Below are 53,984 nucleotides of genomic sequence, written 5' to 3' on the forward strand. Positions count from 1 at the left end.
CACCCCCACCACCCCCACCGACCGATAGGACCCTCTTCATGCGCCAGATCCGGATCCCGATGTCCGCGGCCGTCGCCGTGCTCGCCTCGGCAGCGTTCTTCGCCGCCTCGGGCAGCCCCGTCTCGGACGCCGCCCCGGCCGCCCGCGAGGAGGCGGCCGCGGTGGAGCGCGGCCTCCCGTACGTCTCCACCCACCTCTACTTCGGGACGGGCCGGCACGGCGGCCAACCGCCCATCAGCGACGAGGAGTTCTCGAAGTTCGTCTCCGACGTGATCACCCCCCGCTTCCCCGCCGGCCTCACTCTCCAGGAGGCCCGCGGCCAGTGGAGGGACAAGGACGGGGACATCAACCGCGAGAAGTCCTGGGAACTCACCGTCCTCTACCCGGTGGCCGAATCCCGCGCCCGGGACCGCGACCTCGAATACATCCGCACGCTCTACTGCCGCATGTACGGCCTCGAATCCGTGGGCCGGGCCGACGCCCGCGTCCACGCCGACTTCTAGGCGGGGCCCTGCGCCGCGGGGATGACAGGCCCCGCCCGGTGCCATCGCCGTGGTCACGGCCGCCGGCTGCCGTCGCGGACGGACTCCTCGGGCGCCGTGCCACCTCCAAGGCAGGTGAGCCGCGGTCTCCGCCGGCCGCGCACTCGGGTGCGACATGCCGCGCACGGAGCAATGGGAGGGTGGAGCGGACGGCTGTGTGACGCTGGGGCCCTGTCGATGGCGGTTCGTGTCAGGGGGCCGGGTGCACCGCTCGCGGAGATCGTCCCACGACCGGATCCGCCTCGGCCGCCGGACGGATCCGGTGGCGCCGCCGCGGACACGGGCTGCGGGGCGGCGGTGATGGAGGAGCAGCCCAAGCAGCCCCGGCCGCGGCGCGGCCGGGGGCCGAACCGCCGCCTGGAAGCCGAGCTGGAGCGGATCGACGAGCAGCTGCAGCAATCGGCCAGGGCCAAGAACCAGCTGCAGGGCCTGCTGGACGCTGTGCTGGCCATCACGCAGGAGCTGGAACTCCCCGAGGTGCTGCACCGTATCGTCACCACGGCCATGGGCCTGGTGGGTGCCCGGTACGGAGCGCTGGGCGTGCTGCACGAATCGGGCAAGTACCTCGACCAGTTCATCACCGCCGGGTTGTCCGAGCCGGAGCGGGCGGCCCTGGCGGGGATCGACTTCCCGCACGGCCGCGGTGTGCTGGGACACCTCATTCACCACCCCGAACCCATGCGGGTCGAAGACATCCCCTCCCACCCCTCCTCGGTGGGCTTCCCTCCCGGCCACCCGCACATGCGCACCCTGCTCGGGGCCGCCGTCCGGGTCCGCGGCACGATCTACGGCGACCTCTACCTGTCCGAGCGGTACGACGGCCGGCCCTTCGACCGTGCCGACGAGGAGATCGTCGTCGCACTGGCCGGCATGGTCGGCATCGCGATCGAGAACGCCCGCCTCTTCGGACAGATCCGCGCCAGCGCCGAACACTTCCAGCGCCTCCTCCTGCCGACCCTGCCCGACCTGCACCCCCTCGCCTCCGCCGCCATCTACCGGCCGGCCTCCGAGCCCGACCACATCGGCGGGGACTGGTACGACGCCGTCATGCTGCCCGACGGCGTCTGCGTCGCCGTCATCGGCGACGTCGTCGGTCACGACCTGCGGGCGGCGGCCGCCATGGCCCAGACGCGCAGCATGCTGCGCGCCCTGCTCTACGACCGCCGCACCCCGCCCAGCGGGATCCTCGCGCAACTCGACCGGACCCTGGAGGCCACCACCGACAACCCCGTCACCACTGCCTGCCTGGCCCGCATCCAGTACGAGGGACCGGGCTGGACGATGCACTGGAGTACCGCGGGCCATCTTCCCCCGCTGCTGATCACCTCCGACGGGCACGCGGAGTACCTGAGGGCGGAGCCCGGTGTGCCCCTCGGGGTGAGCACCGAACAGCACCGCCCGGACCACCTCTGCTCCGTGCCCGCGGGGGCCACGATGGTGTTCTTCACCGACGGACTCATCGAGCACCGCGCCCGGCCGGTCGACGAATGCCTGGACGAGCTCGCCGAACTCGCCGCCGTTCACGCGGCGTTGCCGCTGGAGGACTTCGTCCGGACACTGGCCGACCACCATCCCAGCGACGGCCGCGACGACCTGGCGATCCTGGTCCTGCGGACCCCCGGCACCGGCTGACCTCGACGGCGGGCGCAGGGCCGGCGGAGCCGCCCCGGGGAGCCGCCCCGGCCCTCAGCCCGAGACGGCCTCGGCCCAGTTGCGGTTGACGGTCTCTCTCGCCTTCTCCCGCTGCGCCTCCGTCGGAAACGTCGGCGTGCCCTCGACCGTCGGCAGATTCTCCGCGGTGGCCTCGTCGAGGGTGCCGTCCTGCTTCATGGCGTCCATGAGCACGGGGCGTGCGTAGGCGCCGAGCCGGATGTTCTGGCCCTCCGGGCTGAAGACGTACTCCTGCCACAGACGTGCCGCCGCCGGGTGCGGGGCGTCCTTGTTCACCCCGTGGGCGTAGTACTGGGCGAAGCTGCCGTCGAAGGGGATGGCGGTCCGCCAGTCGACGTCCGCGCCCTCCTTGCGGAATTGGTCGGCGTATCCGAGATTGAGGAAGTCCCAGTCGATGCTGATCGGTGTCCGGCCCTGCTTGATCGTGGACGGCGTGGATTCGACCGGGATGAAGTTGCCGCTCTTGCTGAGCTCGGCGAAGAAGTCGATACCGGGCTGGATGTCGTCGAAGGAACCCCCGTTCGCCAGGGCCGCCGCATACACGCCGGCGAAGGCGGAGCCGGACTTGGTCGGGTTGCCGTTGAGCGCGACCTTGCCCTTGTACTCGGGCTTGCGCAGATCGGCGAAGGTCGCAGGGCAGGTCTTGACGCGCTTGGCGTCACAGCCGATCGAGACGTAGCCGCCGTAGTTGTTGTTCCAGCGGCCCTGCGGGTCCTTCTGCTCCCGGGGGATGCTGTCCCACGCCGCGACCTTGTACGGGGCGAGCAGGCCCTGCTCGGCCGCGGACCGGGCGAACGAGCCCCCCACGTCGACCACGTCGGGGGCGCTGCCGTCGCGCCTGTGCTCCTTCAGGGCGTTGACCTCGTCCTGGCTGGTGGCCTCCGGGTTCTCCACCGTGACCTTGATCCCGTACTTCTTTTCGAAGCCGTCGATCAGCGCGCCGTAATTGGCCCAGTCGCCCGGGAGCGCGATCGCGTTGAGCGAGCCCTCCTTCTTCGCCGCTGCGGTCAGTGCGGCCATGCCGCCGGCGTCCGCGGCGGAGGTGGCCACCGCCGGTGCTCTCGGCGCGGAGGCGGGCTCGTCTCCGCAGGCGCCGAGGGGCGCCGCCGCGAAGGCCAGGCAGACGGCGACGGCAGCTGTCCGGAGACGAGGTGCGGGCACGAAGGCTCCATGGCGGGCGGTCGCGTACCGGTCGACACCAGCGTACGTTCAGTGGCCTCGGCGGCGCAGTCCCAGCCGGCGGGGTCCGCTGCCCGCCCCGGCCTTACCGCCCTTCCCCGAGGCTGCCGTGACGGCGCCTTCCGCGTGCTCAGAGCGCCTCGTCGTCCCACCCGGCCAGGAGTTCCTCCCCCGGAACCGCCACAGGCGGTGCGGCCCCGTCATGGAGGGCCTGCTCACTCCAAATGATCTTGCCGCGAGCGGTGTAGCGGGTGCCCCAGCGCTGGGCGAACTGCGCGACGAGGAACAGGCCGCGGCCGCCCTCGTCGGTGGCCTCGGCCCGGCGCAGGTGCGGGGAGGTGCTGGACCCGTCGGAGACCTCGCAGATCAGGCTGCGGTCGTACAGCAGCCTCACCCGGATGGGCTCGGTTCCGTAGCGGATGGCGTTGGTGATCAGTTCGCTGAGGATGAGTTCCGTGGTGAAGGCGATGTCCTCGAGGCCCCAGTCCTCCAGCCGGCGGGCGCAGGCGCTGCGCACGCGGGACACCGCCGCAGGATCGCGGGGCACGTCCCACTCGGCGATCCGCGCAGGATCCAGCCGGCGGGTGCGGGCCACCAGCAGCGCGATGTCGTCGCTCGGGCTGGCGGGCAGCACCGAGTCGATCACCGCGGTGCAGACTTCCTCCGGAGTGCGGGCCGGCCCGGCCAGGGCGGCGCCCAGCGCGGCCAGACCCGCGTCCGGATCGCGGTCGCGGCTCTCGATCAGCCCGTCCGTGAAGAGCACCAGCAGGGAGCCTTCGGGCAGGGGCAGCTGCGTGGTCTCCCTGGGCAGACCCGCGCCCAGGCCCAGCGGCGGGGAGACCGGCACCTCGGGGAACGACACGGTGCCGTCGGGGCGGACCAGCGCAGGGCCCGGATGGCCGGCGGTGGCCGCCGTCACCCGCCCCGAGACGGGATCGTAGACGGCGTACAGGCAGGTGGCCCCGGTGATCCCCTGCCACTCCTGCTCGTCGGTGTCGATGTGGGCGACCAGCTCGTCCAAGTGGCTCACCAGCTCGTCCGGAGGCAGGTCGAGAGTGGAGAAGTTGTACACGGCGGTGCGCAGGCGGCCCATGGTGGCGGCGGCGTGCAGACCGTGGCCGACGACGTCGCCGACCACCAGCGCCACACGGGCGCCGGGCAGCGGGATGACATCGAACCAGTCACCGCCCACACCGGCCTGGGCGGCCAGATAGCGGTGCGCGACCTCGACGGCGGACTGCTCCGGTACGCCCCTGGGCAGAAGACTGCGCTGCAGGGTGTCGGCCACGGTGTGCTCGCGGGTGTAGCGGCGGGCATTGTCGACGGACAGAGCCGCCCGGGCGGTCAGCTCCTCGGCGAAGGACACGTCCTCCTCGTCGAACGGCGGCGAGTCCTGCCCCCGCCAGTAGCCGGCCATCCCCAGTACGACGCCCCGGGCCTGCAGGGGGACGGCGATCATGGAGTGGATGCCGTGGTCCAGGATCTGCGCGGCGTTGGCCGGGTCCTGGGCCCGCCAGCGCCGGGCGGTGCGCAGGTCCGCCTCCAGGACCCCGTGCCCGCCGGCCAGCCCGGCGGCCATGGGGCTGGCGGGAACGAACCGGATCAGTTCGCCGACGGGGTACAGCGGGTGGGCGCCCTGAAGGCCGACGGCGGCGGTGCGGCGCATCTCGGCGTTCACCTCGGGCGGCTCCTCGCCGCGCAGCACCGGGTCCAGCAGATCCACGGTGACCACGTCGGCGAACCGCGGGACCGCCACCTGCGCCAGCTCCTCCGCGGTGCGCTCCACGTCCAGCGTCGTTCCCACCCGCACCCCCGCGTCGTAGAGCAGCTTCAGCCGCTCGCGGGCCACCTCGGCCCTGCCGGACAGCGCCCGCAGCTCGGTGGTGTCGCGCAGCGTGACGACGGTCCCGGCCGACCCGTAGGGGGCGGTGGGCCGGATGTTCACCGCCAGGAGCCGATCGGCCGCCATGTGCACCTCGTCGGTCGCGGAGCGGCCCGATGCGATCCGCTCGGCGATCCCCTCCTCCAGCCCCAGGTCGGCGACGGGGAGCCCCTCTGCGTCCGCCGGCAGGTCGAGCAGCCGACGCGCCTCGTCATTGGCCAGCAGCAGCCGTCCGCCGGCGCCGACGATCAGCACGCCCTCCCGGACCGCGTGCAGCACCGCGTCGTGGTGCTCGTACATCCTCGTCATCTCGGCCGGTCCCAGGCCGTGGGTCCGGCGCAGCAGCCGGCGGCTCACCAGAGCGGTGCCGCCCGCGGACAGGGCGAGCACCGCGGCGGCGCTGCCGAGGACGACCGGCAGCTGGTTGTTCACCATGTTCTGGACGTTCTGGACGGTGACCGGGGAGGAGACGATGGCGATGACGCGGCCGTCGGCGTCCTTGACGGGGACAACCGAGACCACGGACTGCCCCAGCGACCCTTCGAACGTCTCGGTGAAGGACTTGCCGGCCGCCGCCTTGGAGAAGGGGCCGACGACGTGCTTCCCGATCTGCCGCGGGTCACTGTGGGTCAGGGTGACCCCGTCGAGTGTGTACACGTTGATGCCGTCGACCCCGGCGATCTTCCGGGCCGCCTCGGCGCTCGGCTGCAGCACCGCGCTGGGATGGGCGCTGCGCAGGGCTGCGCCGATCCCCGGAGACTCTGCGAACGTTCCGGCGGCGGCGAGCGTACGGTGCTGGGCGTCCAGCATGGCGGCGCTGCGGGCCTGCACCACGAGCGCGGCGACCGCGGCGGCGACAAGCAGGACCACGACGGCCAGCTGGAGGAGGAAGACCTCGCCGGCCACACTGCGCGCGCTCAGGAGGGCGGACAGACGCTGCGGCCGCCCCGCCCCTCCCCTCGCGGGCGGGGTGTGCTCCCGGAGCTCCCGCTCCCGGCGGCGTTCCGACCGGGACCGCCTGGCGGGAGCGGAAGAGCCCGTGGCCGAGCGGAGCAGCCGGCGCCGGAGGCCTCCCCGATAGTTGCTCATAGTCCATTTTCTAACCTCTGCGGGCCATCGGCATCGGGCAGCCACGACCCGGACGTGCGGCGTCGCAGCCCGAAAGCCCCACGGACGGTGCGATCAGAGCCCCGTGGCGGTCGAGGAGGGCCATCAGCTTGCGCTTGCGTTTGCGGTCGGCGCGCAGGGCCGCCGTCAGGCAGGCGGCGAACGCGGTTGCCGTGTCCGGCGCGCGATGACGGGCGCGGGCGCTGAGCAGGAGCTCCCCGAGGCGTTCGCAGGCGCGGTCACCGGTCTGCCGACGCAGTGGCTCGATCCAGCGGAGGCACACGGTCAGGGCGCCGGCCGGCTGCCGGTCGCGGATCCGGTCGGCCGGGTCCAGCCATCGCCGCTCGTCGGCGTGTCCGTCGGCGGCCGCCTGCCGGACCGCCTGGAGGCCGTTGCCGCCGATGAGCGCGTCGACCAGCGGGGAGCCCGCCCGCGGCCCCCGCGATCGCCTGCCTGCCGTCCTCAGCGCATCCAGGGCGGCCGCGTGCCCGGCGCCCTCAGCGGCGTGGCTCAAGCTGCCCGGCGGGCGTCGGAGGCCGGTGACGTCCTGCCCCCTGCCGTCGGGGCCGCCGCCGGTGCGGCTCGCCGCCGGTAGACCAGGTACGGCCGGGCCAGGTATCCGATCGGGGCGCTCCACACGTGGACGAGCCGGGTGAACGGCCAGGCGGCGAAGAGCAGGCAGGCGGTCAGGGCGTGCAGCTGGAACAGCAGGGGTGCCCCGGCGATCGCCCCCGGCTGCGGCTGGAGGACGAACAGTCCGCGGAACCAGACGGAGACGGTCGCGCGGTAGTCGTATCCGGGGCCGAACACGTTGTGGGCGGCGGTGGCGGTGATGCCCAGCAGGACGGTGGCGGACAGCAGCGGGAAGAGGAGCTTGTCGCTGCGGTCGGTGCCCAGGCGGATCCGGCGGGTCAGCAGTCTGCGGGCGCACAGCATGCCCAGCCCCGCGACCATGGCGACGCCTGCCGCCGAACCCGCCCAGACGGCCGTGGTGTGGTAGGCGTGCTCGGAGATGCCGACGGCCTCGGTCCACGAGTCGGGAACGGCGAGTCCCACGACGTGCCCTGCGATCACCATGAAGGCGCCCAGGTGGAACAGCGGGCTGCCCCAGCGCAGCCAGCGGTGTTCGAGGAGCTGGGTGGTGCGGGAGGTCCAGCCGAACTGGTCCTGCCGGTAGCGCCAGACGTGTCCGACGGCGAACACCGCGAGGCAGATGTAGGGGACGGCGACCCACAGGACCAGGTCGGCGCCGCCCGCCGAAGCGGCGGCCGACGGGGGGAGCACGGCGTTCATCGGTGGCCTTCCGTACGGCTGGTCGCAGTGGGCGGAACACGGGTCGGCGCAGCGGGCACCGGAGGGACGAAAGTGCCGGGAGGGGCGAACTCCCCTTCGCCGTACGTCCCGTAGGGGTCGAGCCCGACTTCCTCGTCGGGCGGGCCCTCGGCGGCGAGCCGGTCCACCGCGGCGCGGTCCTCCTCGGTGGGCGGTGGCAGCAGGGTGAGCAGCGCGGCCAGGAGGTACCGGTACGGCGAGTCGGCGTCGGTCAGTGCCCGGTGGATCAACTCCAGCCCGCGCCGGTGCTGGCGCAGCGGAGCCTCACCGCCGCCGGGGCCGGCCAGGGCGGCGAACTCCAGCACGACCGGGAGGTGGTCCGGCAGTTCGCCGCCGCCGGTGGACCAGCCGGCGGCCCGGTAGCGCTGGTTGAGGGTGAGCAGGGCCATGCCCCGGCGACGGGTGTCGCCGTGCAGGTAGTAGGTCAGGTAGAGGCTGCTCTTGCGGCGCAGGTCGAACATCTCGACGTAGTGCCGCTCCAGCGCCTCGGGGTCCTCTGCGGCGAACCAGTCGGTGAACTCGGCCAGGTGCTCCGCCGCGGGCGTGACCGGCAGCGCCTTCACTGCCGCTGTCAACTCGGGTCGGGCCGCGGCCAGTTCGGAGTCGGGGTACTGCAGGAGCAGCGACGCGATCCGCAGTGTCAGCGCCCGGCCCGCCGCCTCCTCGGGGGTGAGCCGGGCCGGGCGGCGTACGGCGGCCCGGACGCGGGTGCGGACGACGGCGGGAATCGTTGAGGGCATGGGGGTCATGGACGTCCTCCGGCAGTGGGGTTGCGGCGCAGGGTGGGGATGCCGAGCATGACCTTGCGCGGTTCGGCGTCGCCGGACGTCTCGACCGGGCAGCGGTTCTCCATGGCGGTCAGTGCGGCGGCGTCCTCCTTGTGGGCGGCGGGGACGACGTACCGGTCGGCGTACTTCGCGACGGCGAGCAGCCGGTGCAGGTCCTCCGCCTCGCGCGGGGTCAGCCCCACGGCGTTCAGCGCGGCCTCGTCGCCCGTCTCGCCGAGGGTGCGTTCACGCATGTAGGAGCGGAGCGCGGTGAGTTTCATCAGCACCCCGCCGACGACGTCCGTGTCCCCGGCGGTGAACAGTTCCGCCAGGTATTCCAGCGGGATGCGCAGCCGGGTGACGGCGGCGAAGACGTGGTCGGGGTCGTCCTGGTTCCCGCCCGCCGCGCCGACGGCGTCAAGGACGGGGGAGAGGGGCGGGACGTACCAGACCATCGGCAGGGTGCGGTACTCCGGGTGCAGCGGCAGCGCCACCTTGTAGCGCATGACGAGGTCGTACACGGGGGAATGGCGGGCGGCGTCCAGCCAGTCCTCGGGTATGCCCGACTTCCGTGCGGCTGCGCGGACTTCGGGGTCGTTCGGGTCGAGGAAGACGCCGCGCTGGGCGTCGAGCAGGTCGCGCTCGTCTGGGGTGGCGGCGGCCTCGCCGACGCGGTCCGCGTCGTACAGGAGCAGGCCGAGGTAGCGCAGTCGGCCGACGCAGGTCTCGGAACAGACGGTGGGCTGGCCGGCCTCGATGCGCGGGAAGCAGAACGTGCACTTCTCGGCCTTGCCGGTGGTGTGGTTGATGTACACCTTCTTGTACGGACATGCCGTCACGCACATCCGCCAGCCCCGGCAGCGGTCCTGGTCGACGAGGACGATGCCGTCCTCGACCCGCTTGTACATCGCGCCGGAAGGGCAGGCGGAGACGCAGGCCGGGTTGAGGCAGTGCTCGCACAGGCGGGGGAGGTGGAAGAGGAAGGTCTGCTCGAACTCGAACTTCACTTTCTCGGCCCATTCCCCGCTGAGGTTGGGGTCTGCGCCGGCGTGTTCGGGTGCTCCGCCCAGGCCGTCCTCCCAGTTGGCGCCCCAGGTGATGGCGGTGGGCCCGCCGGTGAGGACGGAGCGGGGGCGGGCGACCGGGATGTCCTTCCCGGCGGGGGCGTTGACGAGGTTGTCGTAGTCGTAGGTGACCGGCTCGTAGTAGTCCTCGATGGACGGAAGGTCGGGGTTGGAGAAGAGGGACAGGAGCCGCTCGACCCTCCCGCCGGAGCGCAGGACCAGCCGCCCGCGCCTGTCGAGCATCCAGCCGCCCTTCCAGCGCTCCTGGTCCTCGTAGCGGCGCGGGTAGCCGACGCCGGGCTTGGTCTCGACGTTGTTGAACCAGGCGTACTCGACGCCGGTGCGGTTGGTCCACGTCTGCTTGCAGGTGACCGAGCAGGTGTGGCAACCGATGCACTTGTCGAGGTTCATCACCATCGCCACTTGTGCAAGAACGCGTCCGATGGTGGCTTCGCCACGGGGCATCTCAGTACTCCACATCCTGCGAGCGGCGGCGGATGACGGTGACCTCGTCGCGCTGGTTTCCGGTCGGTCCGTAGTAGTTGAAGGCGTAGGTGAACTGTGCGTACCCGCCCGCCAGGTGGGTCGGCTTGAGCAGCAGCCTGGTCAAGGAGTTGTGGATGCCGCCGCGCTTGCCGCTGACCTCGGTCTTCGGCACGTTCACGTTGCGGTCCTGGGCGTGGTACATGTACACCGTGCCCTCGGGCATGCGGTGGGTGACCACGGCCCGGGCGGCGACGACACCGTTGCGGTTGTACGCCTCGATCCACTCGTTGTCCTTGACCCCGATCCTGTCGGCGTCGGCGGTGGACATCCATATCGTCGGTCCGCCGCGGGACAGGTCGAGCATGTACTTGTTGTCCTGGTAGTTCGAGTGGATGGACCACTTCGAGTGCGGGGTCAGATAGCGGACGGTGACCTCCGCCCGGTCCTCGTCGTGCAGGTGCTCGTCGCCGTAGTGCCGGGGGGTGTTCAACGGCGGCCGGTAGACGGGCAGCTGTTCGCCCAGTTCGGCCATCCAGTCGTGCTGGACGAAGAAGTGCTGCCGTCCGGTGAGGGTGTGCCAGGGCTTCTTGTGCTCGGTGTTGATGACGAACGGCGAGTAGCGGCGCCCGCCGGTCTCCGAGCCCGACCACTCGTACGAGGTCATCACCGAGCGGGGCTGGGTGCGGGTGTCGGCGAACGTGATCCGGTCCGCCTCGCGCTCGGCCGCGAGTTCGACCAGGCCTTCGCTGCCGGTCTGCCGCTCCAGCTCCCGGAAGCCCTCGGTGGCCAGGCGGCCGTTGGTGGTGCCGGACAGGGCGAGGATCGCCTCGCACATGTCGCTCGCGGTGGCGAGCGAGGGCCGCCCGGCGGCGACCCCGTCCCTGACGGTGCCGTTGCGGTGCCGGAGGTCTTCGATCTCCTGGTCCGGGTGGACGGTGACGCCCTTGGTGGTCGTGCCCAGAGTGTCGAGCAGCGGACCGACGGCGCGCATCTTCTGCCCGATCGCGGCGTAGTCCCGCTCGATGACCACCAGCTTCGGCATGGTCCGCCCGGGAACCGGCTCGCACTCACCGGTCTTCCAGTCCCGCACCACACCGCCCGGCTGGGCGAGTTCGTCCGGGGTGTCGTGCAGCAGCGGCACCGCGAGGACGTCGGTACGGGTGCCGAGGTGCTCGGCGGCCAGCTCGCTGAACCGGTCGGCGATCGTCAGGAACGTGTCGTAGTCGGTGCGGGCCTGCCAGGGCGGGGCGATGGCCGGCGTGAAGGCGTGCACGAAGGGATGCATGTCCGTGCTCGACAGATCGTCCTTCTCGTACCAGGTCGCCGCCGGCAGGACCACGTCGGCCATCAGACCGGTGGACGTCATCCGGAAGTCCATGCAGACCAACAGGTCGAGCTTGCCCTCGGGGGCCTCCTCCCGCCACACCACCTCCTTCGGGCGGCCCTCCGGCGGGGTCTCCTCGGAACGGACCGCCGCGTCGGTGCCCAGCAGGTGGCGCAGGAAGTACTCGTTGCCCTTGCCGGAGGAGCCCAGCAGGTTGGCCCGCCACACGGTCAGCACGCGCGGGAAGTTGGCCGGGTCGTCGGGATCCTCGACGGCGAACCGCAGCCGCCCGGACTTCAGCTCGTCGACGATGTGCTCGGCGACCGGGCGGCCGGCCCGCGCCGCTTCGTCCGCCAGGTCGAGCGGGTTGCGGTTGAAACCGGGGTGGCCGGGTGTCCAGCCCAGCCGCACCGCCTGCGCCAGGCAGTCCGCGAAGCCCTTGCCCTTGAAGCGGCCCTCCCCCAGCGGGGAGGCCAGCTCCTCGGGCCCGAACGCCTCGTAGCGCCACTGGTCGGAGTTCAGGTACCAGTAGGAGGTGCCCGCCATGTGCCGGGTGGGCCGCTGCCAGTCGAAGGCGAACGACAGGTGCTGCTGACCGGTGACCGGGCGGACCTTCTCCTGGCCGACGTAGTGCGCCCAGCCGCCGCCGTTGACGCCCTGGCAGCCGGTCATCGTGATCAGGGCGAGGAAGGCGCGGTAGATGGTGTCGGAGTGGAACCAGTGGTTGGTGCCGGCGCCCAGCGCGATCATGGACCGGCCGTTCGTGCGCTCGGCGTTGCGGGCGAACTCCCGGGCGATACGGGCCGCCTGCTCGGCCGGCACGGAGGTGATCGTCTCCTGCCAGGCCGGCGTGTAGGGCTCGGAGGCGTCCTCGTACGACGACGGCCAGCTGCCCGGAAGACCCGGCCGCTCCACCCCGTACTGCGCCAGCATCAGGTCGAAGACGGTGGTGACGAGGCGGCCGCCGATCCGCCGCACGGGCACCCCGCGCACCATGACCGAGCCGCCCTCAGTGCCGCCCTCGTCGAAGCGGGGCAGGGCCACGGCCACGGTCTCCTCCGCACGGTCGAGCAGGCTCAACTCGGGCACGACATCGCCCAGATCGAGGTTCCAGCGGCCCGGTTCGGCCTTGGCCCAGCGGAAGCCGAGCGAGCCGTTCGGCACGACCGGTTCGCCGGTCGCCGCGTCGAGGAGAACGGTCTTGGACGCCGCGTTCTCTTCGGTCTCCGTGTCGCGTCCGAGATCGGCGGCGGTCAGGAACCCGTCCGGGACCAGGCCGCCCTCGCCGTGCTCGCGCAGCGTCACCAGGAACGGGGCGTCGGTGAACGTGCGCAGGTAGTCCCGGAAGTACGGCACCTCGCGGTCGACGAGGAACTCGCGCAGGATCACGTGCCCCATGGCCATCGCCAGCGCGCCGTCCGTTCCCGGGTGCGGGGCGAGCCACTCGTCGGCGTGCTTGACGTTGTCCGCGTAGTCGGGGCTGACCGCGACGACCTTCGTGCCGTTGTAGCGGGTCTCGGTGAGGAAGTGCGCGTCGGGCGTGCGGGTGACGGGGATGTTGGAACCCCACATGATCAGGTAGCCCGCGTTCCACCAGTCGGCGGCCTCCGGCACGTCCGTCTGGTCGCCGAAGACCTGCGGCGAGGCGACGGGCAGGTCCGCATACCAGTCGTAGAAGGAGAGGAGCGTGCCACCGATCAGCGACGTGTAACGGGCACCGGCCGCGAAGGACGCCATCGACATCGCCGGGATCGGGGAGAATCCGGCGACGCGGTCGGGACCGTACGTCTTGACCGTGTGGACCTGGGCGGCGGCGACCAGCTCGGACACCTCGTCCCAGTCGGCGCGCACCAGCCCGCCCTTGCCCCGGGCCCGCTTGTACGCGCGGGCCTTCGCCGGATCGGAGGTGATCTCCGCCCAGGCCGCCACCGGGTCGCCGAGCCGCTTGCGGGCCTCACGCCACAGCTTCAGCAGCGCCCCGCGCACGTACGGGTGGCGGACCCGGCTGGGCGAGTACGTGTACCAGGAGAACGAGGCACCGCGGGGGCAGCCGCGCGGCTCGTACTCGGGGCAGTCCGTGCCGATCGACGGGTAGTCGGTGGCCTGGTGCTCCCAGGTGATGATGCCTTCCTTGACGTAGACCATCCACGAGCAGGAACCGGTGCAGTTCACCCCGTGCGTGGAACGCACCACCCTGTCGTGCGCCCACCGGTCCCGGTAGAAACCCTCCCACTGAGGATCACCCGTGCCGAACACCGCGCGTCCGTCGGCCGACACCTCGCTGCGCGTGAGCAGCCGGCGGGCGGCCAGCGGCCAGACTTCACCGGTGTGCGACTTCCGTCGCCGTGCGTTCCGATCGTTCTCCATGGCCGGAAACGCTAGGTGGCCCGGCCCCGGAGCACCTGGGTCCTGCGGTCCCCGCCGGAGGACCTTCCGACCCCGTGCGGCCGGTCACGGCAGGCCCATCGGCCCTGGCGAAGAGACCCGGTCGGCCCGCGGGCCGGATGTGGCCGGTACTGCATGCTGGGCATCGATCGAACCGCAGATCCCCATCTGTCACGAGCGCATTCCGTGCCCCCGGACGACGATTCCCCGTCCCGGCTGCCACGGGTGCAGCGCGTGCGGCGCGTGGCGCCCGGCTCGGTCGTGCGTCCGGCCCCTCCCGCGGCCGGACTCGGCACCTTCCTCTCCGGTGCCGACACCTCCGACCGCCCTGCACGCGCACCGGTCGGCGAGCCGACCGCGACCTGCTGGAGAACCGTCATGACCGTGCTCACCCTCGCCTCGGACCCCGAAGACGCCACGGCCCTCGAAGGCGCCGAGGCGCATCACGCCCGCCTGGTCGGGGAACTGGCCGGCCGGGTGAAGATGCTGCTCATCGCCGCGGACCGCGACCCGGGCGCCGCAGAGCGCATGCGCACCGGGCCACGTCTGGCGCTACCGCTACGACAAGTTCGGCTGGACCACCCGATCGTCCCAGTTGTACGAGCGGCGCCCGGAGCCCCGCTGCTGTTCCAGCTGCACGCGATCAGCGCCCTGCTGCTGTTCGCGGCCTGGCCCTTCACCCGCCTCGTGCACATGCTCACCGCACCGCACCAGTGGGCTACCTGACCCGCCCCTACATCGTCTACCGCAGCCGCGACACCCGGCTCGGCGCCCGCCCTCCGCGCCGCGGCTGGGAACGCGTGGGGTCATGAGCGGCCCCCCACCGCCCTGCGGCCGGCACGCATGTGACGGCATACGCGCGGGCTGTGCCAGGACGGCCCGCACCCGGAGCGCGCGAAGCGAAGGGGGCTACGGCGCGGAGAACCTCGCGGAATAGGCGCCGAGGACCACGTCGCGGGGGCTGATACCGGTGGCGATCGACACGCCCTGGAGCCGCGAGCACCGCAGCATCGGGTAGTTGGCCTCACCGAACACGCCTCCGGTGTAACCGGTGCCGCCGTGGGAGGGCAGCCACGGCAGCAGCGAGACGTGGGAATCGTTGACCTTCAGCAGCCCGCCGTTGAAGGTGCGCGCGACGAAGCGCTCGATGACGGCGGGGTCGGTGGCCCACAGGGAGTTGCGCAGGCCGTAGGGGTTGCTCGTGACGTAGGCGATCGCCTCCTCGAGAAGGGACCTGTCGTCCGCCGGGTCGGGCACGACGACGGGCAGCAGCGGGAAGAACGTCTCCTCACGTACGGCCTCGATGTCCCGGGCGCCGGCACAGCCGTGGATCCGCAGCACGGTGGGCTCCAGGAACATCCCCGTGTCGGACGGCGAACCGTCGACTTCCAGGCGGCGCCCGCCGAACTCGACGCGGGCGCCCTTGGCCACTGCGTCGCGCAGGTACGCGAAGAAGCGTTCGCCCCGCAGCACCGGCGTGAGGAGGACGTCGCGGCGGTCGGGGGGACCGGGCCGGATACCGGCGGCTTGCTTGCTCAGGTGCACGATGAGTTCGTCGGCGATCGCCGGGTGGGCGATGACCTGGTTCGGAACCATGCAGATCTGGCCCGATCCGAAGAAGCACTCGGACAGTGCCTGGGCCGCCAGCTCGACGTCCGCGTCCCGCCACACGACGACGCAGTCGTTTCCCGCCAGCTCCAGGACGGGCTTCTTGCCGTGGGCGACGCACTCGCGTTCCAGTTCCAGTCCGCGTTCGACTCCGCCGGTGTAGAAGATGTCCGCGACGTGCGGGCTCTCCAGCCAGGACTGCAGCGTGGGCCCGGGCCGGGCGCAGTACGCGTTCAGCGTTCCGGCAGGCGCGCCCAGCTCTTCGAGTACGGGAACCACGAATTCGCGCAACGCGTGCATGACGCCCAAGGGCGCGCTGCGCGGGGCCCGCACGACCACGGTGTTCCCGGCCATGAGTGCGGACACGGCGAACATCGTGCTCGCCGCCGGTGTGTTCTGCGGCGGATTGACGCACACCACGCCGTCCGGGTTGCGCCTCAGGGTCATGATCCGCCCCCGCAGCCGAGTCTGCTGGTGCATCTGCGCCGCACACCAGTCCAGGGACTCGGTGGCATAGACGTCCAGCAGGCCGCAGACCTGCCACTCGGCGAGGGCGCGGGGCTGGCCTTCGGACACCAGCACATCGACGAACGCCGCGTGGCCGCGGCGAATCCGCTCGCGGATACCCGCGCCCAGCTGCATGCGCCTCTCCAGCGGTACGGCCGACCATGCGGGAAACGCTCCGGCAGCGGCCTCGACGGCGGTCTGCACGACACTCTCGCTCGCCACCGCGCAGCGGCCCACGACGAAGTCCGCCGCCTGTGCGGGGTCGGCTCGGCCCTGCTCCAGGTGACGTTTGAGCGTGAGGCTGCGGAAGACGTCCTGCAGGATCGACGTGGTCGTCACCGTGTACACATGCCGGTCGGCGTCGATGTCGCGACCACCGACATACGACGGGTACGTCGGCAGGGGGCAGGATCGCGGATCGCTTGGTTCGTACGGCACAGGGCCTCCACAGGTCAGCCGGTGCAGCCGGAGGACGGGTCCCACCAGGCCGGGAAAAGAGCGGGGCCGTCGGGCAGACGCAGTTCGGGGCCCCGGCGGGCGAAGCCGAGCCGCCGGTAGAGCCGCAGGCTTCGCCGGCTGGTGGCCTCCAGGTAGACGGGGGCCCCGGCGCTCTCCGCCAGCGCGGAGGCGACCAGTGTGCTGCCGATGCCCCGCCCCTGGTGGCCGCGGCGCGCGCCAACCAGCGGAATGTACAGGTGTGCCGGTTCGCCCGGATGATGGGCTGCCAGCAATCGCGTGCAGGTCAGCAGACGGTCTGCGAACTCCTGGGCCAGGTCCGCCGAGCGCTGGGCCGACGACGCGGCGCCGGACCCGCGCACGCGGTCGTGGTCGCCGTCGCGGGCAGGAGTGTTGACCAGGAGCAGGGCCCCGAGACCGTCTCCGGCCAGGTACACGCGCCCATCGGCGGCTGCCTCCCGTGTGAAGGCGCGGAAGACGGAAGGCAGGAGTTCCCGGCGCCGGACGGGGTCGGGAATGATCCACCGGCACACCGGGTCATTGGAGAACGCGTCACACAGCACGGCCACCACGTCGTCCTCGTCGGCTGCGGTGGCGTGGCGCACCGGACCGCGCCGGGCGTCATCCACGGGACGTCCTGGGCTGGAAGTTCACCGTCAACGACTCGGGTCCGCACACACCGATGGGGTTGCGCCACACGACCGGCGCGGTCAGGCGGGGTGCCCGGAGGCGTCTGGGCAGCACGGTCAGGATCTCGGTGATCTCGGCCTTCACCGTGGCCGCCCCCAGGCAGTAGTGCGGGCCGGCGCCGAACGACAGCAGGGGCGGACGTCGCAGGGTGATGTCGAAGACGTCGGGGCTGTCGAAGACGCGCGGGTCGCGCTGGGCGGCGTGCACGCACAGCATGACGAAGGACTCGGCCGGTACCCGCAGGCCCTCGAAGTCGACGTCCTCCAGGGCGAAGCGGAAGATCGCCGGGGCTGCCGGGCACCAGCGGACCACCTCGTCGGTGGCCTGCTCGGCGAGCTCGGGCCGCTCGGCGAGCAGCTCCCACTGGTCGGGGTGCTCGGTGAAGGTGAACAGCATTTGTCCGAGCTGATTGCGAGTGGTGTCGTGGGCGGCGAAGAAGAGGCCCACGATGAGGTCGCGCAGTTCCGTGCGGTCCATGCCCTCGCCGTCGTACCCGCTCATCAACAGCGAGACCAGGTCGTCACCCGTCCGTGCGGTGCCGTGACGGGAGACGAGGTGATCGGCGTAGGCGCGCAGACCGGCCAGGGAACGCTCGACGCGCGCCAGCGCGTCCGCTCGGTGCCCGACGCTGTACACCAGCCCGATGTCGGTACTCCACCGGGGCTCGTAGTCGTCCAGCGGCACGCCGAGGATGGCCGACATCACCGAGACCGCCATCGGGTCGGCGAAGGTCTCCCCGAACTCGCAGGGGCCGGCCCCGGCCAGTCGGTCGGCCAGCCGCTCGGCGGTCCTGCGCATGGTCGACCGCCACCGCTGCAGAGCCTGGGGAGCGAACGCCTGGAGCACGAGGGCCCGCTGGCGCCGGTGTTCCTCACCGCGCAAGTGCAGCAGCAGCGTGTCGAACCAGTCGTGGACCGTGCCGTGCGTGACCCCGTTGAGTTTCAGGAAGCGCCGGCCGCTCTGAGCCAGGCGCCGGTCCCGCAGCAGTTGTTGCACCTGCGCGTGACGCAGCACCATGACGCCGTAGGGGGTGCCGGCGTACCAGTGCGCTTCGCGCGCGGCCGCGACTTCGGGAGCGGTGAACATGAATCCGGGATCGGCGACGTCCAGGAACGCCGCCCGGTCGTCCAGCACTGTGGTCGTGGTCTCGGTCACGTGGACCACCCTGCGCCCGTAGTGCGGACGGTGCATCGGGAGAACGACCGATCTGTCACGGCCGCCGCGCCTGCCGATGCGGGCGGCGAATCACCCGCCGACGAGGCCGGCGGGCGATTCGCGGTCGCGTGGCGGGGGAAGCTAGATGCGTCCGAGAGCCATGCTGATCGGCGTGTCGGTGTTGGTGTCGGTGTAGTAGGAGTGCCAGGCCTCGCGGTACTCCTGCCGGGACACCCGGCCGTCGCCGTCCTGGTCCAGGGCCTGGACGGCGTTGCCGATCTCCGACGACGGCACCCCGTACGCTTCCAGCATGTTCCTCAGCTCCTGCTGGGACAGCACATCGTCGCCGTCGGTGTCGGCAGCCTTGAACTCGGCGTCGCTGGCCAGGTCGAGCACCTTGACGAAGTCCCGAGTACCGAACACCGCCGCATACTCCGCCGCCGTCACACGGCCGTCACGGTCGGTGTCCGCCTGGCGCTGGAGCTCCTCCCAGACCTTGGCGTAGGAGTCCGCCACGCCGCGGCCCTGGCCGGAGCTCGACTTGATGCCCAGGGCGTCGGTCAGACGCTTGGCCATCACTTCGAAGTCGTCCTTGGTGATGGCGCCGTCGTGGTCGATGTCGAAGTTCTTGAAGATCTTCTTGGCCCTGGTCTCGATGACCGACGCAACCATGGTCCTCTTCCTCTCGTTGTGCGGGTGCAAGGGCGGCGGAGCGTTCCGCCGCCCGCGGGGTTTCCCTGAAGCAGGGGAATGGCAAGGGCGTACAGCCGTCAACCGGCGATTGCGCCAGTCGTACCAATCACTGCCCGGCTGTCACCCGTCCCGACCAGGGAACACGGCTTCGCCTCGACCCGGGACGGCGGTCCGGCTGCCCTGGCGGGCGGTCCCGGGTCGACGGTCCGGGCCCTGGTGGAGAAGGGAAGCAAGATGCCGGATGTGTCGGTACTGGGCAGCGGCAGTATGGGCAGTGCCCTCGCGCGGGTCCTGGCCGCGGCGGGGCTCGACGTCGCGGTGTGGAACCGGACGGCGGACCGGGCACGCGCCCTGGACGGGAACGGGCTGCTGCCGGTGGAGCGGCTCGCCGACGCCGTGCGCTGCGCGCCCGTCGTCCTGGTGTGCCTGACCGACTACGCCGCCTCGCGCCAGGTGCTGGCGCCCGTCATCGGCGAGACGCGGGACCGGATCGTCGTACAGATGTCGACCGGTACCCCGGCCGACGCCCGCGAGATGGAAGCGTGGTTGCGTCCGCGAGGCTGCCGCTGCCTGGACGCGGCGATCATGGCGTACCCACGGCACCTGGGTACCGGTCACGCCCGGGTGCTGTACAGCGGCCCCGGCGAGGACTTCGCGGCCATCGGCCACGTGGCGCGTGCGCTGGGTGGTACGGCTGCGTTCCTCGGGGACGACATCGCCCTGGCCAACGCGCACGACGGGGCACTGCTGACCTTCCTGTACGCAGCGACGTGCGGCTTCCTCGAAGGGGCTGCCATCGCGTCTGCGGCCGGGATTCCCCTGGAGGGGTACGCCGACGACGTCGTGCAGCTGTTCCCGGCGTTGGAACACACCGTCCGCGGGTCCGTACCGCTGATCGCCGCCGGGCGGTACGACGACGATGAAGCACCCCTCGTGGTGCACTCGGTGGCGCTGCGTCAGCTGGCGGCGGCAGGCCGGGAAGCGGGCGTGCCCGGCCCCGTTGCGGCGGTGCTGGAGGAGCGGGTGAGGCGGCGGATGGCGGTGGGCGCGCCGCGCGAGCACATCGCCGCGGTCTTCGAGGAGCTGCGCGGGCCCTGACGTCGGCCGGCGCCCCTGTGGGTGGTGCATCGGTGGAACTCCCGATGCCCCGGCACCGGAACGCTGCCATCGTGGGCGGTGCTACACGAAGCCGCACGAGAGGGGCACCGATGACCTCGGTCAGCCTGGCCGGCACATCGATCGCCGACCGCCACCGAGCCTGTCTGAGCAAGGGGCGGGCCTCGCTGGGCCAGATGTTCGGCGCGGACGTCGAGGTCGCCACCGACGGGGCCTGGATCACCACGGACACGGGGCACCGCATCCTCAACTGCGGCGGCTACGGGGTGTTCCTGCTCGGTGCCCGCCACCCCGTCGTGGTCGACGCGGTGGCCCGGCAGCTCGCCTCCCATCCGATGGCCACCCGGCTGCTGCTGGAGCCCGAGGTGGTCAGAGCCGCGGAAGCACTGGTGTCCGTGACCCCCGCGGGCCTCGAGAAGGTGCACTTCGCGGGCTCCGGCGCCGAGGCGGTCGAAGCCGCGATCAAGATGGCCCGCACCTGCGGCAAGCACTGGCTGGTGTCGATGCGCGGCGGATACCACGGCAAGACGATGGGCGCGCTCAGCGTCACCGGCAACGACGTGTACCGCGAGCCGTTCCGGCCGCTGCTGCCGCAGGTGTCACAGGTCCCCTACGGCGACATCGACGCGCTGGCCGCGGAGTTGGCCGCGCACCGGAACGAGGCCTGCGTCGTGGTGGAACCCGTCCAGGGCGAGGGGGGTGTGGTCATCCCACCGCCCGGCTACCTGCGGGACGTTGCACGGCTGTGCTGCGAACACGGCGCGTTCCTCGTCCTGGACGAGATCCAGACGGGCATGGGCCGCCTCGGCGCCTGGTGGGGCGCGGACCTCGCGGGCGTCACACCCGACGCGTTGCTCGTCGGCAAGGGTCTGAGCGGGGGCATCGTGCCGGTCTCGGCCGTGGTCGCGACCCGCGAGGCCTACCAGGCGTTCGACCGCGATCCCTTCCTGCACACCTCGACCTTCTCCGGCAACCCCCTGGCGATGGCCGCCGTCCAGGGCGCCATCCGTGCGACCGAGGAGGACGGCATCGTGGAGCGGGCCCGGGTACTCGGTGCCCGGCTGCGTGAAGACCTGGACCGGATCGCCCGGCGGGCACTGGGCGAACAGGTGGTGCAGGTGCGCGGCGTCGGCCTGCTCATCGGCATCGAGTTGCGCCGCCCCGGGCTGGTCGGTGACCTGTTGGTCGAGCTCATGGGGGCCGGGGTGCTCGCCAATCACTCGATGAACGCATCCGGAGTCCTGCGGTTGACCCCGCCCGCAGTACTCGACGAACACGACGTCGAGTTCCTGTACGAGGCGTTCGAGCGTGCGGCCCGCGCCGCACTCGTGTGAGGAGCCTCCGAGATGCGATCCATCCACTTTCATCTGGCGCTGCCCACAGGTGACGGCCCCGCGGCCTTCAACGCCGTCGTGGACTTCACCCGCTACCCGTCGCTTTCACCGGACGTGCGTTCGGTGGTGACCCGTGAGATCGCCGCGCCGGGTGATCTGCGCAGCGACTGGGTGATGAACTTCCGGCGCGGCATCATGAGCTGGACCGAGCGGGAACGGCTCGACCACGACCGGCTGCGCGTCGAGTTCGCCCAGGTGGACGGCGACTTCGAGGACTTCCGCGGCAGCTGGCGGTTCATCCCCGGCGCCGGCGGCGTCGAGGTGATGCTCGACGTCACCTACGACTTCGGCGTCGAGAGCCTGGTCGGGATCATGGACCCGATCGCGGAGCGCGTGATCAAACGCTCGACGCTGCGCGTGCTCACCGGACTCTTCGGCGAGGTCGAGGTCCTGGCGGGAGCGGAGGCCCTCGTCGACTTCCCGGCCGTCGACCCTCCCGTTCCCCTTTCCTCCACATCGATCAGGAGCTGACATGACCGCAGACATGACCGCAGTACCGAGGACGCTCGCCCACATCCTCTCGTCCAGGTTCGGCGTGCCCGAGGAAGAGATCACCGCCGATGCGACCCTGCGGGGGCTCGATCTGGACTCCCTGGCCATCGCCGAGCTGTCGCTGGTGCTGCGCGACGATCTGGGCGTGCCGTGCACCGATGACGAGATGCGCCCGCAGCACACCGTCGGGCAGCTGGTCCAGCTGTTGCGCAGCAGGGGGCTCAGCGCGTGAGAGGAGCTCCTGCGGAGCCCTTCCGTGCGGCGGTGACCGGTCTGGGGCTGGTCACTCCTGCCGGTGTGGGGGTGGACGAGAACTGGAAGCGGGTCCTGAGCGCGGTGCCGACCGCTTCTGCGGACCCGGCGCTGGCGGGGCTGCCGGTGGACTTCAGCTGCCGGGTACCGCCGGACTTCGATCCCGCAGCGGTGCTGGGGCGGCGGACCGCCTGGCGCCTGGGGCGGCACGTCCAGTTGGGGATGGTCGCCGCCCGTGAGGCACTGCGCGACTGCGGCCTGGACTCCAGCACCTGGGACGGCGCCCGCGTCGGAGTGGTGATGGGCAACTCCCTCGGCGGTACGGCGACATTCGAGGAGCAGTGCCTGGCCCTGCGGGAAAGGGGTGCCCAGGCGGTGTCGCCCCTGTTCATCTCGATGTGGGGCGCGAACATGGTGGCCGGACACATCGCGATCGACTGTCGCGCGGGCGGGCCCAACCTGGTGGTCACCACGGCGTGCGCGTCCGGTGGCACCGCTCTCGGGGTGGCCCGGGACCTGCTGCGCAGCGGCACCTGCGACATCGTGCTGGCCGGCGGCACGGAAGCGGCGTTGAGCCGGACCATCGTCGCGGGCCTGACCAGCATGGGCGTCCTCTCGCGCCGGTCCGACGACCCACCCGCGGCGTTCCGGCCGTTCGACGTCGACCGGGACGGCTTCGTGGCGGCTGAGGGCGCGGGCGTTCTGGTACTCGAACGGGAGGCGGACGCCCGGGCCCGCGGCGCCCGGGTACGTGCCCACATCAGCGGCTACGGCGGCTCCGCCGACGCCGTGCACCAAGCGGCCCCCGACCCGGAGGGCAGCGGCTTCGAGCGGGCCCTGCGCACGGCGCTGTCGGACGCAGGGCTGTCCGGTGCGGACGTCGACCACGTCAACACGCACGGCACCGCCACCGAGCTGAACGACATCGGCGAGACACGCGTGCTGCGCCGCGTGCTCGGTCCGCGTCCGGCGGTCACCTCGACCAAGGGCGTCACCGGTCACTGCATCGCCGCCGCCGGCGCGATCGAGGCCGTGTACACCGTCCTGTCCATCGAGCACGGTCTGGTCCCGGCCGTCGCCAACCTGGAACGGCTCGACCCGCGGATCGACGCGGACATCGTCCAGGGGTCCGCGCGCGCCATGCCCGTCGAGGTCGCCGTCAATGTGGCCTTCGGCCTGGCCGGTCAGAACGCCGTCGTCGTCCTGACAGCGGCATGACGCCCCCTCGGCCCTTCCGTGCGGCGGTGACCGGTCTGGGGCTGGTCACTCCTGCCGGTGTGGGGGTGGACGAGAACTGGAAGCGGGTCCTGAGCGCGGTGCCGACCGCTTCCGCGGACCCGGCGCTGGCGGGGCTGCCGGTGGACTTCAGCTGCCGGGTACCGCCGGAATTCGATCCCGCAGCGGTGCTGGGGCGGCGGACCGCCTGGCGCCTGGGGCGGCACGTCCAGTTGGGGATGGTCGCCGCCCGTGAGGCACTGCGCGACTGCGGCCTGGACTCCAGCACCTGGGACGGCGCCCGCGTCGGAGTGGTGATGGGCAACTCCCTCGGCGGCACGGCGGCATTCGAGCAGCAACACCAGATCCTGCGCGAGAAGGGCGCATCCAGCGTGTCGCCGCTGTTCCTCCCGTCGTACGGGGTCAACATGGCCGCCGGGTACGTGGCGATCGACTGCGGCGCACGGGGTCCGAACCTCGCCGTCAGCACCGCCTGCGCGTCCGGTTCGACGGCTCTCGGCGTGGCCCGGGACCTGCTGCGCAACGGCACCTGCGACGTCGTGCTGGCCGGCGGCGCGGAGGCCGCCGTCAGTCCTTCCATGATGGCCGGGCTGGCGGCCGCCGGTGCGCTGTCCCGCCGCTCCCGTGATCCGGCCACCGCCTCGCGCCCGTTCGACGCCGACAGGGACGGGTTCGTGGCCGGGGAGGGCGCGGGCGTTCTCGTACTCGAACGCGAGGCGGACGCCCGGGCCCGCGGCGCCCGGGTACGCGGCTGCATCAGCGGCTACGGGGCTTCGGCCGACGCGGTGCACGACACCGCGCCCGATCCCGAGGGCGCGGGGGCACGGAACGCGGTACGGGCGGCCCTGGCCGATGCGGGCCTGTCCGGGGCGGACATCGGTCACGTGAACGCGCACGGCACCGCGACCCGGCTGGGTGACGTCGCCGAGGCCCACGTGATCCGCAGGGCGATCGGTGCGGCTGCCGCGGTCACCTCGACCAAAGGCGTGACCGGTCACTGCATGGGCGCCGCGGGAGCCATCGAGGCGGTGTTCACCCTGCTGGCGCTGGAGAGCGGTCTGGTACCGCCCACGGCGAACCTCGAACGGCTTGACCCGGAGGTCGACTGCGATCTCGTACAGGGCGCGCCACGGCCCGTGACCAGCGGCGCCGCGCTGAACAACTCCTTCGGTTTCGGTGGACAGAACGCGGTGCTCGTCCTCACCGCGGCGTGAGGTGGGAGGAAATGTGACCACGGCGTACGTGTGGCACGAGCGCTACGGCTGGTACGACACGGGGACCTTCCATCCCCGCGGCGCCGGCGGCCCGCTGCCACCGCATCCGCACTACGACACACCTGAGCCCAGGACCCGTCTCGCCTCGCTGGTGGAGGCCAGCGGTCTCGCGCGGCACCTGGTGCGGATCACTCCCTGCGAGGCGACGAGGGAGGATCTGCTGCGCGTGCACACCGCGGCCTACGTCGACCGCATCGCGCGGGCCAGCGCGGCGGGCGGTGGCGACGCCGGGGACGGCTGGACGCCCTTCGGACCGGGCGCGTACGACATCGCCGCCCTGGCCGCCGGAGGTGCGATCGCCGCCACCGAAGCGGTGCTCACCGGCCGGGCGCACAACTCCTACGCGCTGGTGCGCCCTGCGGGCCATCACGCACTGCCCGACACGGGCATGGGCTGGTGCGTGTTCGCCAACATCGCCGTCGCCATCGCGTGGGGCCGCGCGCGGCACGGCGTGGAACGTGTCGCGGTCGTGGATTACGACGTGCACCACGGCAACGGCACACAGGACATCTTCATGCGCGATCCGGACGTGCTGACCGTCTCGGTGCACCAGGACGGACTGTTCCCGTTCGACTCCGGTCACCGGCATGAGCGCGGCGCCGGCGCGGCCGTGGGCACCGTGGTGAACGTCCCGCTTCCGGCGGGCAGCGGCAACGGTGCGTATGCGGATGCGTTCCGCCGCGTCGTGGCGCCTGCGGTACGGACGTTCGCGCCGGACCTCGTCATCGTGGCGAGCGGTTTCGACGCCTCGGCAGCGGATCCGCTGGGCCGCATGGGGGTGAGTGCGGCGGGTTACCGCAGCCTGGCCGCGCAGTTGCTGGAGCTGGCGGGGGAAGTGTGCGGGGGGCGCCTGGTGATGTGCCACGAGGGCGGCTATTCGTCGGTGTACGTACCGTACTGCGGACTGGCCGTGCTGGAAGCGATGTCCGGGCACACGACGGAGATCGTCGACCCGTACGCGGCCTTCTACGATGCCCGCCCGTACCAGGAGCTGACGCCGTGGCAGGAGGCGGCGGTCGACCAGGCCGCAGCACTGGTGGGGGTTCGGTGAGCGCCGACCGCTACCGCGCGGCGGGATGGTGGCGGCCGGAACGCGTGGACGACCTCGTGCTGAGGCATGCCGGGGCCCTGGCCGGGCGGTGCGCCGTCGTCGGGGAGCAGCGGCGCATGACGTACCGCCAGCTCGCGGCGGCGGTGGACGGCACCGCCGCACGGTTGCACCGGCTGGGCCTGCGAGCCCCCGAGCCGGTGCTGCTGCAACTCCCCAACACCATCGAACTGCTGGTCCTCGCCCTTGCGCTGATGCGGGCCGGGTGCCCGCCGGTCCTGGCCATGCCGACGCTGCGCGAACACGAGCTGCGGCCGGTGATCGCCACGCTGCGACCGGCCGCGCTGGCAGTACCGCCCCCCTCCCGGGCCTTCGACCACATGGAGATGGCACGGCGCCTGATCAAGGAACACGACTGTGTCAGGACGCTGCTGGCCTGGGACGACCTGCGCGCCCTCTGCTCCCCGGCGGACGGGGAACCGGTGCACGGGGACCCGGTGCACGGTGACCCGGTGGACGCAGACCCGGGGCGCGTACACGCCTCTCAACCTCACGACATCGCACTGCACCTGTTGTCCAGCGGCACGACCGGCCCGCCCAAGGGCATCCCGCGGACGCACGAGGCGTTCACCTCCGTGATCCGTGCCGCCTCCGATGTGTCCGTTCTGGACCGGGACACGGTCTATCTCGCGGCGATCCCCGTCACGCACAGTTTCGCCTTCGGGCACCCCGGCGTCCTCGGCACTCTCGCCCACGGCGGGCGGGTGGTGCTGGCCCGGTCCGCCGACCCCGCCCACTGCCTGGACCTCGTCGAACGCGAGCGTGTCACGCACTGCGCGCTCGTCCCCGGCCTGGCCGCCCAGTGGCTCACGGACCTGCGGGATCACCCGCGCGACGTGTCGAGCCTACGCGTCCTCCAGGTCGGCGGTGCCAGGCTGGACCCGGCCCTCGCCAGGCGTCTGGCCACCGGCCTGGACTGTGCCGTCCAACAGGTGTACGGCATGAGCGAGGGCCTGCTGTGCTTCACCCGGCTCGACGACCCGGACGACATGGCGGCGACCACCCAGGGCAGGCCCGCTGCACCCGGGGACGAGCTACGGGTCGTCGACGACGCGGGGCGGACGGTCCCGCCGGGCACGGTCGGGGAGCTGTGGACACGGGGCCCGAGCACGATCACGGCCTACGCAGCGGGTGCCAGGCCGCCCGAAGCGTTCGCGCCCGGCGGCTTCTACCGCACCGGAGACCTCGTGAGGCTCGACGACGCGGGCAACGCCGTCGTGGTCGGCCGGGTCAAGGACGTCATCAACCGTTCCGGTGAGAAGATCCCTGCGGGGGACCTGGAGACGCTGCTGATGAGACACCCGGCGGTATGCGCCGCGGCGGTGGTCGCGATGCCGCACCCGCTGCACGGCGAAGCGGTGTGCGCCGTGGTGGTGCCGCCCGGGGACGACGCGCCGACGCTGCGCGAGCTGCGGGACTTCCTGCGTGCTCAGGGGGTTGCCCCCTTCAAGCTGCCCGACCGTCTTGAAGTGGTCGCGGCGCTGCCCACGACCGGGGTGGGCAAGGTCGACAAAGCCCGGCTCAGGCGCACCGTCGCCGAGCTCGTCGCCGCCGGACGACAGAACCCGGCGGGGACGACGGCGGTGGGTCAGGAAAGCCCGTCGAGCAGTCGATCGGCGGCGGCGGGGGTGTCGAGCCGGTAGGCGGCCAGTTGCGGGACGGTGCGGTGCGCGAGTTTGCCCAGGGTCCTGCCGCACCCCACCTCGACCAGGCCGCGTACGCCGGCCGCCACCATGTACTCCTGTGACTCGCGCCAGCGCACCGGCGAGATCAGGTGCTCGCAGAGCAACCGCCGCCAGGGGGCGTCGGGCGGTGCCGGCCGAGCAGTGGCGTTCGACAGGACCGGGCGCACCGGGCGTCCGAACGCCACGCCGCGGAGGTGATCGCCGAAGGCGGCGGCGGCCTCGGCCATGAGCGGAGTGTGGAACGCGCCCGGCACCGCCAGCCGGTAGAACTTCTCCGCCCCCAGCGCCCGGGCGGCCTCCGCCGCCCGCACCAGCCCGGTCTCGGTACCGGCCAGCACCACCTGGCCGGGCGCATTGTCGTTGGCCACCCAGCAGTCGTAGGGCGGCACGCCGCAGGCCTTCTCTGCTGCGTCGATCGAGATCGGCAGCACGGCGACCATGCCACCGCTCTGCCCGCGGCACACCGCCTCGGTCAGCTCGCCGCGGCGCGCCGTGAGCCGTACCGCATCCTCGAACGCCAGAACGCCGGCGGCGGTCAGCGCGGAGATCTGCCCCAAGGAGTGCCCGGCGAACAGGGCGGGCGGCCCGGCTGCCTTCCGGACCGCTTCCCACGCCAGCATCGAGGCCATGAACACCGCCAGTTGCGCCTCGGCAGTGGTACGAGGCGCGGCGGCGCGGTCCAGCAGCATGGGCGCGAGGGGGCGGCCGATGGCCGCCTCGGCTCGGCCCACGAGTTCCCAGGCCTCGTGGTCACGCCAGGCCAGGCCCATCCGCGGTCCCTGCCCGCCCTGCCCGGGAAACACCACCGCGCAACGGGACCATGCCGGTCCGTCGACGCCCTCGCGCCCATGCGTGTTCTGGACCTGCACGTCGGGTCTGCCTTTCGTTCGGTCGGTGGGGGCCGCGGAACTCACTGAAGTGCTCGTCTCACCTGCCGGGCGAGCCTGACCGGTGAGCGGCGCACCATCGACGGCTGCGCGGGTTGGGCGGCATCCGGTACCCCGGGCAGGCCGACGCGTTCGGTGACCCAGGCGGCGATCTGCACGCGCGAGGTGAACGACAGCCGGGCCAGGATGTGCTCGACGTGGGTCTCCACGGTGCGTTGGGCGACCACGAGCCGGCCGGCGATCTCCCGGTTGCTCAGCCCTTCGGCGACCAGCCGCGCCACCGCCCACTGGCGCGGGGTGAGCGGGCCGCCGGTCCCGTCCGCCGACTCGCGGCCCCGGTGGTGCGGGACCGGGACCAAGGAGCTGCCGAGCAGCTCGCCCAGGTCCGCGGCCCCGCCCTCGGTGAGGGCAGCCTCGAACGCGCGAGGTCCCAGATTCCGTCGTACGCTCGCGCACAGACCGGAGTGGTGGTCCCTGATCGCCGCGGTGCTCAGCAGCCGGGCCGAAGCCGGGACGTCCGGGCCGTGCCCGGCAGCGGCCCCGAGCAGCCGGGCGGCCTGCCGGTCGTCGCCCCAGGCCGCCGCCGTCCGGGCCAGTAGCTCCAGTGCCGCTGCGGTGGCCGGCCGGTCTTCGACGGCCAGGAACGACTGCAGCGCCTCCAGGGCCGAGGCGTGCGCGCCGTCGACGTTCCCCTGGCGCAGGGCCTCAGCCGCCAGGACCCAGTTCGGGTAGCCCTTCCACCGGGGCATTCGGTACTGCGTACGGCAGTGCTCGGCGATCAGGAGGGCCTGGTGGTCGTCCGCGCCCGTCTGGCCGAGTGCCAGGGAGAGGTGCAGCGCGGCCATCATGCCGCCGAAGGCGTCCTCGGGCTCGGTGAGGCGCTCCAGCGCCTCTCGCAGCACGGCGACCGCCGCGGCCGCGTCGCCGTCGTGGAGGTCCAAGGCGCCCTGGACGAAGGCGGTGTGCGCCGCCGCGGAGGCGTCGGCGCGCCGGCGGGCCACTGCGCCGCCGTGCCGCAACACGGCGCGGGCCTTGCGGCTCTCGCCCTGTGCGCCCCGCAGCCATGCCAGCACCCACAGGGCGTGGGCGTACGCCACGGTCTGCGTCACCTGGAGGTCGCCGGCGGAGCGGACGAAGCATTCGAGCCAGTGGCACGCCTCGGCGGTGGCTCCCTCCGCCTGCCAGTACGGCCACCGGGCCACGGCCAGACGCAGCCCCTCGTCGCCCGCTTCGGGATCGGTCAGGCATGCCTCCAGGGCGGCACGCAGCTCAGCACCGTCCACGTGCGACGGGGGCCACGCCGCATCCGGCGTGTTCCTCATCGTGCGGACGGCTTCCGCCTCGGTGATCCGCAGCTGGTGGTCCCGATGGAGACGCCGGGCACGCAGAGTGCCCCCGCTCCCCTGCAACATGCGGTGACCGTGGTGGCGCAGCGGCGCGTACAGCCGGTAGCCGACCGTGTCCCGGGTGTCCTCGCGGACCAGGACCGACTTGTCCACCAGGCCGGCGATCAGGTGGAGGGTGGTTTCCGGGTCGGCGCCCGCGGGCCCCACCGCCGTCGCGGCGTCCAGCGTGACGGGGCCGCGGAACACGGACAGGTTGGCCCACAGCTCGCGCTCCTCGGGCGAACACAGCTCGGCGGAGCGCTGCGCGCACGCGAGCAGTCCCGGGGCGGCGGGTCCGATCCCGCGCGCGAACACATCGTAGGAGGACACGACCCGGTCCAGCACCTGCCGGGGCGCCAATACGCGCATCTGCGCGGCCGCGGCTTCCAGGGCCATCGGCAGCCCGTCCAGCCGTCGGCACAGTTCGACCAGGTGCGACGCGTTCTCGTGGGTCAGAGCGAACCCGCTCAGCACGGCGCGGACGCGTTCGAGGAGCAGCGCGATCGCGTCGCACGCGCCGATCCGGACCGTGGAACGCTCTTCGGCCGTCGGCAGGTCCAACGGCGGCAACTGGTACACGTGCTCGCCCGGCACCCCCAGGACCTGTCGGCTCGTCACCAGGACGTGCCAGGCAGTGGAAGAACGCAGTGCCTGACCGACGAGTCGCGCCACCGACACGCGTGTCGCCTCGCAATTGTCCGCGACGAGCAAGGCCCGGGCATCGGGCGCTGCCGTCAGGGCATGAGCGAGCGCTTCCTCGCCATCGGTGCAATCCGCGTAGTGGATGCCGCCGGGGAAGGCGCGGGCGAGTCTGCCGGCAGTGCGGCAGGCGAGACGGCTCTTGCCGATACCGCCGGCGCCGACGACGGTGACCAGGCGCGAGGTCTCCAGGACTCTGCGGAGTTCACCGGTCTCTCGCCGTCGGCCGACGAAGCTGGTCAGCTCTTCGGGCAGCGGTGCCAGGATGGGGGCCGGTACAGGCAGTGGCATGGGGGACCTTGGCGGGAGTGAACGCGGACTTCAGAGATGGCCGACAGGAATAAGGCATCCGTTTTTCCTTTCGCCTCATTCCAGGCGGCACTGATCGACCAAGGTGCCATACGTGGAAGTTTGGCGCAAAGGGCAGCATTCGAAGAAGATATGTTCAATCGTCAATAGGGTTTGCCTTTCTGATGCAAGAGAACTTCCGTGCCTCTCCCGAAATGTTGGGAGCCCCGCTGGAATCCGGGGCGGCGTACTGGAATATCCATTGTCGTTCCGTAGCGTGGTCCGTGTACCGCACCAGCACGCCGATGGCTGCTTCGGCCGCAGATCAGGAGCTCGTGATGACGCTCGACGCCGCTGCCACGGATTCCATGCCGCCGCGCTCCACCGCGTTCACGGTTTGTGTGTACTGTGCCGCATCGCCCGCGGCCAAAGCCGCCGACATCTCCCTCGCCGAGGAGGTCGGTGCGGGGATCGCAGCCAGGGGGTGGCATGTGGTGTGGGGCGGCCAGAAGTGCTCGATGATGGGCGCAATGGCCGCCGCCGTCCGGCGGGGCGGCGGCCATACCACCGGGATCGTCCCCCGGCCCCTGGTCCACAAGGCCGACCGGGCAGCCGATCGGCTCGTCGTGGTCGACGGACTGTCCACGCGCAAACAGATGATGTTCCACAGGGCCGACGCCTTCCTGGTGCTCACCGGCGGACTGGGCACCTGCGAGGAACTCTTCGACACCTGGAGCGCCCTGTCGATGGCGGGCGCGCACCGTCGGCCGCTCGTCGTGCTCGACCCGTACCGGCACTACGCAGGGTTGTGCGCCTGGCTGGCAGAGCTGCAGGCCAAGGGTTTCATCAGCGATGAGGCGGCCCGAATGCCGGTATGGACGACGGCCGTCCGGGCGGCGCTGGACGCCTGCTCCCGAGACTCAGGCAGCCGTCGTGCCTTCCGGGGAACCGGCCATGCGCTGCAGGGGGCAGAAGGCGTGGTCGGCGGAGTCGAGGGTGGCGCCGTGCGAGCCGTTCCGGGCGCGGCAACCCGAAGGTGACTCCGCTCGCGGCGGACTGCGAACGGCTGCGCGCCCTCAGCGGGACGTGAGCATGGTGCGCATCTGGGCGATCTCGGCGGTCTGGCTCTTGATGATGTCGGCGGCGAGGTCCTTGGCCGGGGTGTAGGAGCCTTGCTTCTGTTCGGTCCTGGCCATGTCGATGGCGCCTTCGTGGTGTTCGATCATCATCGTCAGGAACATGGTGTCGAAGGCGCGGCCGGCGGTGCCGTCCAGGTCCCTCATCCGCTGGCCGTGCATCATCCCGGGCATGGACGTGGCGTCATCGCCGTCGCGTCCCATGCCGTTCATGTCATCCATGGCGCCCATGCCTCGGGGGACCTTCTCGCCCCACGCCTCCAGCCAGCCCGCCATGGTGTCGATCTCGGGCTGCTGCGCCTTCTGGATCCTGAGGGCGAGGGCCTTGACCTCGGGGGAGGCGTCGTGGGCGCGGGCCATCCGGGACATGACGATGGCCTGGCGGTGGTGGGGGATCATCCCTTGGGCGAAGGTGACGTCGGCCTGGTTGTGGTCGTCGGTCGGGTCCGCGGCGCGGACCGCCACGGTGGTGAGGGCGGGGGTGTCTGCGGCGCTCGCGGCGGTGATCCCGCCGGTCGCCGCCAGCACGAGGGCAGCGGCGGTGGTCGCGCCGGTCCGTGCGGTGCGACGGGCGACAGTACGGGTGGTGTTCATGGCGTGGCTCCTGTGGGTGTGGTGGCGGGCGGGCCCGCCGGTGGGGTGGAACAGGCTGCGGCGGCCGGGCTGAGGTCGGCCGCCAGGTGGCGGCGAGGAGCACGGGGCCGGTTCCGTCGAAGCCTGGTGTGGGGGCGGCGTCGGTCAGGACGCGGCCGGCGACGCATCTTCGTCAGGCCCGTGGCAGCCGGCACCACCTCGGTGCCGTGCGGCCCGTCGGCTCCTGTCACGTGCCACCTCCCGGGATCGGATGACGGGGTTCGGCCTTTTCACAGGCCGGGGGCTCCCCACAGCGGGAACCACCGGCTCAGCTCTTGTTCCACGCGCAGGTCGTCCTTGAGCACGGCCTTGACCTGGAGTTCCAGGGGGTTGTCGCGCTTGCGGTCGGGCAGTGGGGCGAAGGGGTAGAAGGTGCCGCGCTTGTAGAGGTAGACCAGGGCGAGGGGGCGCAGCTCGGCGTCGCGGAACGAGACCAGGGAGCACAGGAGCTGCGGGCCGAAGCCGCTGTCCTGCAAAGCGGTGTTGACCGCGTGCAGGTCTCCCACCAGCGCGGGCAGGTCGTCGGGGGCGCGGCGGGAGAGCAGCCACGAGTAGCCGTAGCCGTCACGGCTGAGTTCCACCGGTGCGCCGCCGCGTTCGGAGTCCGCGTCCAGCAGGGCCCGTACCTCTTGCTGTACCTGGGTGAAGGCGCCGCCCTCGGTGGAGGCGAAGCAGACCGAGCCCGCTCCGGTCGGGGTGAAGCCAATGGCCGCCTGGAGGGTGATGGCTGCCGAGGGCAGGCCGAAGAGCTGGTCCAGGTCGGGTCTGGCCGGCTTGGTCCGCCCGAGCAGCGTGTCCCAGAAACCCACGGGGCCTCAGCTCCCCCTCACGGTGTCTCTCCGCCCGGTCCGCCCAGCTCGGCGGCGAGCTCGGCGAGGGCATCGAGCCGGCGTTCCAGGGTGGGGTGCGTGGAGAACAGGTTCGCCACCGCCGTGCCGGGGCCGAGGGCGGGGGTGAAGAAGAACGCGTTGAACGCCTGCGCGGTGCGGAGGTCCTCCGTCGGGATGCGGGCGATGTCCCCGCTGACCTTGGTCAGGGCCGAGGCCAGGACGGAGGGTTTGGCGGTCAGCACGGCCGCGGCCCGGTCGGCGGCCAGCTCGCGGTAGCGGGACAGCGCCCGGATCAGCAGGAAGCTGACGGCGTACACGAGGGCGGAGACGCCCATCACCGCCAGGAAGACAACGGCCGTGTTCTGGTCCCGCTGGCTGCGCCCGCCGAACAGCTGGGAGTAGAAGGCGAAGCGGACGATGAGGCCGGCGATGACGCCCAGGAAGGAGGCGATGGTGATCACGGCCACGTCGCGGTGGGCGACGTGGGAGAGTTCGTGGGCGAGGACGCCTTCGAGTTCCTCCGTGGTCAGGCGGCGCTGGAGCCCGGTGGTGACGCACACCACGGCGTGATCGGCGTTGCGGCCGGTGGCGAACGCGTTGGGCAGGTCCATGTCGGAGACCGCGACCCGGGGTTTGGACATGTCCGCGGCGGCGCACAGCCGGTCCACGACCCCGTGCAGCTGCGGCTGCTCCTCGGGCGTGACGAGGCGGCCGCGCATGGCGTAGAGGGTGATCCGGTCGGAGTACCAGTACTGGGCCCCCAGCAGGGCGGCGGCGATGACGACCACCAGGACCACGGACTTGAGCAGCACGATCAGCGCGGCGATGAACGCCACGTACAGCAGTCCGAGCAGGAACATCGTGACCGCCATGCGGGCGGTCAGCTGCCGGTCGGGCTCGAAACGGCTGCGCACCGCCATCACCCCGGGATCAGGCCGTCGTCGGACAGCAGCTCGCGCACCTGGGCGAGGCTGGTGTCCGCATCGGGCAGTACCAGGTCGGACGGCGTGATCGCCTCGTCCGGCAGCGGTGTGCCCAGCGTGCGGACGGCGTCCAGCAGGGCCGACAAGGCGGCTGTGAACGCCGCTCCGTCGCCGGTGTCGGCGGCCGACTGCAGGGCGGTGTCCAGCTGGTTGAGTCGGACCAGGTGCGCTTCGGCGATCTCGTACTGGCCCTCGCCGAGAATCCGCATGATCACGACGTCGCCTCCGGATCCGGCGGCCCCTTCGACCGTGGCGGTCCCTCCACCGCCGCCGGGCCGGAGGCGGCTGCGGCAGGCAGCTCGGCCTTCATCCGGGCCAGCTCCCCCTCCACGTCCTGGCCTGCGGACATGCGATCGAGCTCGGCCTGGATGTCGTCCCGCCCGGCCGGAACGGTGGCGTCCTCCAACGCTCCGGAGGCCATCAGCTCATCGAGCGCGCCGGCGCGGGCCTGCAGCTGCTCGGTCCTGTCCTGGGCCCGCTGCATGGCCAGCCCGACATCGCCCAGCTCCTCGCTGATGCCGGTGACCGCTTCGGTGACCCGGGTCTGGGCCTCGGCTGCGACGTAGGTGGCTTTGATCGTCTCCTTCCGGGTGCGGAAGGCGTCCACCTTCGCCTGCAGGCGCTGAGCGGCCAGGGTCAGCTTCTCCTCCTGCTCCCGCAGAGACGCCACCTGCCCCTCCAGGTCGGTGATCTGCGAGGCCACGGCCGTACGGCGGGTCAGGGCCTCGCGGGCCAGGTCCTCCCGGCCGGCCGCCAGAGCCTGCCGGGCCTGAACCCGGAGCTTGTCGTCGGACTGCCGGAGCTGGCTGAGCTGGAGTTCGACGCGTTTGCGGCTCGTCGCGACATCGGCCACCCCGCGCCGTACCCGTTGCAGCATCTCCCGCTGCTGTTCGTAGGAGTAGTCCAGGACTTCACGCGGATCCTCGGCCCGGTCCAGGGCCTTGTTCGCCTTGGCCCGGAACAGGGCGGTGATGCGGGCGGTGATGCTGGTCATGGCGACCGTCTCCTCGGGCCGGCGCATCCTGCGTGCCCTGCGGCCCCCTCACGTGCCTTCGGTGTGCGAGAGCGGTTCCGTCGCAGGTCACGGCGCATCGCGCTGTTTCCATTCTCCGGGCACGGCCCCCGATCGGCAGCCTGTAGCGGTCGCCCTTGGTCGGGCACGACGCCCGGAGCCGGGAGGGGGTATGCGGTCGCGCAGGCAGTGCACCGGTGATCACAGGCACCCGTGTGCTGCGGCGGAGACGGGCATCGCGACGAGGGGTCCCTGCTCCGACCGCGAGAGGGGACCGCCGCTGCGCGAAGGCCGACGCGCAGCCGGCCTCCCCTGGTGTCGTGGGATGCGTACGAGCCCGGTCCTCGCAGTGGGGCTCCGGGAGAGGGAGGGGAAGCCACGCCGACCTCCCTGTGCCGGCGGGGGCATGCGTCCGTGGGCCGGGCCACCCGCTCAGGCCGGGCTCGTCAGAGCGTGGACCAGTCGCTCGACCCGGTCCTGCGGGGGAGGGCCGCCGGGGCGGCTCGTCATCAGAAGGTGGTGCAGGGTTCCCACCACGGCCAGGGCGACCGAGCCGGTGTCCATGCCGGGGCCGACGCGCCCCAGGTGCTGCTCGGCGTCGAGGTAGGCCTCGATCGAGGCTTGGATCACGTCGAAGCCGGGGGCGCCTTCGGCCCAGGCCTCGCGGACCCGCCGGGCCGCCGCGGGCCGGGTCACCGCCAGACCCACGACCCCCGGGTCCAGGGACAGGATCGTCGCGGACAATTCCACCAGGTTGCCGGCGACCGAGTCGTCGCCCGCTCTGTCGGGGAGCGTCGCCGCCAGTGCGGCGGAGCGGGTGAAGCGGTCCAGTACCAGCTCCGCCACGAACTCGTCGAGTCCGGCGAAGTGGGTGTGCAGCACTCCCTTGGCGCAGTCCGCCTCGGTTGTGATGGCCCTGCTGGTCAGGGCGGCGGCTCCGTCCCGGGCGAGGACGCGCTCCGCCGCGTCGAAGAGCCGCTCGCGCAGATCGGGGATGGCCACTCCACGTGGTGACACCAAGTCCTCCCGGAATGGGGATTGTCAGTATGGGCAAGTGCCCATACTGTTTGGGCATGCGCCCATTCTAAGGTGTGGGCGGTTGGCCCCGCATCCCCTCTCGCAGGAGGTTCCATCCATGCACGGCATCGCGAACGCCGGCCAGGCGGAGTCCTGGAACGGCTACGAAGGCACCCACTGGGCCGCCCACCAAGACCGCTGGGACGCCGTCAACACCGGATTCGACCAGCCGCTGTTCGACGCCGCGGCCATCGCCCGCGGCGAACGCGTCCTCGACATCGGCTGCGGAGCCGGATCCACGACCCGCCAGGCCGCCCGCGCAGTCGCTCCGGCAGGCTGCGCCCTGGGCCTCGACCTCTCCGGACCCATGCTCGAACGCGCCAGGGCGAGCGCCGAAGGCGAAGGCCTGGACAACGTCCGCTTCGAACACGGGGACGCCCAGGTCCACCCCCTCGCCCACGGCACCTTCGACGTCGCCATCAGCCGCTTCGGCATCATGTTCTTCACCGACCCCGCCGCGGCGTTCGCGAACATCGCCACCGCGCTGCGCCCCGGCGGCCGCGTGGCCCTGCTCTGTGCCGCCGAGCCCGAGGGCAACGAATGGCTGACCGCAATGGCCGCGCTCGGCGACCTCCTCCCTCTGGAGGGCTTCGGCAAGCCCGGCGGGCCGGGCATGTTCTCGCTCGCGGCGCCCGGTGCGGCGGCAGCACTGCTGGCCGGGGCGGGGCTCCGCGACGTCCGCGCCACGCACGTGACGGCGTACGGGACCTGGGGGCGCGACGCGGCGGACGCGGCGGAGTTCATGCTGGACTCCGGGCCCGGCCGCCACCTCGTCGCCCAGGCCGGCGGCGGGGTCGGCGAGCGCGCCAGGGCCCGCCTGACCGAGGTCCTGCGCCCCCACGAGGCCGAGGGCGCCCTGCGCCTGCGCGGCACGGCCTGGCTGCTGACCGCTACCGCCGCGCACGCCTGACGGCCCGCCGGCCGTGCTCGCGAGCAGACGGACCCATCGACCGCGGGCCGGCGGCGACGCACCCGCCGGCGCGGCCCTCGATGCTCCCGCCCCGACCCGACGCCGTACGAGCTCATCCTCTACCGGCCGACGGGGGATGATGTACGAACACCTTGACCACCCGTGCACGTGTCCGACTGTCTGCGGGTACTCTGGGCCGCCGCGGTCCTTGACGCATCCCTGACGACAGGGCCGGTTACGGGGAACCGTGTCGGAGGGCGGACGAGTGGCTGTACGTGTGGCCGGGGTGTGGCGACTGTTCACCGCACATCCCGCCCGTACCGTGGTGTCGTCGTTCGCCCTGGTGATCGCCATCGGCACCGTGCTGCTGATGCTGCCGGCGGCGTCCACCGACGGCTCGGTCACCGACCCGCTCACCGCCCTGTTCACCTCGACCTCCGCGGTGTGCGTGACCGGACTGGTCGTCGTGGACACCGCCACCCACTGGAGCGGCTTCGGCGAGGGCGTCATCCTGGCCCTCATCCAGGTGGGCGGGTTCGGCATCATGACGATGGCCTCCCTGCTCGCCCTGCTCGTCTCCGGCCGGCTGCGCCTGCGCATGCAGCTCACCGCCGCTGCCGAGACGAAGAGCCTGGGCATCGGTGACGTACGGCGCGTCCTGCTGGGCGTGGCCGGCTGCACCCTCGCCGTGGAGCTCGCCGTGGGGGCGTTCCTCGCCCTGCGGCTGCGGTTCGGCTACGACCGTTCCTACGGCGAAGCCGCGTACTCCGGCCTCTTCCACGCGGTCTCGGCCTTCAACAACGCGGGCTTCGGCCTCCACGCCGACAACCTCGTCCCCTACGCGCTGGACCCCTGGATCACGATGCCGATCGCCGCGGCGGTGATCCTGGGCGGTCTGGGGTTCCCGGTGCTGCTCGAACTCCTGCGCCACCGCACCCGCAAGCGCGCCACCGGGCGGCGCAACTGGTCCCTGCACACCCGGCTGACCCTCGTCACCAGCGCAGTACTGCTCCTGGTGGGCACCGTCATGACATGCCTGCTGGAATGGACCAATGCCGGCACCCTCGGCGCCTTCGACTGGGACGAGAAGATCCTGGGCGGGTTCTTCTACTCGGCGATGAGCCGCACGGCCGGGTTCAACGCCATCGACATGGGCGCCCTGAACGCCTCGACCCTCCTGTTCACCTGCACGCTGATGTTCATCGGCGGCGGCAGCGCCGGGACCGCCGGCGGCATCAAGGTGACCACCTTCTCCGTCCTGGCCGCCGCCATGCTCGCGGAAGTCCGCGGCGAACCCAACTCCACGGTGATGGGCCGCCGCCTGGCCCCCCATGCCCTGCGCCAGGCCCTCACGGTCGCACTGCTGGGCATCGGACTGGTCATCACCGCCACCCTGGCCCTCCTCACCGTCACGAAGGCCCCCTCCGAGGCGGTGCTGTTCGAGGCGGTGTCCGCGTTCGGCACGGTCGGCCTGTCCACCGGGATCACCGCCGACATCCCCGCCCCAGGTCAGCTCATCCTGATCCTGCTGATGTTCATCGGCCGACTCGGACCGATCACGCTCGTCTCCTCCCTCGCCCTGCGCGAGCGGACCCGCCGCTACCAGCTACCCGAGGAGCGACCCGTCATTGGGTAACTACCTGAACTCCCTGCGCCACCGCCGCCGCAAGCGCCTCCTCGACTCCGGCGCCCAGCTCCACTCCGACCAGCGCGTGGCCGTCATCGGCCTGGGCCGCTTCGGCAGCTCCCTCGCACACGAACTGACCCGGCGCGGCTGGGACGTCCTGGGCATCGACACCGACGCCTCCCTCGTGCAGAAGCACAGCGACGTCCTCACGCACACCGCCGTCGCCGACTGCACCGACCCCGAGGTCCTCCACCAGCTCGGCGTACACGACTTCCCGAGCGTCGTCGTCGGCATCGGCACCGACATAGAGGCCAGCATCCTCATCGCCTCCAACCTCCTCGAAGAGCAGGTCCCGAACATCTGGGCCAAAGCCATCAGCCGCCAGCACGGCCAGATCCTCGAACGCCTCGGCGTCCACCACGTCGTCCTCCCCGAGCACGAGATGGGCGAACGCGTCGCCCACCTCGTCACCGGCCGCATGCTCGACTTCATCGAGTTCGACGACGACTACGCTCTGGTCAAGACCATCACCCCGACCACGATCACCGGCGTCCCGCTCGCCCGGAGCGCGGTCCGAAGCAAGTACGGCATCACCGTCGTCGGTATCAAACGCCCCGGACAGGACTTCACCCACGCCACCGCCGAAACCGTCGTGGAGAAGGGCGACGTCATCATCGTCACCGGCAAGACACGCGACGTGGAAGCCTTCGCGGAACTCGGCTGAGCCCGGCACCCACCCACCCACCTGCTGCATGCGGAACCCGCGGAGTACGGGAGGGCGTCACGGCGGTCGTCGAGACCCGCGGCGGTGCGGTGCCGCAGCGTCGAAGCCGTCGAAGCCGTCGGCAACGCGGACGTCGACGTGCGCGCCGTCCTCCCTCACGTCGTGGCCCTCGCCCTGACGGCCCGACACCGGTCCATCGGCGGCATGATGCCGGGCCCGGCCCGCAGCGAAGCCGCGGCCGGGAACGGCACGGCCATCGTGGGCGCCGCTGCCCACCGGGATTCACCTCGCGAGTGCTCCCCGGTCCCGGATGCCTGTCGTACGCGGCGGTCGCCGTCCTCGCCGGCCGGACGGTCGGATGGTCCGCGTGCGACGCGCCCCCGGTCCGCGCCCAACTCCTCTGCTGCCCCAGCGGGCTGACCGAAAGTCGTGCACGGCATGCTGGTCCGATGATCGATGCGTCGACACGCCAACCGTCCGGAACCACAGGCCGGATGATCGTCTGCGGTGACGACGGACTGGCCCGCAGGCTGGCCGCCGAACTCCAGGAGGTCTACCGCGAGCCGGTGACCCTCGTGGTGCCCGCCGCCCGCGAGCCGCAGCCCGTCATGGGGCGGCCTCTGGGACGCGGCCTCGGCCTGCTCGCCCGGGTCCCGGCGGCAGGACCGCGACGAGCGCGGGCCACGGAGCAGGCGCCCGTCCGAGACCTACGCGTCGTCGAGACCGCGGAACCCGACGAAGAGGCACTGGCGGCGGCAGGGGCTGCCGATGCCGCCGCCCTGGCGCTGGTGTACGAGGCCGACGAGACGAACGTGCGGGCCGCACTCGTGGCCCGACGCCTGAACCCCAGGCTCCGGCTGGTCATCCGGCTGTACAACCGCCGTCTCGGCCAGCACCTCGAGGAGCTGCTGGACCAGGCGGCCATCGTCGCCGAGCCCGGACTCGACCTGCAGGAACTGGACGCCTCGACCACCGTTCTCTCGGACGCGGACACCGCCGCCCCGGCCCTGGCCGCCTCCGCGATCGCCGGAACGAGCAAGGTGGTTCAGGCCGACGGCCTCCTGCTGCGAGCAGTGGAGCGGACCCCGCCCGGGCGGGGCGAGGTCACCGACCCCGGCCTGTGCACACTGGCCCTGCTGTCAGCGACGACCCGCGACCCCGCCGGGGCCGAGGGATCCGATGCCAGCGGCGACAACGGCCCGCAACTCCTGCCCGACGACCGGGCCGTGGCCGCCGCCACCGGACGCGGCACCGTGGCGTTGGAGGCCGTCTCCCACACCGGTCCGGTGCAGGCGGGTGCCGGAGCCCGCCTGTCAGCGGCCACCTTCCCGGTCGGCTCGCTCTTCTCGCGCAGGCTTCGCTGGGCCCTGGCCGGTATCGCGGCGGCCGTGACGGCCCTGGCGGTGGCGGCCTGGCTGACCACGGGCGACCACCCGCTCCACGCCGCGTACATCACGCTCCTCGACATCTTCGCCATCAACGACCCGGCCGTCGAGGAGTCCGCGGAGCGCAAGACCCTCCAGATCCTGGCGGGCACCATCGGTCTGCTGCTGCTCCCCGTGCTGGTCGCGGCGGCGCTGGAAGGCCTCGGGGACTTCCGGACGGCAACGGCACTGCGCCGGCCACCGCGCGGGCTGTCCGACCACGTGGTGCTCCTGGGCCTGGGCAAGATCGGCACCCGCGTGCTGGGCCGCCTCCGGGAGCTGGACATCCCGGTGGTGTGCGTGGAGTCGGACCCCGAGGCGCGGGGCCTGGCCCTCGCCCGGCGGCTGCGCGTACCCGTCGTCCTCGGGGACGTGACGGAAGAGGGCGTCCTGGAATCCGCACGGATCCACCGCGCACACGCCCTGCTCGCCCTCACCAGCAGCGACACGACCAATCTGGAGGCAGCCCTCTACGCCAGGGCCGTGCGGTCGGACCTCCGCGTCGTCATGCGCCTGTTCGAGGACGACTTCGCCACAGCCGTGTACCGCACCCTGCGCACCGCCCACCCCGAGGCCCTGACCCGCAGCCGCAGCGTCACGCACCTTGCTGCTCCGGCCTTCGCCGGAGCGATGATGGGCCGCCAGGTCCTCGGAGCCATACCGGTGGAGCGGAGGGTGCTGCTTTTCGCAGCCCTCGAGGTTGCCGGTCATCCGCAACTGGAGGGCCGGACCATCGCGGAGTCCTTCCGGCCCGGAGCCTGGCGGGTGATCGCCCTGGACGCGACCGCGCCGGAGGACCGCAGGCCCGATCTGGCGACCACCCCGGACGAATCCCCCGCGAACACAGCAGGTCTCGTCTGGAACCTGCATCCCGGGTACGTCCTGCGGGCGCAGGACCGCGTCGTCCTCGCCGCCACCCGCCGCGGCCTGGCCGAACTGCTCGGGCGGCACGGCACCCGTGCACCCGGCCGGTGACGGCAGACCGGGCAGCGGCGGTTCGCACCTCCGGGCCGTTGCCGCAGCCCGACCTGCCCAGCCCTCCGAGCTCGGCGCATGGCAGGGTGAGCCCCGGCCGGTGAGTGGCATGAAAGGGCGGGGCACGGGTTGAGTGACGAGCAGCGGATCACGAACGAGTACCTGGAGGGCAGCGCGGACCTCCTGCGTGAGGTGTGCGCCACCGGGCGCCGCTTCACCCGCGCCGAGCTGGAAGCCCGCCGCGACGCGGGCGAACGGGCCGCCGAGGCCGGCATCGGACTGCGGGCGCTCGTAAGGGCCCACCTGGCCATGACCCGGGAGATCCAGCCTGAGCTCCCCGTACGGGAGTTCGCCCACCTGCTCGGTGCGCTGGAGCAGGCGGTCGACGCGTTCGCGGAGGGGTACGAGAGGGCCCAGCAGCAGGCGGTGCGGCAGCAGGAGGCCGCACGCCGGGAGTTCATCGACGACCTGCTGTACGGCGGCAGCGATCTGGGGCGGCTCGCGGAGCGGGCCGAGCGGTTCGGGCTGCGTCTGTCCCAGTCCCACGCGGTGGCGGTGGCCCAGGGGCCGGAGCCGTACGGCGACGGCTACAGCATGGTGCGGGGGATAGAGGCGGCCGTCCTGGCCCGCTTCGGCAACCGCAGCATCCTGCTGACCACCAAGGAGGGCCGGCTGATCTGCGTCGCCCCCGGTGACCGGCCTGAAGTGCTGGCCTACTTCGCGGAGCGGGCGTACGCCGCCACCGACGGCGGACTGGTCGCCATCGGCCGGGCCCACCCCGGTGCCGGGGGAGTGGTGCACTCCTACGAGGAGGCCCTCAACGCCCTTGACCTCGCCCGACGCATCGAGCTGGACGGGCCGGTCCTGCACGCCGCGGACCTGCTCGTCTACCCGGTCCTCGGACGGGACCGCCAGGCCATGGCCGACCTGGTCGACACCGTTCTCGGCCCCCTCCAGGAGGCCCGCGGCGGCGCACGGCCGCTCGTCGACACCCTCCATGCCTATTTCGACACGGGCTGCGTGGCCACTGACGCCGCCCGCCTGCTGTCGCTGAGCGTCCGTGCCCTCACCTACCGACTCGAACGCATCCACAAGCTCACGGGGGCCGATCCGGGCGATCCGCGTCACCGCTACACCCTGCAGACGGCCGTCATCGGCGCCCGGCTGCTGGACTGGCCGGAGAAGCGGTAGCGGTCTGCGGCGTGCCCTTCAGCAGGAGCCTTCGTCGGCGGTGGCGGTGAGGTGACGGTCCCGCGGAGGAACTGACCACGGCTGTTCGGATCGGTGTCGCCCTCGACGTGGAAGAGGCGGGCCACCGGCACGTCCTCCTGCTGTGGGCCACGACGGAGAAGGCGGTGCAGACAGCGATCAGGGTGTACGCGGTGTCGCCCTGCGGGATGCCGGCCTGCAGGACCAGCAGGCCGTAAACCACCGACGCGAATCCTCGAGGAGCGCGGACCGATGGGGCTCCGCGCCCGGCGCAATCGGGCCGCCCTCCACCGCTGGGTCACGTCCGGTCAGCGTTCCGCAGCCGCGCGCTGGTAGATGTCGGGGATGCCGTCGGCGTCGGCGTCCAGCGTCTCCTCCTCGTACAGGCGCTTGTACACCTTGTTGCGGCGCCGCAGAAGGAGAGCGGCGAGGGCGGCGGCGGTGACGGAGCCGATGAGGACCGCGGCCTTGATCTGTTCGGTGACGGATTGGCCCGGGAAGGCGAGTTCGCCGATGAGGAGGGCGACGGTGAAGCCGATTCCGGCGAGGACGGACAGTCCGAAAACATCGGCCCAGGCGAGGTCCGGGTTGAGGCGGGCGCGGGTGAAGCGGGCGGCGAGGTAGGTGCCGCCGAACACGCCGAGGACCTTGCCGACGACCAGGCCGAGAACGACGCCCAGCGGCTCGGGCCGGGTGAACACGTCCGCGAGGGCACTCCCCGAGATGCTGACACCCGCGGCGAACAGGGCGAAGAGGGGGACGGCCACACCGGCGGAGAAGGGGTGGACGAGGTGGGAGACCCGGGCGCCGGGGGAGGCCTCTTCGCCCTTGTCGAGGGTCGTGCGAAGGAGCAGACCCATGGCGACGCCCGCGACGGTGGCGTGGACGCCGCTGTTGTACATCAGCGCCCAGATGGCGATGCCGAGCGGGACGTACCACCACCAGCCGCGAACGCGGAAGCGCTGGAGGGCGTAGAAGACGGCCAGCCCGGCGAAGGCGCCACCGAGGGCCCAGAAGTTCAGATCGTCCGTGAAGAAGATCGCGATGATCAGGATGGCGCCCAGGTCATCGACCACGGCCAGGGTGAGGAGGAAGGCGCGCAGGGCCGCGGGCAGATGCGTACTGATCACCGCGAGGACGGCCAGCGCGAAGGCGATGTCGGTGGCCATCGGCACGGCCCAGCCGCCGAGGCTGCCTCCGCCGAGGCCGGCGGTCAGCGCGTACACGGCGGCCGGCACGGCCATGCCGCACACGGCGGCGATCACCGGGAGGGCCGCGGTCGCCGGCGTACGGAGCTCACCGACGACGAGTTCACGCTTGAGCTCGATGCCCGCGACGAGGAAGAAGACGGCGAGGAGGCCGTCGGCGGTCCAGTGGCCGACGGAGAGGTCGAGGCCGAGGGCGGGTATGCCGAAGTGGAAGTCGCGCACCTGCTGGTACACGTCGCCGAGGGGGCTGTTGGCCCAGATCAGCGCGATGACGGCGGCGGCGAGGAGGACCAGGCCGCCGATGGTCTCGGTGCGCAGGGCCTCGGCGATGGCACGCCGCTCGGGCCAGGGCAGGAGGCCCAGGAACGGGGAGCGCTCGGGCGGCGGGGCAGCGGTCATGACGGGGGAACCTCCGGGGCGTCGGCAGCATTGCGGGCACACGGCCCCAAGGACGCCGACCAGACTTCCCGGCACACCCCGCGTCCGCTCGTCGATGTGATGAGCATATTGACGCGTTCTTTACACCCTATCGGGAGGGACGGGATGTCGCCAGGGGGCTTTGACAAGCGGTGATGGTGTTCGGCGGCAGGGGAGAGGGCCCGTACCCGCCCAAGGCGCAAGGGTGGGTACGGGCCCTCAAGGAGCCGGGCCGCCGGGGGGACGGTCAGACGGTGGTCTTCACCGGCTCCTGGTCGGTGTCCTCGTCGCCGTCCGTGTCGAGGCCGGCGTCGCGGCGGCGGACGAAGTCGAGGAAGGTGTTGAGCTCCCGCTTGACCACGGGGGCCAGCAGGTACAGGCCGATGATGTTGATGACGGCGAGCATGAAGAGCACCGCGTCGGCCATGTCGATCAGGGTCTGCAGGGTCAGCAGCGAGCCGGCCACCGCGACGAGCGTGTACATGACCTTGAAGGTGAGCTCACTGGCCTTGCTGCGGCCGAACAGGTGGGTCCAGGCCTTCATGCAGTAGTAACCCCAGGTCAGCACCGTGGAGATCGCGAACAGCATGACCGCGATGGTCAGGATGTACGGGAACCAGGGCAGGACGGTGGCGAAGGCGTCGGAGGTGATCGTGACGCCGCCGATGGACTCGCCCTTGCGGGCCTCGCCCCAGCTGGCCGGGTTGGCGATCACGATCGTCAGCGCGGTCATGGTGCAGATGATCACGGTGTCGATGAACGGCTCCAGCAGGGCCACCAGGCCCTCGCTGGCGGGGTGCTTGGTCTTCACCGCGGAGTGGGCGATCGGGGCGGACCCGAGACCCGCCTCGTTGGAGAACGCGGCCCGCTTGAAGCCGATGATCAGCGCGCCGAGGACACCGCCGGCGACGCCCTGCGGGTTGAAGGCGCCCTCGATGATCGTGGAGATCGCGGACGGCACCGCGGAGACGTTCACCAGGATGACGACGAGGCAGGCGGCGATGTAGATGCCGGCCATGGCGGGGACGAGCTTGCTGGTGACGGAGGCGATGGAGCGGATGCCGCCGAGGAGCACGATGCCGACCAGTGCGGCGATCAGGATGCCGAAGAAGAGGGCGCCGGCCGAGGAGCCGAGCATGCCGGACTCGCCGCCGGTGACGGAGACCAGCTGGGCGTAGGACTGGTTGACCTGGAAGAGGTTGCCGCCGAAGAGTCCGAAGAACAGCACGAAGGCGGAGGCGAGGACGGCGAGGACCTTGCCGAGGGTCTTGCCGCGGGCACCGAAGCGCTCGGCCAGGCCCTTGGGCAGGTAGTGCATCGGGCCGCCGGAGACGGTGCCGTCGGCGTGCACCTCGCGGTACTTCACGCCGAGGGTCACCTCGACGAACTTCGTCGCCATGCCCAGCAGACCGCAGAGGATCATCCAGAAGGTGGCGCCGGGGCCGCCGATGGAGACCGCGACGGCGACACCGGCGATGTTGCCCAGACCGACCGTGCCCGAGACCGCGGCGGTCAGGGCCTGGAAGTGGTTGACCTCACCGGCCGAGCCCTTCTCGTCGTACTTGCCGCGGACCACGTTCACCGCGAGGCGGAACTTGCGTATCTGCACGCCCCCGAACCAGGCCGTGAAGACGACACCGGCGACGACCAGCCAGGCGACGATCAGCGGGAGCTGAGTGCCCCCGACGGGGACGGAGTAGAAGACGACCTCGCCGAGCCACTTGGCTATGGGCTCGAAGAATCCGCTGACGGCTTCGTCGACGGAGTCGGTGAAGGAGTCGAGTGACATGTGGCAAAACCTCGATGGCGCAGACCGGCCCCGTGCGGGGGGCGGTGTGAGAAGGCGGGCTTTGAGCGAACGCCGTTGTCCGATCGGCGACCCGTGGCGCCGCCGGTTCGCGGACCCGAACCGGAGGAAGGCGCCTTGGTCGTGCTGATACTGCGAAGTGCTGCCCGGCCTGGTGGCGGCCGCGGCTCCGGAGTTCCGGCGAGGGATGGGCCGAAGCGGAGTTGCGTATTCCTAGCACGGTCTTTACGCCTTCTTTAGTGACGGGCGTCACAGTGCCTGGTTCTTTACGGTGTTTGCCCTGGTTCGGAGATGCGATCGTGATCCGGATCTGAGGTTCTGCTGAGCGAACGAGCGGCTCACTCCGCCGCGTCCGTGCCACCGCCGGTGTGCCGAGCGGGGCGCGTCGCCGCTCACCGGGCCCGGCCCGCTGGTAGGCAGTCACCAGCAGCTGGCCAGGAGAGACCTATCCGCCCGAGGGCCCGGGGGCCCGAGACGACCATGGAGGAACCCGGATGGGCTGGCCGGTGACCGCCGCGGGTGCGGCGTTGGTGCTGATCGTCCTCCGGGACGTGTTCCACACCCTGTGGCACCCGACCCGCCACGGGGGCCTGAGCCGCCTGGTCATGACCGCGGTGTGGCGCCTGTCGAAGACGTCCCGACGCCGTCGGAGCACCGGGCTCGCCGGCCCCATCGGGATGGCCGCCGTCGTCGCCACCTGGTCCCTGACCGCGGTCCTCGGCTGGGCCCTCGTGTACTGGCCGCACATGCCGGAAGGCTTCACCTACGCCCCCGGCCTGCGGCCCGCCGAGCACTCCGGGTTCGTGGACGCGCTGTACGTCTCCCTGGTCCACATCTCCACGCTCGGCCTGGGTGACATCGCCCCCGCCGAAGGCTGGTTGAGGATCGCCGCCCCGCTGGAGGCCTTGGCCGGCTTCGCGCTGCTGAGCGCCACGGTGGCCTGGACGCTGGGCATCTTCCCGGCCCTGGGCCGCCGCCGCGCCCTCGCACTGCGGATCTCGCACCTGGTCCGCACCCACCCCGCGACGGACCAGGTCGACGCCGACGCCGGCGCCGAGATCCTCGACAGCCTCTCCTCCGACATCTCCGTGGTCTGCGTCGACTTCCTCCAGTACGCCGAGTCGTACTACTTCCACGACGGTGACGACGCCATCTCGCTCGCCCGCCAGCTCCCGGGCGCCATGAACCTCGCGGACCAGGCATCAGCCGCCCGGCATCCCGACGTGAGGATGTCGGCGGCCGTACTGCGTGCCGCGTTGGACGACCTGGCCGCGATCCTCGACCACCGCTTCCTGCACACCCAAGGGGTGGCCCGCCAGGTGTTCGCGGCCTTCGCCCGTGACCACGGTTACCCGGAAGCGCCCTGAGGCCGAACCGAAGCCCCGGCGGGCCGACTCGATCGCACCCCCACGGCCCCGGGTCCCGTCGCCCACGGCGCCGACCGCCGCACCTCCGCGACCGGCCGACCCGGAGGTGCTGATCCCCGGCCGTCAAAGCAGGGGGCTCCGGGAACTCAACACCGCATCGGCGTGATGGTGCACCGGTCGGCAATCGGTCAGCGTGGCTCCTCCAAGACCTGGTGACGGCTGGCCGGCTGACCGGACATGCGAATCGTTGTATGGTGCGAAGACCGCCCTTGACCTGCGGAAAGCAGGCAGGGAGCAGACAAACCGGGAGATTCTCCATGCTTCGCACCATGTTCAAGTCCAAGATCCACCGGGCTACCGTCACGCAGGCCGATCTGCACTACGTCGGTTCCGTGACCGTCGACGCCGATCTGCTCGACGCCGCCGATCTGCTGCCCGGGGAGCTCGTCCACATCGTCGACATCACCAACGGGGCGAGGCTGGAGACGTACGTCATCGAGGGCGAGCGGGGGTCCGGGGTCATCGGGATCAACGGAGCCGCCGCGCACCTCGTGCACCCGGGCGACCTGGTCATCCTCATCAGCTACGCGCAGGTCGAGGACGCCGAGGCTCGGGGGTTCACGCCGCGCGTCGTGCACGTGGACGCGCAGAACCGCATCGTGGAGCTGGGCGCGGACCCGTCCGCGCCGGTGCCGGGCACGGACCAGGAGCGCAGCCCCCACGCGGTGGCTGTCTGAGGGGAGTCGGGGACCATGACGCAGGCCGGTTCGATCGAGTTCAAAGACCAGCGGGACGCCGGAAGGCTGCTCGCCCTGGAGAACGGCGAGGCCGTCGGCATCGTCGCGTACTTCGTGCTCGACCGGGAGCCCGGCGCGCTCGTGGCCGTCCACACCGTCGTCGAGCCCGGCCACGAGGGGCGGGGGATCGCCGGGCACCTGGTCCAGGCCTTCTATCGGATCGCCGCCGCCGAAGGCGTCCCCGTGGTCCCGCTCTGCCCCTACGCCGCGAGCTGGGCCGCCCGGCACCCCGACCAGGCGCCCGCGGCCCCGGCCGAGGTGGTCGCCGCGGCCAGGGCGCAGCTGGACGCCAGCCCCGACCTGTGGTGACGGGCCTGACCCTGCTGCACACCTCTGCGGTCCACGTCCCCGTCTTCGACGCGCTGCGGGATCGTGACCACCCCGGGGCCGTGCTGCGCCACCTCGTGGTGCCGGAGCTGCTGGACCGGGCCCGCGCGAAGGGCCCGGAGTCGGTGGCTCCGGACCTGCGGGAGCTGCTGGCGGGCTCCGCCGGCCCGGTGCTCGTGACCTGCTCGACGATCGGGGCGGTCGCGGAGTCCCTGGCCGGGGAGTTGGGGGTGCTGGTGCTGCGGGTCGACCGGCCGATGGCCGCGGCCGCCGTCCGCGCCGGCCCGCGGATCACCGTACTGGCGGCCCTGGAGTCGACCCTGGGGCCGACCGAAGCCCTGCTCGCCGAGGAGACGGACGGCCGCCCGGCGGTGATCACGACCCGTGTCGTCGCCGGGGCCTGGGACCGCTTCGAGGCGGGGGACGGCGCCGGCTACCTGGCGCTGGTGGCCGAGGCCGCGGACGCCGTGGCCGACGCGGACGTCATCGTCCTGGCACAGGCCTCCATGGCCGGCGCCGCGGCCCTCGCCGCCACCTCCGTGCCGGTACTCTCCAGCCCGGCCCCGGGACTGGCCGCCGCCATTGCGGCGGCCGGGCATCCTGCCGCGGTCGATACTCCGCAGGGCGCTTGTTGATCACGGGGACACGCGCTCGCGCGTGACCGGGGCCCGCCCGTCGGCCCGTCACTGCGGGTCGCCGATCCCGTCGGTCCGGACCTGCTGGTGAAGCAGCGCGGGCGGCTCCGGGCATACCTCGGCAGCGGCGCCGTGCCGCTGCTCGACGCCCTCGGCCCGTCCGCCCCTCGGCAAGGGCGACTGGCCTTGGCCGTCGGGCCCGACCTGTGGGCCGTCGGCGGCGACGGCAGGGTCGTGGCCTTCCGCGGCAGCGCCATTGGCGTCGAGGCGGGCCCGGCCTCCGGCCGCTGATCCGGCCCAGGGAGGCGTACCTGCCCGGATCCGGGGAAGGTGGGGCTTATGGTGCAAGAAGTGCGAAGCGTACGAGGCGTACGTGCCGAGGGCACGCAGCCGCCCGTGCCCGAGCCGCCGCCCACCCCCGGCCCGAACCCGTTCCCGGACCCGGAGCCCATTCCGCGGCCGGTTCCGCCCGTGCCCGGGCCCTTCCCCGAGCCGGATCCGGTGCCCGCGCCGCCCGGGCCGGCGCCCGTCCCGCAGCCCGGCCCGCTGAGCTGAAGCCCGCTGGGCTGAAGCCCGCTGGGCCGTAGCTGGGTCGAAGCCCGCTGCGCTGGAACCCGGCTGTCGGCGGCGGCCCGGCCGCCGCCGACAGCCCCGTTCCGTGGCCGGGTCAGGCCGTGCGGACCTCCGAGCGGTCGCCGCTCCAGAGGGTGTGGAAGGACCCCTCCCGGTCCGTGCGCCGGTAGGTGTGCGCCCCGAAGAAGTCCCGCTGCCCCTGGGTGAGCGCCGCAGGGAGCCGCTCTGCGCGCAGCGCGTCGTAGTAGGCGAGCGAGGCCGCGAAGGCGGGCACCGGGATCCCGTGGCCCACCGCCGCCGTCACCACGGTCCGCCAGTCGTCCTGGGCCGCGCCGATCTCCCCCGCGAAGCCCGCGTCCGCCAGCAGGCTCGGCAGGCCCGGCTGCGCGTCGTACGCCGCCCGGATGCGGTCCAGGAACGCGGCGCGGATGATGCATCCGCCCCGCCACAAGGAGGCCACCGCTCCGAGGTCGATGTCCCACCCGTATTCCTGGCTGCCCGCCTGGATCTGGTGGAAGCCCTGCGTGTAGGAGACGATCTTCGACGCGTACAGCGCCTGCTCCACCCGGGCGGCGAACGCGTCCGCCTCTTCCGCAGGCAGCGCCGCCGCCGACGGGCCCGCGAGCCCCCGGGCGGCCGTGCGCAGCCCGGCGTGGCCCGAGACCGCGCGGGCGAAGACCGCCTCGGCGATCCCCGACACCGGCACGCCCAGGTCCAGGGCGATCTGCACGGTCCAGCGGCCGGTGCCCTTCTGCTCCGCCGCGTCCGCCACGATGTCGACGTAAGGGCGCCCGGTCGCGGCGTCCGTGTGCGCGAGCACCTCCGCCGTGATCTCGATCAGGTACGAGTCGAGCCGGCCCCGGTTCCAGGTCCGGAAGGTCTCCGCGATACGGGCGGGGGAGTAGCCGGCGACCTCGCGCAACAGGTGGTAGGCCTCGGCGATGAGCTGCATGTCGGCGTACTCGATGCCGTTGTGCACCATCTTCACGAAGTGCCCGGCGCCGTCGGGGCCCACGTGCGAGGTGCATGGAGTGCCGTCGGCGGCCTTCGCGGCGATCTTCTCCAGCAGCGGGCCCAGGGAGGCGTACGACTCCTCGGAGCCGCCGGGCATGATGCTCGGCCCGAGCAGTGCGCCCTCCTCGCCGCCCGAGATGCCCACGCCCACGAAGTGGATGCCCTGCTCCCGCAGTTCGCGCTCGCGGCGGCGGGTGTCCTCGAAGTGCGCGTTGCCGCCGTCGATGATGACGTCGCCCTGTTCCAGCAGCGGGGCGAACTCGCGGATCACGGCGTCGGTCGGCTCCCCGGCCTTCACCATGATGATCAGGCGGCGCGGCCGCTCCAGCGCGTCGACGAACTCCTTCGCCGATCCGGCGGCGACGAAGGCCCCTTCGTGCCCGAACTCCTCCACCAGCGCCTCGGTCTTGGCGGACGTGCGGTTGTGGACGGCGACGGTGAACCCGTTGCGGGCGAAGTTCCTGGCGAGGTTGCTGCCCATCACCGCAAGTCCGGTGACACCGATCTGGGCCGTGCTGCTCATGCGTGCGCTCCTGAGTGCTTCGACGTGCGGGGCCTTCGACGCTACCCCGGCGAGGACCCCCGTGGATCTTTCTGCTCACAAAACAACGTCAACTCGCCCGTCCGTGCGCCTTCTTGCGCCCCTTGTCAGGGCCCGGGCACGACGTTAAGTTGTGGGATTCCTGATGTCTTGGAGGGGGCTTCCATGGGGGTACGGGGCCGGCACCGCCGGTACCAGCCGAGCAGCATCAACCGCGCGTCGCTCGCCGTCACCGCCGGCGGAGCCGGCATCGCGCTCCCTCTCGTCGGAGCCGGGACGGGAACCGCGCAGGCTGCGTCGGTGGACACCTGGAACAAGGTCGCGGACTGCGAGTCCACCAACGACTGGCACATCAACACCGGCAACGGCTATTACGGCGGGCTCCAGTTCAGCCAGAGCACGTGGAGCGCGTTCGGCGGCACGGTGTACGCCCCCCGCGCCGACCGGGCCACCAAGGAACAGCAGATCGCGGTCGCGGAGAAGGTCCTGAAGAACCAGGGCCCGCAGGCCTGGCCGACCTGCGGCAGGCAGGCCGGGCTCGACAGCGGCGGGCCCGCACCCGACCTCAAGCCCCAGAACCAGGTCGTCACCGTCCGGGCGCCGCAGGCCCCGGCGGGCGACCGGCCGGCCACCGAGCCCCGGCCGACCGGTACCTCGGTCCTGCCGAACCCGTACGTCGTCGCGCCCGGCGACTCGCTCTCGTCGATCGCCACGCGCCAGCACGTCGAGGGCGGCTGGCAGGCGCTGTACGAGACCAACCGGACCACCGTCGGCAGCAACCCGAACCTGATCTTCCCCGGGCAGCGGCTCACCCTGCGCATCACCGCCGCCCCGCCGGCCCAGAACCCGGAGAAGCCGCCCCGTACGGCCGAGCCGGTCCCGCCGGTGGAGCCGGCGGAGCAGAGGACCGGTGAGCGGTCGGCGGACAAACCCGCGGACAAACCCGCGGACAAACCCGCGGACAAACCCGCGGACAAACCCGCGGACAAACCCGCGGACAAACCCGCGGACAAACCCGCGGACAAACCCGCGGAAAGGACTGCGGAGAAGCCTGCCGAGAAGGCCGCCGAGAAGCCTGCGGAGAAGCGGGCCGAGCAGCAGGAACGGAAGCCCGCCGGCGGTCAGGCCGCCCAGCCCGCAGCCAAGCCCAAGCCCAAGCCCGCCGAGAAGCCCGCCTCGGCGCCGCAGCAGCAGCCGGCCGCGAGCGGCTTCACCGCCCCCGTCGACGCCGCCATCGGCACCGCCTACCGCAAGGCCGGCTCAGCGTGGTCCAGCGGCTACCACACGGGCGTCGACTTCCCCGTCGCCACCGGCACCGCCGTCAAGGCGGTCGGCCCCGGCCAGGTCGTCTCCGCCGGCTGGGCCGGTGCGTACGGCTACCAGGTCGTCATCCGGCACGCCGACGGGCGGTACTCCCAGTACGCCCACCTGTCGGCGCTCGGCGTCAAGGACGGGCAGCAGGTCTCCGGCGGCCAGCGGATCGGCCGCTCCGGATCCACGGGGAACTCCTCCGGACCGCACCTGCACTTCGAGATCCGCAGCACGCCCGGCTACGGCTCCGACGTCGACCCGCTGAAGTACCTCCGCTCCCACGGAGTGGGCATCTGACCCCCGCACGTGCGGCGGCACGGCCGCGAGCAGCACCAGGCCGGCCGCCGCCAGCGCGGCGCTCGCCAGGGCCACCGCCCCGCCCGCCGTCCCGTACCGGAACCCCTCGCCGAACAGCGTGATGCCGACCGTCGCCGCGACCACCGGGTTGACCACGGTCACCGTGGCCAGCGGCGCGGTCAGCCCCGCCCCCCGGTAGGCCGCCTGGGACAGCAGCAGCCCGCCGGACGCCAGCACCGCGACCGCCGCCAGATCGGCCCACACAGGCCCTGCCGGCACCGCTGCCCCCGCGGTGACCCCCTCGGCCACCGACTTGGTGAACACCGAGGCCATGCCGAAGGACGTACCGGCCGCCGCCGCCAGCAGCACGCTGCGCAGCACGGCCCGCCGCATCCGGTGCGCCGCCAGGAACAGCACGGCCACCGCGGCCCCCGTCAGCGCCAGCAGCAGGCTCTGCTCCCCGCCCGCCGGCAGCCGCCCCCCGTC

At 72.0% G+C, this 53,984-nt stretch carries 44 protein-coding genes and 2 pseudogenes; 23 read left to right on the forward strand and 23 right to left on the reverse strand.

The window, feature by feature from the left end:
- Both HYE82_RS04005 and HYE82_RS04010 read left to right on the forward strand, forming a co-directional pair.
- Positions 1–503: DUF3574 domain-containing protein (locus tag HYE82_RS04005; RefSeq protein WP_256986906.1), on the forward strand; the 503-nt coding region annotated here is incomplete at its 5' end.
- 339 nt (positions 504–842) lie between these two features.
- Positions 843–2,174 carry a PP2C family protein-serine/threonine phosphatase gene (locus HYE82_RS04010; protein ID WP_179172517.1) on the forward strand — a complete coding sequence of 444 codons (1,332 nt, stop codon included), beginning with the start codon at positions 843–845 and terminating at the stop codon, positions 2,172–2,174.
- A gap of 54 nt (positions 2,175–2,228) precedes the next feature.
- Here the strand turns inward: HYE82_RS04010 and HYE82_RS04015 are convergent, their stop codons facing one another.
- From HYE82_RS04015 to HYE82_RS04045, 7 genes are all read right to left on the reverse strand, one after another.
- Positions 2,229–3,374: an ABC transporter substrate-binding protein gene (locus tag HYE82_RS04015; protein ID WP_179172518.1), complete on the reverse strand. Its 1,146-nt coding sequence runs from the start codon at positions 3,372–3,374 to the stop codon at positions 2,229–2,231.
- A gap of 148 nt (positions 3,375–3,522) precedes the next feature.
- Complete coding sequence (locus tag HYE82_RS04020; RefSeq protein WP_256986907.1) at positions 3,523–6,363, reverse strand: SpoIIE family protein phosphatase; 2,841 nt, start codon at positions 6,361–6,363, stop codon at positions 3,523–3,525.
- A gap of 10 nt (positions 6,364–6,373) precedes the next feature.
- Positions 6,374–6,895 (reverse strand): hypothetical protein, encoded by a 522-nt coding sequence (locus HYE82_RS04025; protein WP_179172519.1) that lies wholly within the window; start codon positions 6,893–6,895, stop codon positions 6,374–6,376.
- Positions 6,892–7,674 (reverse strand): respiratory nitrate reductase subunit gamma, encoded by a 783-nt coding sequence (narI, locus tag HYE82_RS04030; RefSeq protein ID WP_179172520.1) that lies wholly within the window; start codon positions 7,672–7,674, stop codon positions 6,892–6,894. Before narI ends, HYE82_RS04025 begins: the two co-directional genes overlap by 4 nt.
- Positions 7,671–8,462: a nitrate reductase molybdenum cofactor assembly chaperone gene (gene narJ, locus HYE82_RS04035; RefSeq protein WP_179172521.1), complete on the reverse strand. Its 792-nt coding sequence runs from the start codon at positions 8,460–8,462 to the stop codon at positions 7,671–7,673. Before narJ ends, narI begins: the two co-directional genes overlap by 4 nt.
- Entirely contained in the window at positions 8,459–10,009 is a 1,551-nt protein-coding gene (narH, locus tag HYE82_RS04040) for a nitrate reductase subunit beta (RefSeq protein ID WP_179172522.1), read from the reverse strand. The genes narJ and narH overlap by 4 nt, the downstream gene beginning before the upstream one ends.
- Before the next feature lies 1 nt (position 10,010).
- A complete protein-coding gene (locus HYE82_RS04045; RefSeq protein WP_179172523.1) occupies positions 10,011–13,721 on the reverse strand; it encodes a nitrate reductase subunit alpha in 3,711 nt (1,236 codons plus the stop codon).
- 630 nt (positions 13,722–14,351) lie between these two features.
- Between HYE82_RS04045 and HYE82_RS04055 the strand changes: the two are divergent.
- Positions 14,352–14,551: pseudogene (locus tag HYE82_RS04055) on the forward strand (respiratory nitrate reductase subunit gamma); the annotation flags it as partial.
- Positions 14,552–14,648: 97 nt separating this feature from the next.
- Here the strand turns inward: HYE82_RS04055 and HYE82_RS04060 are convergent.
- The 4 genes from HYE82_RS04060 to HYE82_RS04075 form a co-directional block, all read right to left on the reverse strand.
- Positions 14,649–16,193 (reverse strand): aldehyde dehydrogenase, encoded by a 1,545-nt coding sequence (locus tag HYE82_RS04060; RefSeq protein ID WP_179172524.1) that lies wholly within the window; start codon positions 16,191–16,193, stop codon positions 14,649–14,651.
- Between the two features lie 113 nt (positions 16,194–16,306).
- Positions 16,307–16,939 (reverse strand): GNAT family N-acetyltransferase, encoded by a 633-nt coding sequence (locus tag HYE82_RS38850; RefSeq protein WP_179172525.1) that lies wholly within the window; start codon positions 16,937–16,939, stop codon positions 16,307–16,309.
- Positions 16,932–18,155 carry a cytochrome P450 gene (locus HYE82_RS38855; RefSeq protein WP_218782236.1) on the reverse strand — a complete coding sequence of 408 codons (1,224 nt, stop codon included), beginning with the start codon at positions 18,153–18,155 and terminating at the stop codon, positions 16,932–16,934. Before HYE82_RS38855 ends, HYE82_RS38850 begins: the two co-directional genes overlap by 8 nt.
- Before the next feature lie 141 nt (positions 18,156–18,296).
- A complete protein-coding gene (locus tag HYE82_RS04075) occupies positions 18,297–18,827 on the reverse strand; it encodes an EF-hand domain-containing protein (RefSeq protein ID WP_179172527.1) in 531 nt (176 codons plus the stop codon).
- Between the two features lie 255 nt (positions 18,828–19,082).
- On the opposite strand from HYE82_RS04075, the gene HYE82_RS04080 reads away from it, so the two are divergent.
- The 8 genes from HYE82_RS04080 (at position 19,083) to HYE82_RS04115 (ending at position 27,363) form a co-directional block, all read left to right on the forward strand.
- Positions 19,083–19,946, forward strand: a complete 864-nt coding sequence (locus HYE82_RS04080) for an NAD(P)-dependent oxidoreductase (RefSeq protein WP_179172528.1) — start codon at positions 19,083–19,085, stop codon at positions 19,944–19,946.
- A 110-nt stretch (positions 19,947–20,056) separates the two neighbouring features.
- The gene (locus HYE82_RS04085) at positions 20,057–21,298 is read left to right on the forward strand and encodes an aspartate aminotransferase family protein (RefSeq protein WP_179172529.1); all 1,242 of its coding nucleotides are present in this window, start codon (positions 20,057–20,059) and stop codon (positions 21,296–21,298) included.
- 12 nt (positions 21,299–21,310) lie between these two features.
- Complete coding sequence (locus HYE82_RS04090) at positions 21,311–21,829, forward strand: type II toxin-antitoxin system RatA family toxin (RefSeq protein WP_179172530.1); 519 nt, start codon at positions 21,311–21,313, stop codon at positions 21,827–21,829.
- A 1-nt stretch (position 21,830) separates the two neighbouring features.
- Positions 21,831–22,082: an acyl carrier protein gene (locus tag HYE82_RS04095; protein ID WP_256986908.1), complete on the forward strand. Its 252-nt coding sequence runs from the start codon at positions 21,831–21,833 to the stop codon at positions 22,080–22,082.
- A gap of 32 nt (positions 22,083–22,114) precedes the next feature.
- A complete protein-coding gene (locus HYE82_RS04100) occupies positions 22,115–23,320 on the forward strand; it encodes a beta-ketoacyl-[acyl-carrier-protein] synthase family protein (protein ID WP_309144190.1) in 1,206 nt (401 codons plus the stop codon).
- Entirely contained in the window at positions 23,317–24,552 is a 1,236-nt protein-coding gene (locus tag HYE82_RS04105) for a beta-ketoacyl synthase (protein WP_179172532.1), read from the forward strand. The genes HYE82_RS04100 and HYE82_RS04105 overlap by 4 nt, the downstream gene beginning before the upstream one ends.
- Positions 24,553–24,565: 13 nt before the next feature.
- On the forward strand, positions 24,566–25,663 hold the full coding sequence (locus tag HYE82_RS37640; protein WP_179172533.1) for a class II histone deacetylase: 1,098 nt from the start codon (positions 24,566–24,568) through the stop codon (positions 25,661–25,663).
- The gene (locus HYE82_RS04115; protein ID WP_179172534.1) at positions 25,660–27,363 is read left to right on the forward strand and encodes a (2,3-dihydroxybenzoyl)adenylate synthase; all 1,704 of its coding nucleotides are present in this window, start codon (positions 25,660–25,662) and stop codon (positions 27,361–27,363) included. Before HYE82_RS37640 ends, HYE82_RS04115 begins: the two co-directional genes overlap by 4 nt.
- On the opposite strand, the gene HYE82_RS04120 is transcribed toward HYE82_RS04115, so the two are convergent.
- Positions 27,309–28,274 (reverse strand): ACP S-malonyltransferase, encoded by a 966-nt coding sequence (locus tag HYE82_RS04120; protein WP_179172535.1) that lies wholly within the window; start codon positions 28,272–28,274, stop codon positions 27,309–27,311. The two genes, HYE82_RS04115 and HYE82_RS04120, sit on opposite strands and share 55 nt — an antisense overlap.
- Before the next feature lie 41 nt (positions 28,275–28,315).
- The gene (locus HYE82_RS04125) at positions 28,316–30,667 is read right to left on the reverse strand and encodes a LuxR C-terminal-related transcriptional regulator (protein ID WP_179172536.1); all 2,352 of its coding nucleotides are present in this window, start codon (positions 30,665–30,667) and stop codon (positions 28,316–28,318) included.
- Between the two features lie 335 nt (positions 30,668–31,002).
- Here HYE82_RS04125 and HYE82_RS04130 point away from each other — a divergent pair, with 335 nt between their 5' ends.
- A complete protein-coding gene (locus HYE82_RS04130) occupies positions 31,003–31,704 on the forward strand; it encodes a TIGR00730 family Rossman fold protein (protein ID WP_179172537.1) in 702 nt (233 codons plus the stop codon).
- A 36-nt stretch (positions 31,705–31,740) separates the two neighbouring features.
- Here the strand turns inward: HYE82_RS04130 and HYE82_RS04135 are convergent, their stop codons facing one another.
- From HYE82_RS04135 to HYE82_RS04160, 6 genes are all read right to left on the reverse strand, one after another.
- Positions 31,741–32,394 (reverse strand): DUF305 domain-containing protein, encoded by a 654-nt coding sequence (locus tag HYE82_RS04135; protein ID WP_179172538.1) that lies wholly within the window; start codon positions 32,392–32,394, stop codon positions 31,741–31,743.
- A 269-nt stretch (positions 32,395–32,663) separates the two neighbouring features.
- The gene (locus HYE82_RS04140) at positions 32,664–33,242 is read right to left on the reverse strand and encodes a hypothetical protein (RefSeq protein ID WP_179172539.1); all 579 of its coding nucleotides are present in this window, start codon (positions 33,240–33,242) and stop codon (positions 32,664–32,666) included.
- 17 nt (positions 33,243–33,259) lie between these two features.
- Positions 33,260–34,177: a zinc metalloprotease HtpX gene (gene htpX, locus HYE82_RS04145; RefSeq protein ID WP_179172540.1), complete on the reverse strand. Its 918-nt coding sequence runs from the start codon at positions 34,175–34,177 to the stop codon at positions 33,260–33,262.
- Positions 34,178–34,182: 5 nt separating this feature from the next.
- Positions 34,183–34,461, reverse strand: coding sequence for a hypothetical protein (locus tag HYE82_RS04150; protein ID WP_179172541.1), 279 nt, complete (start codon positions 34,459–34,461; stop codon positions 34,183–34,185).
- On the reverse strand, positions 34,458–35,240 hold the full coding sequence (locus HYE82_RS04155; RefSeq protein ID WP_179172542.1) for a PspA/IM30 family protein: 783 nt from the start codon (positions 35,238–35,240) through the stop codon (positions 34,458–34,460). The genes HYE82_RS04150 and HYE82_RS04155 overlap by 4 nt, the downstream gene beginning before the upstream one ends.
- 450 nt (positions 35,241–35,690) lie before the next feature.
- Positions 35,691–36,275: a TetR/AcrR family transcriptional regulator gene (locus HYE82_RS04160; protein ID WP_179172543.1), complete on the reverse strand. Its 585-nt coding sequence runs from the start codon at positions 36,273–36,275 to the stop codon at positions 35,691–35,693.
- Between the two features lie 118 nt (positions 36,276–36,393).
- Between HYE82_RS04160 and HYE82_RS04165 the strand changes: the two genes are divergently transcribed.
- From HYE82_RS04165 to HYE82_RS04185, 5 genes are all read left to right on the forward strand, one after another.
- On the forward strand, positions 36,394–37,245 hold the full coding sequence (locus HYE82_RS04165) for a class I SAM-dependent methyltransferase (RefSeq protein ID WP_179172544.1): 852 nt from the start codon (positions 36,394–36,396) through the stop codon (positions 37,243–37,245).
- A 265-nt stretch (positions 37,246–37,510) separates the two neighbouring features.
- Positions 37,511–38,881, forward strand: coding sequence for a TrkH family potassium uptake protein (locus tag HYE82_RS04170; RefSeq protein ID WP_179172545.1), 1,371 nt, complete (start codon positions 37,511–37,513; stop codon positions 38,879–38,881).
- The gene (locus HYE82_RS04175; protein ID WP_179172546.1) at positions 38,874–39,596 is read left to right on the forward strand and encodes a TrkA family potassium uptake protein; all 723 of its coding nucleotides are present in this window, start codon (positions 38,874–38,876) and stop codon (positions 39,594–39,596) included. Before HYE82_RS04170 ends, HYE82_RS04175 begins: the two co-directional genes overlap by 8 nt.
- A gap of 494 nt (positions 39,597–40,090) precedes the next feature.
- Positions 40,091–41,995 carry a TrkA family potassium uptake protein gene (locus tag HYE82_RS04180; RefSeq protein ID WP_179172558.1) on the forward strand — a complete coding sequence of 635 codons (1,905 nt, stop codon included), beginning with the start codon at positions 40,091–40,093 and terminating at the stop codon, positions 41,993–41,995.
- Between the two features lie 147 nt (positions 41,996–42,142).
- Positions 42,143–43,186, forward strand: a complete 1,044-nt coding sequence (locus HYE82_RS04185; protein ID WP_179172559.1) for a helix-turn-helix domain-containing protein — start codon at positions 42,143–42,145, stop codon at positions 43,184–43,186.
- Here HYE82_RS04185 and HYE82_RS37645 read toward each other — a convergent pair.
- The 3 genes and pseudogenes from HYE82_RS37645 to HYE82_RS04195 form a co-directional block, all read right to left on the reverse strand.
- A pseudogene (locus HYE82_RS37645) lies at positions 43,126–43,445 on the reverse strand (hypothetical protein); the annotation flags it as partial. The gene HYE82_RS04185 and the pseudogene HYE82_RS37645 overlap by 61 nt on opposite strands.
- A gap of 67 nt (positions 43,446–43,512) precedes the next feature.
- Positions 43,513–44,811 (reverse strand): Na+/H+ antiporter NhaA, encoded by a 1,299-nt coding sequence (nhaA, locus tag HYE82_RS04190; RefSeq protein ID WP_179172547.1) that lies wholly within the window; start codon positions 44,809–44,811, stop codon positions 43,513–43,515.
- 265 nt (positions 44,812–45,076) lie between these two features.
- A complete protein-coding gene (locus tag HYE82_RS04195) occupies positions 45,077–46,618 on the reverse strand; it encodes a sodium:alanine symporter family protein (protein WP_179172548.1) in 1,542 nt (513 codons plus the stop codon).
- Positions 46,619–47,130: 512 nt separating this feature from the next.
- On the opposite strand from HYE82_RS04195, the gene HYE82_RS04200 reads away from it, so the two are divergent.
- The 5 genes from HYE82_RS04200 (at position 47,131) to HYE82_RS04220 (ending at position 50,053) form a co-directional block, all read left to right on the forward strand.
- Positions 47,131–48,003: a potassium channel family protein gene (locus HYE82_RS04200; protein ID WP_179172549.1), complete on the forward strand. Its 873-nt coding sequence runs from the start codon at positions 47,131–47,133 to the stop codon at positions 48,001–48,003.
- A 317-nt stretch (positions 48,004–48,320) separates the two neighbouring features.
- Positions 48,321–48,740 (forward strand): aspartate 1-decarboxylase, encoded by a 420-nt coding sequence (gene panD / locus HYE82_RS04205; protein WP_179172550.1) that lies wholly within the window; start codon positions 48,321–48,323, stop codon positions 48,738–48,740.
- Between the two features lie 15 nt (positions 48,741–48,755).
- On the forward strand, positions 48,756–49,109 hold the full coding sequence (locus tag HYE82_RS04210) for a GNAT family N-acetyltransferase (RefSeq protein ID WP_179172551.1): 354 nt from the start codon (positions 48,756–48,758) through the stop codon (positions 49,107–49,109).
- Positions 49,103–49,762, forward strand: a complete 660-nt coding sequence (locus HYE82_RS04215; protein WP_179172552.1) for an aspartate/glutamate racemase family protein — start codon at positions 49,103–49,105, stop codon at positions 49,760–49,762. The genes HYE82_RS04210 and HYE82_RS04215 overlap by 7 nt, the downstream gene beginning before the upstream one ends.
- An 87-nt stretch (positions 49,763–49,849) precedes the next feature.
- The gene (locus HYE82_RS04220) at positions 49,850–50,053 is read left to right on the forward strand and encodes a hypothetical protein (RefSeq protein WP_179172553.1); all 204 of its coding nucleotides are present in this window, start codon (positions 49,850–49,852) and stop codon (positions 50,051–50,053) included.
- 376 nt (positions 50,054–50,429) lie between these two features.
- Here HYE82_RS04220 and gndA read toward each other — a convergent pair whose 3' ends face one another.
- The gene (gene gndA / locus HYE82_RS04225) at positions 50,430–51,872 is read right to left on the reverse strand and encodes an NADP-dependent phosphogluconate dehydrogenase (protein ID WP_179172554.1); all 1,443 of its coding nucleotides are present in this window, start codon (positions 51,870–51,872) and stop codon (positions 50,430–50,432) included.
- A gap of 183 nt (positions 51,873–52,055) precedes the next feature.
- Between gndA and HYE82_RS04230 the strand changes: the two genes are divergently transcribed.
- A complete protein-coding gene (locus HYE82_RS04230; RefSeq protein ID WP_179172555.1) occupies positions 52,056–53,498 on the forward strand; it encodes a transglycosylase family protein in 1,443 nt (480 codons plus the stop codon).
- Positions 53,499–53,984 lie beyond the last annotated feature (486 nt).

The organism is Streptomyces sp. BR123 (assembly GCF_013401435.1).
GTDB lineage: Bacteria > Actinomycetota > Actinomycetes > Streptomycetales > Streptomycetaceae > Streptomyces.

Excerpts from the sequence above, each read along its gene's own strand:
- HYE82_RS04010 (WP_179172517.1), top strand. The coding sequence starts at position 843 with ATGGAGGAGCAGCCCAAGCAGCCCCGGCCGCGGCGCGGCCGGGGGCCG.
- HYE82_RS04095 (WP_256986908.1), top strand. The coding sequence starts at position 21,831 with ATGACCGCAGACATGACCGCAGTACCGAGGACGCTCGCCCACATCCTC.
- gndA (WP_179172554.1), bottom strand. The coding sequence starts at position 51,872 with ATGAGCAGCACGGCCCAGATCGGTGTCACCGGACTTGCGGTGATGGGC.
- HYE82_RS04180 (WP_179172558.1), top strand. The coding sequence starts at position 40,091 with ATGATCGTCTGCGGTGACGACGGACTGGCCCGCAGGCTGGCCGCCGAA.
- HYE82_RS04155 (WP_179172542.1), bottom strand. The coding sequence starts at position 35,240 with ATGACCAGCATCACCGCCCGCATCACCGCCCTGTTCCGGGCCAAGGCG.
- HYE82_RS04200 (WP_179172549.1), top strand. The coding sequence starts at position 47,131 with ATGGGCTGGCCGGTGACCGCCGCGGGTGCGGCGTTGGTGCTGATCGTC.
- HYE82_RS04075 (WP_179172527.1), bottom strand. The coding sequence starts at position 18,827 with ATGGTTGCGTCGGTCATCGAGACCAGGGCCAAGAAGATCTTCAAGAAC.
- HYE82_RS04080 (WP_179172528.1), top strand. The coding sequence starts at position 19,083 with ATGCCGGATGTGTCGGTACTGGGCAGCGGCAGTATGGGCAGTGCCCTC.
- panD (WP_179172550.1), top strand. The coding sequence starts at position 48,321 with ATGCTTCGCACCATGTTCAAGTCCAAGATCCACCGGGCTACCGTCACG.
- HYE82_RS04230 (WP_179172555.1), top strand. The coding sequence starts at position 52,056 with ATGGGGGTACGGGGCCGGCACCGCCGGTACCAGCCGAGCAGCATCAAC.
- HYE82_RS04045 (WP_179172523.1), bottom strand. The coding sequence starts at position 13,721 with ATGGAGAACGATCGGAACGCACGGCGACGGAAGTCGCACACCGGTGAA.
- narJ (WP_179172521.1), bottom strand. The coding sequence starts at position 8,462 with ATGACCCCCATGCCCTCAACGATTCCCGCCGTCGTCCGCACCCGCGTC.
- HYE82_RS04165 (WP_179172544.1), top strand. The coding sequence starts at position 36,394 with ATGCACGGCATCGCGAACGCCGGCCAGGCGGAGTCCTGGAACGGCTAC.
- HYE82_RS04195 (WP_179172548.1), bottom strand. The coding sequence starts at position 46,618 with ATGTCACTCGACTCCTTCACCGACTCCGTCGACGAAGCCGTCAGCGGA.
- HYE82_RS04130 (WP_179172537.1), top strand. The coding sequence starts at position 31,003 with ATGACGCTCGACGCCGCTGCCACGGATTCCATGCCGCCGCGCTCCACC.
- HYE82_RS04020 (WP_256986907.1), bottom strand. The coding sequence starts at position 6,363 with ATGAGCAACTATCGGGGAGGCCTCCGGCGCCGGCTGCTCCGCTCGGCC.
- HYE82_RS04210 (WP_179172551.1), top strand. The coding sequence starts at position 48,756 with ATGACGCAGGCCGGTTCGATCGAGTTCAAAGACCAGCGGGACGCCGGA.
- HYE82_RS04105 (WP_179172532.1), top strand. The coding sequence starts at position 23,317 with ATGACGCCCCCTCGGCCCTTCCGTGCGGCGGTGACCGGTCTGGGGCTG.
- narI (WP_179172520.1), bottom strand. The coding sequence starts at position 7,674 with ATGAACGCCGTGCTCCCCCCGTCGGCCGCCGCTTCGGCGGGCGGCGCC.
- HYE82_RS04085 (WP_179172529.1), top strand. The coding sequence starts at position 20,057 with ATGACCTCGGTCAGCCTGGCCGGCACATCGATCGCCGACCGCCACCGA.
- HYE82_RS04135 (WP_179172538.1), bottom strand. The coding sequence starts at position 32,394 with ATGAACACCACCCGTACTGTCGCCCGTCGCACCGCACGGACCGGCGCG.
- HYE82_RS04125 (WP_179172536.1), bottom strand. The coding sequence starts at position 30,667 with ATGCCACTGCCTGTACCGGCCCCCATCCTGGCACCGCTGCCCGAAGAG.
- narH (WP_179172522.1), bottom strand. The coding sequence starts at position 10,009 with ATGCCCCGTGGCGAAGCCACCATCGGACGCGTTCTTGCACAAGTGGCG.
- nhaA (WP_179172547.1), bottom strand. The coding sequence starts at position 44,811 with ATGACCGCTGCCCCGCCGCCCGAGCGCTCCCCGTTCCTGGGCCTCCTG.
- HYE82_RS04090 (WP_179172530.1), top strand. The coding sequence starts at position 21,311 with ATGCGATCCATCCACTTTCATCTGGCGCTGCCCACAGGTGACGGCCCC.